This window comes from Actinoallomurus sp. NBC_01490, from assembly GCF_036227085.1.
In the GTDB taxonomy this organism is placed as follows: domain Bacteria; phylum Actinomycetota; class Actinomycetes; order Streptosporangiales; family Streptosporangiaceae; genus Actinoallomurus; species Actinoallomurus oryzae.
Window position 1 is genome coordinate 8,642,979 of the sequence record NZ_CP109433.1, and the last position, 55,594, is coordinate 8,698,572.

Genomic DNA, 55,594 nt, shown 5'->3' on the forward strand with positions numbered 1-55,594 from the left:
GCGCTGGGCTGGCGGCGGTGAGTGTCTCGAGTTGCTGTCGCTCATCGGGTTGGAGATTGTCCGGGTGGCGCAGGATCCAGCCGGTGACCTGCCGGACGGTCGGTGGTGTCGGTGGCGGCTCGAGAGGGACGGCGGTGCTGCGCCAGGGCCGGACATATCGGCGGACGGTGGTGCGGCCCAGTCCGAGTTCCCGGGCGATCTGCCTGATCTGGCGCCCCTGGGCGAGCAGGTCGTGGATGGCGGTGTGCCGTTGCCGGGTGCGCTCGGCCAGGCGTCCTTCTCGCGGCTTCGGATCGCTGTCAGGCTGTGGATCGCGGGGCGGGGCGGGGTCGATCTGCGTCGTCGTCTGAGGAAGTTCGCGCAGGTGGTGGCGGTGTTTGGTCACGGTTCGTTCGACGGCTTCACCGAGGTTTCGCCACATATGCCAGCGGTCGGCGACTTGGATGGCATCTGGTGCCCCGCGCGTGGTGCCTTCGGCGTAGCGGCCGGCCCGGTCCCGGCAGACGACTTCGATGCCCGGGTGGCCCTGCAGCCAGGCGGCCAGGGACTCGGCAGACCGTTCGGCCAGCACGTCGATCGGCCGGCTGGTGGCCATGTCGATCAAGACGGTTCCGTATCGGTGGCCGCGGCGAAGCGCGAAGTCATCCACGCCCAGGACCTGCGGCCTGGAATCAGCGGCGGCGTCGGGCAGTGACGGGATCATCCTGATCAGCGTCATCCGGCTCACCGCTGCCGCCAGCCGGTGCGTCAGCCGGGCCCCGGCCCGTGCGCCCAGCGCCAGCGCGATCGCCCGCAGGCACTCGCCCAACCCGATGCTGCGCCGGCCATAACGGACGGTCAGGCCCGGCACCTGCTCGGCGAAGGTCTTCTTGGCGCACACCTCGTTGCGGCAGAGGAACCGCAGAACCTGCAGGTGAATCACCGTCTCCTGACCAGCGATCGCCTGGTCCGACAACCGGCGCTCGTACCGGCTATGAACCCGCCCCGACAAGACCCCACACGACGGACACACCGCCTGCGACGTGCGCGTCCTCGCCTGGATCCGCACCGACCTGCCCGCACGGAACACCCGATCGATACACAAGCACGCCAGGTGCGGGAACAAGACCGCCAGCAACTCCGAGATCGCCACCGACCATGATCACCAAGCCCGACGGAGCCACCGGGCCAAGATCACGGAATCCGTGCCAGAGCCCGAATTCTGACCCCTCGGCGACGCCTGAAAGGTGACCCCCTGGTCGTGTTGTTGGCGGTGGGTTGTTACTGATGGTCGTTGCTGGTCTGGGCTGCGGAGACGCGGCCCAGGTCGCGGTTTTTGAGGCGGTAGCTGTCTCCTTTCAGGCTGATGACCTCGGCGTGGTGGACGAGGCGGTCGATCATGGCGGCGGCCACGACCTCGTCGACGGCCTGGCGACCTGGCCGGCCGTCAGCGCAACCGGGCCGCGAGCCCGTCGAGGACGATGCCGAGCTGCCGTTCGAACCGTGGGTCGCCGTCGTCGCGGAGGTGCCCGGCGGCCTTGACCAGATCGGCACCTTCACCCAGCCACTCATCGCGCTCGGCGAGCGAGTACCGGGCCGGGTCGGCGTCGGCCGGCTGGCCGCGCTCCTGCTCCTCGATGACGAAGCCGACGACGAACGCGGTGACCAGGTCCAGGGTGTCGTCCGCATCCGCCAGTGAGAACCCGGCCGCGGTCAAGCGCGCGAGCCAGGATTCCTTCGCCTTCACCACGTCCGGGTCGGAGAAGCGCGTGCCGCTGAAGATGCGCGCGCCGTCCCGGTGGCGCAGATACTCCGCACGCAGGACGCGGGCGTAGGCGGCGACGTCGTCACGCCATTCGGCGCCGGGAGCGATCGCCGAGAGGGCGTCGGTGACGCGGCGCATGACGAACGTGCTCATCTCGTCGAGCAGTTCCTGCTTGTTGCGGACGTGCCAGTACAGCGCGGGGGCCCCCACGTCGAGCCGGGAAGCGAGCGCACGGACGGTGAGAGCGTCCATGCCCTTCTCGTTGAGCAGCTCGAGTGCCGTCGCCACGATTCGCTCCCGCGTGATGCCCTTCGCCACGCTTGACACCTTAACAAAGTTCAGGCACGGTAGGTAACACCAAAATCGAACTTTGTTCAGGGGCTTGTCGGAGCGCCGTTTCATCACCAGGAGTTCTTCGATGCCGTTCAAAGAATCAGCCGTCGCCTGGCGGCCCGCGCTGCTCGCCCGCTTCTTCCAGGCGGCCTTCCCGGTCCTGAGCCGGCTCCTGCTCGAATCGCCGAAGCTGCAATTCGCCACGAAACCCGTTGCCGTACCGGCACGGATCACGATCCCGACCCGGCACGGCGACATCCCCGCCCTGCTGTATTCGCCGGTTCCCGCGGACATCGAGGCGGAGCGGTCCGTAGGGCGACGTCCTCCGGTTCACCTGCTCCTCCACGGCGGGGCGTTCGCGGTGCGCCGTCCGGAGCAGGAGGACAACGTCGCCAGGTACCTGGCCAGTGAAGTGGGCTGCTACGTCGTCCTTCCCGATTACGACGTGAGCCCACAGGTCCGGTTTCCCGTCGCCGAACAGGAGTGTTACGACACCTATTTGTGGATCCTCGAACAGGCCGGAACGTGGGGCTGGGACGAGAACCGGGTATCGGCCGGCGGGGCCAGTGCGGGCGCGAAGCTCGCGTTGAGCGTGATCGTCCAGGCGCTGCAGAACGGAAGGCCCACGCCGGTGGCGACCAGCCTGGAGTACGGGGCGTCGGACCTCTCCCTGCCCGACGAGAGCCGCACTTCCCCGCGGAAGATTCCGGTCATCGGCCCCTGGATGCTGCGAATGATCCGCGAAACCTACCTCGTCGGCGCCGACCTGACCGATCCGGTCGTGTCACCAGCCATGTACCCGAACCCGGGAGACTTTCCGCCGTTGCTCATCCTCACCGGCGGCCTCGACACCCTCCGCCACGACATGCGCGCGTTCGCCGAGAAAGCGCGCGCGAACGGCGCCGAGGTCACCTACCACGAGTTCGCCGGCTCCGACCACGGTTTCACCCACTTCAAGCCTGTGGAGACGGCCCGGACGGCCATCACGATGGTCGGCGACCACCTCCGCGCCGCCTACGACGCACCCGATCGATAGAGTCGGCACCCTGTACACGAACAGCGGACACTACATCTACGTCGACCAGCCCGACCTCGCCGTCAAAACCATCCAGCGCGTCACCTCCGAAGCCGCCCGCCGAGTCTGAGTGATCACGACGCCCATACCGAGAAACGACGACAACGGCGGCGTGGGCATCAGGCTTCCACCCCGACCCCATGACCACCTCAACCGATGCGCGCTGGCCCCCTCAATAATCCCCGAGCCTGAGAGCCTGTTGACAAAGGTTGAGGTTTTCCTGAGGCGTGAACAGCGCCTGGAATATTGAACGCCAGGTGCAGGCGAACCGGACAAAGGCCCCGGAGCCAGCGCCCCACCTGGTCCGCAGGGTGTTGATTATCACGGTTATCGCCGTGGTCGACCAGGCATGTGACTTCGCTGATTAACGTGGCCGGGGTGCCCGTAATTAAATAAAAAGACTAGATCACCGGGTGCCTTCGGCATCCTCGACGCCCTAGGGAGCGGCAGTGAACAAGAACATTGAACAGTCCGAGGGTCTTGAGCGGCTACAGGCTGCGTTGGCGGCACGATCTGTGATGAGGAGCTGGGCCGAGGGCGCGGAACTCATCGAGCTCGTCCAAGCGGCCTACCACGCGGGCTGGCTCGACCAACTGCGAGGCGACACGACCGCCGAGGAACTGGCTACCCTTAACGGTGTCTCGGTTGAGCAGGTCTCGAACGTGTTGACGGTACTCACTTCGGCCGGCGTGGTGCAGGCCAAGGCAGCCTCGTTTTGTCTGAGCACGACATTCGACGCCCTCGTTTCCGGTGTTTCCGGCTTCGACATGACCGTACCGCTCGACGCTGTGAATCTGGCGCGCGGCCAGGCCGGGCAGGCAGTCCAGCCGACTGATCGCCGACGTGGTCTCGATGGCGAGCAGGCGCTGGTGCTCGCTCGCGACTGGGGAGTGCGGCCCACCATCGGGGCGCAGCAGTTGTACGGGCTGATCTACCAGGCGCTACCGGAATACCGGGACCGGCTCGAACAGGGCGGTCCCCTACTCGACGTCGGCAGTGGAGTCGGAGGTGCTCTGCTCACGACGCTGACCTTGTTCGACAAACTTCACGCTGTCGGAGTCGAGATCGTTCCCGAGATCGCCGCCGAGACCCGCCGCCGCGCGCAGGACGCCGGCGTCGCCGACCGCCTCGAGGTCCGCGCCATTGATGCGCGTGCCCTGGACGAGGAGTCAGCCTTCACCGTTTCCTACTGGGCCCAACCCTTCTTCTCCACCAGCGCTCGCGCAGCCACCATCGCTACGATCTTCCGTGCCCTGCAACCCGGCGGCCTGCTTTTGATGCAGGAGCTTTTCCCGCCGCTGGCCACACAGGACGAGCCCTCCATCCGTGCCCAGCTCGATCAGCTCTTCTACCGACAGCAGAACGCCTCCTACGGACTCTCCGCCGAAACCCTCGCCACTGAAACGGGTGAGGCTGGGTTCCAGGACACCCAGATCGTCACCAGCCCGCTGGGACGGCTCGTCCTCGCACGCAAACCCGGCCACTGACCCGAGCGCCTGTACTGGCCGCCCCCTCTGTGTCAGGTGAAGTGGGACACAAGGGGATGAAGTTCCCTAACTGACATGAGCAGGGCGAGAACGAATACCGAGCAGAGTGACGATGACCAGCCAGGACCTCCCTTCCGGCGCCGGGCCGCGGGCCGATCGGCCCAAGCGGCGGACGTTCACCGGCGCCTACAAGCTGCGGATGGTCGAGGAGTACGACGCGGCCGAGCATGGTGAGAAAGGTGCGTTGCTGCGCCGTGAAGGGCTTTATGAATCCAGCATCCAACTGTGGCGCCGGCAGCGAGACGCCGCCCGGCCGCCGAGAAGGAGAAAACGCCGGAGCAGGCCGAGCTGGAGCAGTTGCGCGAGGAAAAGGCGCGGCTGGAGCGGCAGAACGCCGCGATGAGCAAGAAGCTGGCCCAGACCGAGGCCGCGCTGGACATCATGGGAAAAGGTATCGCGCTCTTGGAGATGATGTCCGAGGGCGCGGACACCGAGAACTCGTGACCCGCTGCCGGGATGAAACCCTTTCCCTGCTGGTCGAGCATCTACCGATTCGCACCTCCTGCGTATTGTCGGGTGTGCCGCGCGGCAGTTTCTACCGACGGCGGAAGGTAGTGCCTGAAAGAAGCGAGCCGGCGGTGCGGCCGGCGCCTCCGAACGCGCTGAGCGAGACCGAACGGAGGGAATGCCTCCGCCCTCACCGATCAAGTGGTGTTCGGAGTCCGACCGTGCACGGCCTACCGGGCTCGGACCGGTTTTTGGGCCGCCCTTCATCGCCCGCACATGCGAGCTGTCGATCACCGCCTTGGACCAATCCAGTCCCGTCGGGCCGACGGGACGGAAACACGTTTGCGCAGGTCAACGATGTTCTCGGATCCTTGATCGCACTGGTCTTACAAACCAGGAGTCGCTGGTTCCGAATCCAGCTGTGCCCGCCCCTTGATCGGCATGCGAAACGGCGCCTGAACTGCGGATACGCGGTCAGGCGCCGTTGGTGTGAGGTCCGGCCGTCTCCGGCTGTGACCGGCTCTCGGCGGCCATCTGTGCCGAATACGTGCTGAAGTTTCAGGCCGGCGCTTCGACGATCCGTCGCTTGGCGATCTCGTCCTGGCCGTCGAGACACGAGGCGTAGATCCCCTACAGCACGTCCACCGTGCGCCTCGCCCACTTGGCCACCTGGGTCGGCGACACCGCCAGCAACTCCGCCACATGCGGGCTAGTAAGTGAGTAGTACACGGTAGAGCCCTCCTTGCGAGAGACCACCAGATTCGCCCGGCGCAACACCGCCAGCTGCTGCGACAGGTGCGCCGGCTCAATACCGATCAATACCGACCTCCGGCAGCATCTCTGAGACCGCATGCTCGCGTTCGCTCAGCAGCTCTAGCACACGGATGCGAGCGGGATGCCCCAGCGTCTTGAACTGTCAGCGGCTTGCGCAACGCCGGAGTCCTCCAGAAAGCAGCGCTCAGAACCGCCCGGGCACCACTCGCACGCCGGCCGAAGACGCCTCATGGTCTCCGCGTCTTCACCCCGATCACCCATCGACAGCAGCCGCAGCGCCGCGAACGCTGCGGGTGCCGGCGCTCGTCGACGATGGCTCCGCCCACCCTGTATCAGTTTGTCGACATGACGTTGGTATCTTGTCGACATGATGTCGATAAAGCATCCCGGGGGGCGCTGATGTTCCTGGCATTGCGCGAACTGCGCTTCGCCTGGGTCCGTTTCGGGCTGATGGGGACCGTCGTCGCCCTGGTCTCGGTCCTCATGGTCATGCTGTCCGGGCTATCGGAGGGGCTGGTCAAGGACGGCGTGTCCGGCTTGCAGAACCTTCCCGTGACCTCGTTCGCGTTCGAACGGGGTGTCCAGCACGATTCGGCCTTCTCTCGGAGCATCGTGGACATGTCGGCGGTGGAGAAGTGGCGGAGCCGTCCGGGCGTTGCGGACGCTGCCCCCTACGGCAACCTGCTCGTCAATACCAAGAGCCAGAGGGGCGCCGAGATCGACCTCGCACTGTTCGGGGTACGGCCCGACTCGTTCCTCTCGCCCAAGGTGGGGGAGGGAGACCGGCTGGGCGAGCCCGACGGCGTCGTCGTGAGCGCGACCGCGCTGGACGCCGGGCTGCGCGTGGGCGACACGATCACCGTCGACCGGCTCGGGACGCGGCTGCGGGTGGTCGGCGCCACCGGGCGGCAGGACACCTTCGGGCACGTCGATGTCGGCTACGTGCCGCTCGCGATCTGGCAGCGTCTCAAGGCCGGGGTGGGCCCGGACGGGTCGATGCCCGAGCACGCCACCCGTGAGATCACCGCGGTGGCGGTACGCGCGCGGCCCGGTGCGAGGGTCGACCTCGCCGCCGGGGACATCGCCGCGGGTACGGAGAGCCTCACGATCGACCAGTCCTTCGGAGCGTCCCCCGGCTACACGGCCGAGACGACCACCCTCGAGCTCATCCAGGGCTTCCTTTATGCGATCTCGGCGCTGGTCGCGGGCGCCTTCTTCGCCGTCTGGGCGGTCCAGCGCAGGCACGAGGTCGCCGTGCTACGTGCCATGGGCGCGTCCGGACGATGGGTGCTGCGGGACGCGTTGACGCAGGCGTTCATTCTCCTCCTCGCGGCCGTCGCGGTCGGCGCGGCGGTCGGCGTCGCGCTGGGCGCGCTCATGATCGGCGGCGGCGTCCCGTTCGCACTCAGCGCGCCGAACGTGACGGCGGCCGCCGTTGGGCTCATCGTCCTCGGCCTGACCGGGGCCGGCGTGGCCGTCGCCCGGATCGCATCCACCGACCCCGCCACCGCACTCGGAGGAAACCGGTGATCGACAGGAGCATGTCAGCCGACGAGACACCCGCCCGCGTGGACGCGCCCGAGAACGCGGGACTCGTCCTGGACGGCGTCCACCTGCGGCACGGTGACGGCGGCGAGACCGTGCAGGCCCTCGACGACGTCTCCCTCACGGTGCCGCCCGGCCGGCTGGTCGCGATCGTCGGCCCGTCCGGCGCGGGCAAGTCGAGTCTGCTCGCGGTCGCGGGCGGGCTGACCCGTCCGGACCGTGGCACCGTCACGGTGGCCGGGTACGACATGACGGCGGCGGGCCGGCGGAGACGGGCGGCGCTGCGCCGCGAGCACATCGGGTTCGTGTTCCAGTCCGGCAACCTGATTCCGGCGCTGACGGCCGCGGACCAACTCCGGCTTCCGCTTTACTTCCGGCCGCGGCGCGCGCGAACGGGCCGGGACCCGCTCGAACTCCTCGCCGACGTGGGCATGGCGGACAAGAGAGACCGGTACCCGCACCAGCTGTCGGGCGGGGAGCGGCAGCGGGTCGGCATCGCGCGGGCCCTCGCGACCGCCCCGAGCGTCCTGCTGGTCGACGAACCCACGGCGGCCCTCGACCGGGCGCGTAGCCACGACATCGTCCGGCTGCTCGCGGCCGAGACGCGGCGGCGGTCCGTGGCGACCGTCATGGTCACCCACGACCATGAAGTCCTGGAACACTGTGACACGGTGTACGAAATGGTCGACGGCCGCCTCACCCGGGCCATCTAGCGCGGTCGCCTGCCCGCGTGCGCGGGGGGACCGGCCGCCGAGACCGACGAAAGGGGGCGCGTGCCGAAGATCCGGGCGGCGACCGTCGCCGAGCACCGGGCTGCCCAGCGGGCCGCACTGCTGTCCGCGGCCCGCGATCTGCTCGCCGAGGGCGCGGAGGACACCGAGCGTGCGCCGAACCTGGCGGACGTCGCGCGCCGGGCCGGGCTCGCGCGTTCCAGCGTGTACTCGTACTTCAAGTCACGGGACGACCTGCTCGACGCCCTGATCGTCGACACGTTTCCCCGGTGGGCGGCGTACGTGCAGGGGCGGATGGCGGAGGCGGGCACCCCCGGTGATCGGGTGCTCGCCTACATCGACGCGAACCTTCACCTCGTGGCCCGCGGCGATCATGCGCTGGCCCGAGCCCTGGCCGCGACCAGCCGCACCGACACGTTGGCGGAGTCGAGCCGGCTGCTCCACGAGGACCTGGCGGCCCCGCTCCGCACGGCGCTGATCGAGCACGGTGCGTCCGATCCGGCGCGGACGGGTGAGCTCGTCCAGTCGATCGTCTACACGCTGAGCCGGATGATCGAGGACGGTCTGGCCGAGGACGCGGCGCGGCGGATCGCTCACGAGCTACTCACCCCGTACCTGCGCCGCGCGACCTGACGAGCGGCCAGGGTCACGTACGGCGAAGTGGCGTGCGCGTGATCCAGTTCTCGCAGGTCAAGCCATGCTTTCGTGCGGGCTCTGCACAACCTCGCCTTTTCCTCGTACCGGGTGACAGCCGCCTAACGCGCGGATGGAAAGACGCCCGCCCGGCCGAGGAGCGCCGGGACCGGGCGGTCGAGGCGTTCGCCCAGCCAGTCCGCCGTCCCGATCAGTGGGTCGATGCGCACTCCCGTGGTGACGCGCATCCGGTCGAGTGCGTACAGCAGGTCCTCGGTCGCGATGTTCCCGGTCGCGGCCGGGGCGAACGGGCAGCCGCCGAACCCGCCGACGCTGGCGTCGAGCGCCGCCACCCCGCTGTCGAGCGCGGCCACCGCGTTCGCGTAGCCGGTGTTCCGGGTGTTGTGGAAATGGCAGCGCAGCGGCGTGCCGGCCGGAAGTATCGCGGCCGCCCCGGTCAGCAGGCCGCGTACCTGGTCGGGGGTGCCGACCCCGATCGTGTCGGCCAGCGCCACCTCGTCGGGCTCGGCCTCGGCCACCCTGCGTACGAGGTCGAGAACCCGATCCGATGCCACCTCGCCCTCGAAGGGACAGCCGAACGCGGCGGCGATGGTGACCGTACGCCGTAGCCCGGCGGCGCGTGCCCGCGCGGCGATCTTCGACCAGAGGGCCACGCCCTCCATCGTGGTGTGGCCTTGGTTGCGGCGGCTGAACTCGTCGGTGGCCACGACGACCACGTTGATCTCGTCCACACCCGCGGTCAGCGCCCGGTCGAGCCCGCGTTCGTTGAGGACCAGCCCGGCGTAGGAGACACCGGCCACCCGGGGCAGCGCGGCCATCACCGCCTCGGCGTCGGCCATCTGAGGTACCCGCTGGGGATGGACGAAGCTGACCGCCTCGATCCGCCGCAACCCGGCATCGATACAGCGTCGTACGAGCTCCACCTTGTCCGCGGTGCCCAGCACCACCGGCTCGTTCTGCAGGCCGTCCCGCGGCGCCACCTCGACCAGCTCCACTCGAGCCATACAGCCTCCCAAGTATGCAATCTCGCACTGAGCCGCAGATTGCTCCAGCGAAAACCTTGTGTCAAGCAATGTAGCGTCACTAGGTTGCATGCAACACGAGGGAGGTTGTCCGTGGTTCGTGCAGTCGACCGCGTCTACGAACGGCTCCGCTCCGCCATCCTCGCGGGCGAGTACCGACCCGCCGAGAGGCTGGGCGAGGCGGAGCTGGCGGGGCTCACCGGTTCGAGCCGTACACCGGTACGCGAGGCGCTACGTCGGCTCGAGGTCGAAGGCCTCGTCGAGGTGCTCCCCCACCGCGGCGCGCGGGTGTCGGAGTGGTCGCGGGAGGACCTGGAGGAGATCTACGACCTGCGCTTGCTGCTGGAGGGCTTCGCCGCCATGCGCGCCGCCGAACGCATCAAGGCGGAGGGCGTCGACCGCATGGAGGAGCTCTGCGGCCTGATCGAGCGGGTCGCCGCGCCCGGCCCCGCCCAGGACCTCGACCAGGTCACCGAGCTCAACGCCGAGTTCCACGACATCGTCCGGGACGCGGCGGCCAACGCCCGCCTGATGACCCTGCTCAACGCGGTGGTCCAGGTCCCCCTCGTGGTCCGGACCTTCCACCGCTACGAGGCGGCCGACCTGGCGCGAAGCTGCGCGCACCATCGGGAATTGGTGGCCGCTTTTCGTGCCGGCGACGGGCTCTGGGCGCAGTCGGTGATGCGCTCCCACGTCCTGGCCGCCAAGACCGTGCTGCTCCGCGCATCCGACGACCAACCGACGACCGAGGAGCGCTAGTGGCGACGAATCCGGACGGCCCGCTCGGTGACCTGCGAGTCGTGGAGATGGGCCAGTTGCTGGCCGGTCCGTTCTGCGGACAGCTCCTCGGCGACTTCGGCGCCGAGGTGATCAAGCTGGAGTCCCCCGGACGGGGCGACCCGATGCGCCAGTGGGGCCGGGAGAAGCCGCACGGCCGGTCGCTCTGGTGGCCGGTGGTGGCGCGCAACAAAAAGTCGGTGACCTGCGACCTGCGGACCCCCGAGGGCCAGGAGCTGGCCCGGCGGATCATCGGCCAGGCCGACATCGTGGTGGAGAACTTCCGGCCGGGCACGCTGGAACGCTGGGGGCTCGGGTACGACCGGCTCCGCGAGACCAACCCGGGCCTGATCCTGGTCCGCGTCACCGGGTTCGGGCAGACCGGCCCGTACGCTCCCCGGGCCGGGTACGGCTCGATCGGCGAGGCCATGGGCGGCATCCGGTACGTGACCGGCGATCCCAGCAGGCCGCCGTCGCGTGCCGGGATCTCCCTGGGCGATTCGCTGGCCGCCGTCTTCGCCACGATCGGCACGCTCGTGGCCGTCCACAACCGCCATAACACCGGGCGTGGCCAGGTCGTGGACGCCGCGATCTACGAGGCCGTGCTCGCGATGATGGAGTCGCTGCTGCCCGAGTGGGCTATCGCCGGTTACCAGCGGGAGCGCACCGGTCCGGTGCTGCCCAACGTCTCGCCGAGCAACGTCTACCCGACGGCCGACGGCGAGATGATCCTGATCGCCGCCAACCAGGACACGGTGTTCTCCCGGCTGGCCGCCACCATGGGCCGGCCCGAACTCGCCGAGGACCCCGCGTACGCCACGCATGCCTCGCGCGGCGCCAACATGACGGCGCTGGACGACCTGATCAGCGGCTGGACGGGCACGCTCGGCACCGACGAGCTGCTGGAGACGCTGCACGACGGCGGGGTACCGGCCGGCCGGATCTATACGGCGCGCGACATGTTCGACGACCCACACTTCGCCGCCCGGGAGGCGATCGTCCGCCTGGTCCATCCGGAGTTCGGCGAGCTGCCGATGCACAACGCCTTTCCCCGGCTCAGCGAGACCCCGGGCGCGGTCCGGCACGCCGGACCCGCCCTGGGCGAGCACAACAAGGAGATCTATGGCGGTCTCCTGAAGATCACCGACGACCAGATGGCGGCGCTGGCCGCACACGGCACCATCTAGCCGCGGCGACTCGGCCGACGGCAGGGAGCACAGGAGATGCCATGGGATTCCGCCTAGGGGTCGACGTAGGAGGCACGTTCACCGACGTACTCCTCGTGGACGAGGAAACGGGTACCAGCTACCGGACGAAGACCGCATCCACTCCACAGGACCAGTCGGTCGGGGTGCTCGGGGGCATCCGCAAGGTGTGCCGGGACGCCGGGGTGGAGATGTCCGCGATCGACCAGGTACTCCACGGCACCACGGTCGCCACCAACGCGATCCTGGAGGGACGCGGCGCACGCGTCGGCCTGGTGACCACCGAGGGCTTCCGGCAGGTCCTGCAGATCGCCCGGTCGTACGTGCCGGGCGGGCTGGCCGGCTGGATCATCTGGCCGAAGCCCGAGCCGCTCGCCCGGCTGGAGCACACCGTCGAGGTCAGGGAGCGGATCGCCGCCGACGGCACGATCGTGTCCGATCTGGATGAGGAACGCGCCCGCGAGAGCCTGCGCCTGCTGGCAGGGGCGGGCATCGAGGCGCTGACGATCTCGCTGATCAACTCGTACGCCAACGGCGACCACGAGAAGCGCATGGCCTCGCTCGCGGCCGAGGAGCTTCCGGGTGTGCCGATCTCGCTGTCCAGCCGGGTGCTCCCGGAGATGCGAGAGTACGAGCGGACCGTCACGACGGTGGCCAACGGATACGTCCAGCCGGAGGTCGCCCGCTACGTCCGCAGCCTCGACGGCGCCCTGACCGCCGGCGGCGTCACGGCCCCGCTGTCGATCCTGCGCAGCGACGGCGGACTGACCCGCGCGGAGAAGGCCGCCGCGAACCCCGTCTCCCTCCTGCTCTCCGGGCCGGCGGGCGGAGTGACAGGCGCGGCCTGGTTCGCCGAGCAGGTCGGCGTACGCGACTTTCTCACCTTCGACATGGGCGGCACCTCCACCGACGTCGCGCTCGTACTCGACGGCCGGCCCCGGGTCGGCCGGGAGACGACCGTCGGCGACCTGACGGTCCGGGCCACCAGCGTCGACGTGCGTACGGTCGGCGCGGGAGGAGGATCGATCGCGCACGTGCCCGAGCTGACCAAGGCGTTGCGGGTCGGCCCGCGATCGGCGGGCGCCGTACCCGGCCCCGCCGCGTACGACCAGGGCGGCGTCGAGCCGACCGTGACCGATGCCAACGTCGTGCTCGGCTACCTGCCCGAAGAACTGGCCGGCGGCGAGATAGCGCTCAACGTCGAGAGCGCCCGGAAGGCGGTACGCACGATCGCCGACGCGATAGGACTGCCCGGCGTGGAGGCCGCGGCGGCCGGGATCATCGACATCGTCAACGAGAACATGTTCGGCGCGCTCCGCCTCGTGAGCACGCAGCAGGGGTTCGATCCCCGCGACTTCGCGCTGGTGGCGTTCGGCGGCGCCGGGCCGCTGCACGCCAACGCGCTCGGCCGGCTCACCGGATCGTGGCCGGTGATCGTGCCGCCCTCGCCCGGGGTGCTCTGCGCGTACGGTGACGCCACGACCTGTGTCCGGGACGAGAGCGCCCGCACGATGGTCCGCCGGTTCTCCACCCTCGACGACGGCGAGTTGCGGGAGGCATTGGCCGAGCTGGCCGACACGGCCGCCGAGCGGCTCGTGACCGAAGGCGTCCCGCGCGACGAGCACACCGTGACGTACATGGTCGACGTCCGCTACCACGGCCAGGGCTTCGAGATCCCGATCACGCTCGCCCCGGAGTCGGTGACCGGCGGAGATCTGCTCGCCGACCTGGGCGCGGCCTTCGACGCCGAGCACAAACGGCTCTTCTCGTTCCTGCTCGGCAACGAACGCGAGGTGATCAACCTGCGCGTGACGGTGAGCGGGCCGCGTCCCGACGTGGCCCGGGAAAACCTGCCGGCGGGCACCGGCGACCCGAGCGGGGCGCTGATCCGGGAGACCGAGATCTGGGTCTCCGGCGCACCCTCCACGGCCCGTGTCTACGACCGTGCCCGGCTCCTCGCGGGCGACGTCGTGCCCGGCCCGGCCATCGTGATCGAGATGGACTCGACCACGCTCATCTTGCCCGACCACGCCGCGACCGTGCACGACAGCGGCAGTCTTCTGATCCGCCCCGTGGAAGACCGTTAGGGGACGCTCATGGCCGAGATCCTGCAGACCAACACCGAACCGGTGGCCCGGGTGGACGTCGATCCGGTCACCCTCGACATCGTGGAGAACGCCCTGCGCAACGCACGGTACGAGATGGACGAGGTGCTGTTCCGCACCGCGCTGTCGCCGGGCATCCGCGAGCAGCACGACGAGTTCCCCCTCATCGCGGACCCGTCCGGGAAGATGGTCGTCGGGCAGTTCGGGCTGTCGGTGCCCGACTTCCTCGACAACTTCTCCGGCACGGTCGGCGAAGGCGACATCCTGTTGACCTCCGACCCGTACGCCTGCGGCGCGGCGATCAGCCACGCGAACGACTGGCTGCTGGTGGTGCCGATCTACCACGACGGCCGCCTGGTGGGCTGGGCCTCGATGTTCGGGCACATGTCCGACGTGGGAGGCAAGACGCCCTGCTCGATGCCCGCCGACGCCCGCACGATCTACGAAGAGGGCGTCGTCATCCCGCCGATCAAGCTGTACGAGGCCGGCGAGCTGAACGAGGCGGCCCTCGACATCATCCTCAACCAGGTACGCATGCCCGACTGGAACCGCGCCGACCTCAACGGGCTGGTCGCGGCCTGCTCCACGGCGGCCCGCCGGGTACGCGAGTTGTGCGACCGCTTCGGCGTGGAGACCTACCTGTCCACGCTGGACGCCCTGCTCGACCGCAACTACCAGGCCATGAAGGTCCTGCTCGCGACCCTGTTCGAGGATGGCGAGACGCTGGAGTTCGGCGACTACATCTGCGACGACGGATGCGGCTACGGGCCGTACGAGCTGCGCGTCTCGCTGACCAGGCGCGGGGAGAAGATCCACCTCGACTTCAGCCAGGCGGCCCCGCAGGCCGTCGGGCCGGTCAACTACTTCATCAACGAAAACCTCGTCCGGATGTTCTTCGGCATCTACGTCATCACGGTGGCCGACCCGCAGATCCTGTGGAACGACGGCTTCTATCCGCTGATCGACGTGACGATCCCAGAGAACTCCTTCTGGAAGCCCCGGTATCCCGCGGCCCTCAACGCCCGCAACCATGGGATCGGGCGGGTCTTCGACCTGTTCGGCGGGCTGCTCGGGCAGACCAACCCGGAAATCCTCAACGCGGCCGGCTTCTCCTCCTCCCCGCACTTCATGTACTCCGGGCATTACGAGTCCGGGCCGCGAGAAGGCGAGTGGTTCCAGCTCTACTCGATCGGCTTCGGCGGCGTGCCGGGCCGCCCGGTCGGCGACGGCCCGGACGGCCACTCGCTCTGGCCGTCGTTCGTCAACATCCCCTGTGAGTACCTGGAGTCGTACTATCCGCTCCGCATCGACCGCTGGGAGACCGTCGCCGACTCCGGCGGCGCCGGCCTGCACCGCGGCGGCAACGGCGTCGACGTGGCGTACCGGTTCGAGCAGCCGGGCACCATCGCGATCCACGACGACCGCTGGCTGACCTACCCCTGGGGCGTGAACGGCGGCCGTCCCGGCGCCCGCGGCCGCAAGTGGATCCAACGCGCGTCCGGCTCGGTCGAGGTGCTGCCGAGCAAGATCCACGACGTGCCGGTCTTCCCCGGGGACGTTCTGCACTTCGTCACCTGGGGCGGTGGCGGCTGGGGCGACCCGCTGAAACGCGACCCGGCGCTGGTCGGCCTCGAGGTCCTTCGCGGCCTGGTCACCCCCGATGGCGCGCGGGACGGCTACGGCGTCGTCTGCTCATCGCGCGGCGAGGTCGACGAGGCCGGTACGGCGTCGCTGCGCGCGCGTCTCGCCGCCTCCCGCGCGCAGATTCCGGTCTTCGACATGGGGCCTCCGATGGAGCAGATCCTGGCCCGGTGTGAGGAGGAGACCGGTTTGCCCGCCCCACAACCTCCCGTTCACGTGCGATGAGCGACGTGGATCTCGCCGCGGACTACCGCGGCTCCGGCTTCGCCGGGCGGCTCGGCTGCGGCCGCCGCCCGGCGGTGCTGGCCGTCGACATCGTCCAGGCCTACCTCACCGACGGCTCTCCCCTGCGCGCCCCGGTCGAGCCGGCCGTACGGGCCGCCGCCACGCTCTTGGACGCCGCCCGCGCCGCCGGACCGCCCGTGCTCCATACTCGGGTGGGCTACCAGCAGGGCGGCGCCGACGGCGGGCTGTTCCGCCTCAAGATCCCCGCGCTCCGTGTCTTCGACGAGGGCGGCCCGCTGGGCGCGTTCTGTGAAGAGACCGCACCGCGGCCGGGCGAGGTCGTGGTCACAAAGCAGTACGCCAGCGCCTTCCACGGCACGTCCCTGGCCGCCACCCTGACCAGCGCAGGCATCGACACGCTCCTCATCTGCGGCCTGACCACCAGCGGCTGCGTCCGCGCCACCGCCACGGACGCGTTGCAACACGGCTTCCGCCCGCTGGTGGTCGCCGACGCGTGTGGTGACCGGGACCCGCGGCTACAGGAGGCCAACCTGCTGGACCTGGACGCCAAGTACGCCGACGTGATCGACCTGTCCTCGGCCCTCTCTCTTTTGAGCCGGCTCCACGGCTCAAAAGTGCGCTGCCCACCCAGCGATCCATGATCGCGTTCGTCGTGGAGCCTGCGGCGCGGTAAGCATGACCCGGATCCCTTCGGCGGGCTCACCGTCGGCCAGTTCACCGATCTGCTCGGCGGTGGGTGATCGCTCACCGCGCGAGCGTGCTCGGCACCATGACGCGGCGCCCGGAGCTCGCGGCCTCGGCGACGGCCGCGATCAGGCGGGCGTTGTGCGCGGCATGGGCGAAGCCGGGAGCGGACCGCGATCCGGTACGGAGGTCGCCGGCCAGCCTCGCGTAGAGCTCGCCGACGTTGATCGCCGGTCCGACGGCGCCGGACGCGGCCGGCTCATCCGGCGCCTCGAACGCCGCGCTTGAGCTCAGCATCAGGTCGCCACCCTGCACGCCGAAGAGGGTGCCGCCGGTGAGCGATAGCCATCCGTCGGTGCCGCGTAGGTCGAGCCGGAACGTCGCGTCGTCGGGCGCGACCCCGCCGACGACGTCCGCGGTGACCACCGCCCCCGATGTCGTCCGCGCCAGCACGTCGACGTGGTCGGGCACCTCGCGGCTGGTCCGTTCGCCGGTGTCGGCGAGCAGCGGGTGGGGCCAGAGCGTGTCGGCGCGCGCGTCGACCTCGGTCATGTCGCCCAGCAGCGCCTCGACGATGTCGAGTGTGTGGCCGGCGGTGATGGTCAGCAGGTTGGCTCCGGCCTCCGCCTTTTCGAAGTACTCGTAGGGCGAGGCGGTGACCGGCCCGAAGGCCGACGAGGTGGAGACGACCCGTGCGTTGAGCGGCCGGCCGATCGCGCCTTCGGCGATCAGCTGCGCCGCGCGCCGCACCGTGGGGTTGAGGCGGCCCTGCAGCCCGACAGCACAGGGCCGGGAGGTGGCGACGGACGCCAGTTCCAGCGTCTCCGAGAGCGAGGCCCCCAGCGGCGCTTCGCAGTAGACGGCCTTGCCGGCGTCGAGGGCGGCGCGGACGAGATCGCGGTGGGCCGGGACCCGGACGGCGATCGTGACGACGTCGACCGTGTCGCTGCGGATCAACGCGAACGGATCGACGAACCACTGCTCGGCGCCGAAGGCCGCGGCGGCCTCGCGGGCGCTTTCCTCGCGACGGGTGGCGACCGCGGACAGCGTCAGCATGTCGAGGCCCCGGATCGCCGGGATGTGCGATACCCCGGCCCAGCTCGCCTTGGTGTCCGCCCCGATGACCCCTACCCGGAGTCGGTTGCTCGGCATAGTCAGTCCTACTTTCTTGATCGTGGGTCGGGCCGGCCATTCGTAAGATCGGTGGGCCCGGGGGCTGTGGGTGTGGCCGGCATGGTCGAGCCGCTGGGATGGCTGAAGGAACATGGCCACCCAGAGCCCCGCGACGACTCGACCGCTGATCGAGAGATGCGCCGTGATCGCTGTGGAGGACTGCGTCGGCGAGGTCGTCTGCGGGATCGGTTTGTGGAGCGAGCTGACGCAGGTGGCCTGTGTCCCATTTCTGGGCCGGGATGGACATCGGCAAGGGACACCATCACTGTGTGGTGATCGGCCCCGACGGCAGCAAGCTGCTGTCGCGCCGGGTCCTCAACGATGAGGCGGTCCTGCCGGAACTGATCAGCGACGTCCTGGCCCTGGCGGAGGATGTGCTGTGGGCGGTCGGCATCAACAGAGGTGGCGCCGCCTTGCTGATCGGGTTGCTGCTCGCGCACGGCCCGGGCCGGCACACTGCAGGAGGTCGCCGCGGCCGTCGCCTGGATAAGCCGTACTCGCCTTGTACCGCCGTAGGGGCAACGTGCTGTGGGCCATGCTCCGCGACGGTGAGTGCTACCACGACTCACCACCGGTCACCCCGGCTGGGGTGCCGCCGGTGAGCCCCGGCCACCGCCGGGTCGGACTGCCCGGCCGCGCGGGTCACGCCCGGGGATACCGTGTTGACCCGGACGCCGGACCCGCCGAACTCGGCCGCCCAGCTGCGGGCCGGCTGGATCTGCGCCGCCTTGGTGGCCGAGTAGAGGCCGACGATCGGGCTCCCGACGCTCGCCGTCCACGAGCCGATGACGACGATCGTGCCGCCGCCTCGCTGGGCCATCGCTGGTGCGAGCGCGGCGGTCAGCACGTGGCACGCCCGTTGACCGCGGGTGTGGCCTCGAGATCGTCGTCGCTGAGCGCTGGCGTGCCGACCGGCGGGCACAACGCCGCGCTGTGCACGAGGATGTCGACTCGGCCGCCGAACGCCTCGGCCGCCGCCCCGGCGAACTCGCGCAGCTCTCCCGGCGGCTGGTCGAGCTCGGAGGCGAGGAACGACGCCTGGTCGCCGCCGCGCTCGATGCCGGCCGCCACGGCGGCACCGCGCTGATCGTTGCGGTCGGTGACCAGGACGCGGACGCCGTCGGCGGCTAGGGCGGAGGCGACCGCGGCGCCGATGCCGTTGGTGGATCCGGTGACCAGTGCGGTTCGTGGAGGGCTCATGACCACGATCAAAGGCGGCCACCGGCGCGCTGGCCAGGGCGACTTCTGCCTGGTCACGCCATGACCAGGTAGGAACCGAGCCGCTTTCCTATGATGGGCGGCGTGTCCCTCCCACCGCCGACCGGTCGGCGCAGCCCGCCGAACGCCGCTCTCGGCTCCTTCCTGCGCTCCCGCCGCGACCGGCTGACCCCGGCGCAGGCGGGCATCGACCCGTTCCCCGGTCCGCGCCGCGTGCCGGGCCTGCGCAAGGACGAGTTGGCCGTGCTGGCCGGCATCAGCCCCGACCACTACAGCCGCCTCGAGCAGGGACGCCAGACCACGCTGAGCGACGAGATGTGCGAGGCGCTCGCCAGGGCCCTGCGCCTCGACGACATCGAGCGTCAGCACCTGCGGGCGCTCGCGCAGCCCTCCTCGCGCCGCCGCGGAGACTGGGAGCTCCCACAACGGCCCGAGCCGGGGCTCCTGCGGATGATGGCCGCGCTCGACCATCTGCCGACGCTGCTGCTGGGCCGCCGCAGCGAGGTGCTGGCGCGCAACGCGTTGCTCGACGCCGTGCTCGGTGTCGAGCTTGAGACCGGCACCCCCTTCGCCCGGTGGCTGCTGCTCGGGTCGGCCGCGCGCGACCGCATCGTCAACTGGGAGGACTTCGCCGGGGCGACCGTCGGCGGACTCCGCTACGAGAGGGGCCAGCACCCGGACGACCGGCACCTCGCCGCGCTGGTCGAGCACCTGCGGGCGCGCTCGGCGGACGTCACCCGGTGGTGGGACGACCAGAACGTCACCGACCGTACGTCGGTCGCGAAGGTTCTCGCGCACCCGTCGGCGGGCCGGCTCGAGTTCCACATCGAGGCGATCACCATCCCGCACCGCCTCGACCAGCGGCTGGTGGTCTACACCGTCGAGCCCGGCTCGCGCACCGCGCAGGTGCTTCCGTTGCTGGGCAGCTGGGGCCTGGACCGCGAGGGCCGCAGCACCTAGTTTTTACAACGGTGGTGCGAGACGTCCGGCTTGCTGTCTTCGGTAGTGACATCGGTGGGCTTGGGCCTGTCGTCGCCGCCGATAATGTGACCAAGCGAGCCGGAATGCTTGTGGGACGCCGGAATGCTTGTGGGACGCCGGAATGCTTGTGGGACGCCGGAATGCTTGTGGGACAAGGCGTCCTCGCGTAGGGATAGGAGACCGGGGCCATCACCGAGCGCCTGCGCCACCCGGTGCCGGACGCCGTGCTGTCCGTGACCGCGACCTGGACCACCCGTGCGCCGTTGTGCTGCATGTGAACTCCGGCGGCAACGCCCTCGCCTGCAAGAGCGCCCTAACCGTACCCGGGTCGGCTACCGGTGTGAGGACATCCCGTCCAAGCCCGACCAATACGGGCCCGCCTGCGCATCCTGCCCACCGCCCCGACCGGGGAGAGCACTACCGCATGACGCACGATGACTATGTCGATGAGTGATTGACAGCGAGTAGTTACTCGCCAGGACGAACACCGAGGCGTTCTCAGGAGAGCGGCCAGTTGCGTAGGGCGGCGTCGGCCATCCCCTGGAGTTCATCGCGGCCGACACCGCTCGCGGCTTGCACGGCGATGCCGAATGCCAAGGTGGTGACGTAGCGGGCCAGGAGCTTCGGATCGGCCTCCGGAGGCAGGTCGCCGTCGTCGACGGCTCGCTGGAACCGTTCTCGGACGCAGGAGCAGCCGTTGTTGCGCCAGGCGGCGAGAAGGTCACGGACTCCGTGCCCGGAGTCGCTGGCGGCCAGGGCGCCCTGGACACCCAGGCACCCGTGGGGATGAGCCGGGCGGGTGGTGGTTCGAATGGTGCCGGCCAGGATCGCGGTGGCGACGCCGAGGGCGGTCGGCTCCTCCATGGCCCGGGTCAGGTATGCGCCCGGGCCTTCGGTGTAGCGCTCCAAAGCCTTGCGGAACAACTCCTCCTTGTTGCCGAAGGCCGTGTACATGCTGGTGGTGGAGATCCCCATCGCGTCCGTCAGGTTGGCCAGGCTGGCCCCCTCGTAGCCGTGCTCCCAGAAGACCAGCATGGCGCGTTCGAGAGCTTCGTCGGCGTCGAGCCCTCGCGGTCGGCCGATGGGGCCGCTCTGTTTCGTCTCCACCCCCGGCAGCCTGCTCCTTCCGCATCGATCGATGCGGAAACCGAAGGAGGTCATTCGCGTGGGGCTACTTGAGGGGAAGACCGCTCTCGTCACCGGGGGCGGCTCCGGAATCGGCCTGGCCAGTGCCGTACGGCTGGCGGCCGAGGGCGCGCACGTGTTCATCACCGGCCGGCGCAAGACCGAACTCGACGCGGCCGTCGAGATGATCGGTTCAGCGGCTACCGCGGTGATCGGCGACATCTCGAACCTGGCCGATCTGGACCGGCTCTACGAGACGATCCGCGGCCGGGGACGGGGCCTGGACGTACTGTTCGCGAATGCCTCCGTCGCCGCGTTCGTGTCGCTTGAGCAGGTCACCGAGGAGCACTTCGACACTCTCTTCGGTATCAACGTCCGGGGCATGCTGTTCACCGTTCAGAAGGCGCTGCCACTGCTCAACACGGCGCCTCGGTGATCTTGAACGGCTCTACCAACGTGGACGTCGGCGATGAGGCGTTCGGCGTGTACGCGGCGACCAAGGCCGCCACCCGATCGTTCTCCCGGACCTGGGCCAACGAGCTCAAGGGACGCGGCATCCGGGTCAACACCATCACGCCCGGCCCGACCGACACCCCTGGTCTGTCGGGGCTCGCTCCCGACCCGGAGCAGTTCAAGCAGCAACTGGCCACGCATGTGCCGCTGGGCCGGCTCGGGCGCCCGGAGGAGATCGCCGCCGCCGTCGCCTTCCTCGCCTCTGGGCAGAGCAGCTTCATCACCGGTTCCAGCCTGTACGTCGACGGCGGCCTGAACCAGATCTGAGTTCCATGGCCGCGCATCCACCGCGAAGGTGGTTCAGACGGCCATTCACTCTGAGGTGTGGTCGGCAGGTTCGCAGTCCGGCGTGCGCGGCCCGGAGGAGTGGCGGCGCTGGTCAGGTGTGCCAGGAGACGGCGGATCTCGGCTGGGGTGAGGGGGACCAGGCCGCGGCTGCTTTTGGGGCGTGGGCGGCGGTGACGGCGAGGTAGGCGTGCGCGAGCATGGCCAAGGTGATGTGGCGGTGCCAGGCGTCGTAGCGTCTGGCCTGGTATTGGTCCAGGCCTACTTCGTTCTTGGCGGCTTGGAAGCATTCCTCGATCGCCCAGCGGGCGCCGGTGACACGGACCAGTTCGGCCATGGTGGTGCCCGCAGGACCGAAGCACAGGTAGAACGCCGGCTCCGGCTCGCCCTGGTCGCATGGGACCAGGCTGCGGCGGACCAGCAGCCACCGCTGGAAGCCGCCGGGACCGCCGAGGTCGTCGCCGGGGTGCGGTTCCAGACTCGCCATGGCCCAGTCGTACAGGCGCGGGCCCGTGGCTCCGTCACCGGCTGAGAGCTTCTTCCATGCCTCGGCCGGTGCGCCAGCGGTCACCGCGTCAGCGCGTGATCCGCCGTTGCCATAGCCGATGCCAGGCCCCAGCGACTGGCTCTTTAGCCCACTCACGTGGCCGGCCCAGCGCCGGCTGGCACACGCACGCCTCCTACCGGAGTCCACCGACCTCGCCATCGCACGCGTTGCCACCGCCTGCGGCTTCGGCGACCCGGTCGCACTGCGCAAACAGTTCCACACCCACGTGGGCCTGTCTCCGGTGGCCTACCGCCGGACCCACAACCCACCAGAGCCGACGACAGCACAGTGACCGCCGAAAAAGTCGACGACCGGAACCCGCCGGCCGGCTTGCGCCCGACGACCTCCACCGGACCGAACGCCACCCTCGCATGAGCTCTGTCCTGCACCCGGGACCGTGTGAGCGACGGCCGAGTCGTCATCTCGGGCATCGCGACCACGGCGGCGGTAGTAGCAGCGCCCTACTCCGAGTCCACGACCGCCGCACTCGGCTCCGGGCCATACCCCTCTCCCCTGCCCCGTTCGTGTCGATGGGTGTGGCTCTTGTGCGGTGACCTTCTGAGCGGGCTGTGGTCGCGCGTCCTCGCTGGTCAGCCGCGTGGAGTAACACGAGGCACGCGGATGACGGAGAGCGCAGGTCGAGGCGACTTGTACGTAGGGGACGTCCGCGCGACAGGCATCAGCTCCCTTGGTGGCGGCGGGACTCAGTCGTTGGTGGACGCCTCTGGTCCAGTCGCGGCGTACCGGGCGGCGATGGTGCGGACGGCCTCGTCGACTACCTGAGCGACGCGTTCGGCGCTCACCTCCCAGCCCGGCACTAGGAGTGTCGGCCAGAAGACGTAGTTGGAGATCATGCCCAGGAACTGGGTGGCTGCGAGGTCCACGTCCTCGACCCGCACCGTTCCCGCCTCGTGCTCAGCCAGGAGGTAGCTGCGTACGGACTCGAAGTAGGGCATCTTCCCGTGCGAGAACTGCGCTCGGGCCAGCTCAGGGAACCGCGGCAGCTCGGCGATGACGATCCTGAACAGGTCGGTCATCTGGGCGCGGCCTAGCAGCTCGGCGTAACGGCGACCGATGATGCTGAGCCCGTCAACGACGTTGCCTGCGGGCGGAGGATCCTCCTCGTCAGCGGTCGACCAGGACTCGGTCACGATGGCGTCGAACAGGGCGGCTTTGGTCGGAAATTGCTTGAACAAGGTGGCCCGCGAAACGCCCGAGCACTCTGCGATCCGCGCCAGCGACGTCCGGTCGTAGCCCAACTCGAGAAACAGTGCGGTCGCGGCCGTCACGATCAGCGCGCGCTTCTCCTGGGCGACGCGCTGGTGATACGTCGTCACGACCCTGCTCATGGGCCGAGCATACGAGGTGAGTGGCTTGACTCGCCACTGCCGCCGACCTAGTGTCGAGGGAATGGTGAGTCGTTCGGCTCACCACTGGCCGCCGTTCATCACTGGTGATCCCGGTCATTCACCCCACGTACCGAAGGAACATTTGATGCCCCGCTTCGACAACCAGACCGTGCTCGTGACCGGTGGGACCGGCGGCCAGGGCTCGAGCCACGTGCGCGCCTTTCACGCGGAGGGAGCGAACGTGGTGATCGGCGACATCGACGCGGAACGCGGCGCCGCTCTCGCCGACGAGCTCGGGACCCGCGCTCGCTTCGCCCGCCTTGACGTTACCGACGAGAGCTCGTGGGCCGCCGCTGTGCTAGCCGCCGAGAGCGCCTTCGGCGCCCTGAATGTGCTCGTCAACAACGCGGGCGTGCAGAATCCGCCTGCAACGATCGAGAACACGGAGCAGGCCACGTGGTCGCGCATCCTCGACATCAACCTCACAGGGACCTTCCTCGGCATCAAGGTCGCAGCCCCCGCTCTGCGCCGCGCAGCAGGGGGAGCCATCGTCAACGTCGCCTCGACCATGGGCCTGGGCGGCACGGCGCACTACGCGCCGTACGTCGCCAGCAAGTGGGCTGTGCGAGGCCTCACCCGAACGGCAGCGCTCGAGCTCGGCCGCGATCACATTCGGGTGAACACCATCCACCCCGGCGTGATCGCGACCTCCTTCATCCACGAACCAGCAGCCGGCGCCACCGCGGCAATCGCCGACTTCTACTCACCCGAGCCGTTCGCCATCCCCCGGCTCGGGGAGCCGACCGACGTCACCCGGCTTCTCCTGTTCCTCACGTCATCGGACGCCTCGTTCATCACGGGGTCGGAGTACGTCATCGACGGTGGACTCCTCCTCGGCCCCGCCCTTCAGGCCGAGGCCGCATGAGCACTCCAGACACGACCGGGTCGAACGACTCCGCACGGGACGCGTCTCTATCAGACCTGCCTGATCACATCCGACGAGCCATCGAGATCACCCCCGCCGCGGGCACCAGCGAACGGATCATCGACATCACGACGCTGGGGCGCCGCACCGGCCGAGCACGCCGCATCGAGATCTTCTTCTACCGAGCTGCGGGCACCACCTACCTGTGTAGCGGCGCCGGCGGTGCCGCGACCGACTGGCATGCGAACCTTCTCGCCAATCCCAACTTCACCTTCCACCTCAAGAACGGGATCCGCGCAGATCTGCCTGCACGGGCCACGCCTGTCACCGACCCAGCTGAACGTCAGGCCGTGCTGGCCGAGATCGTGGCGGATCTCAATCAGCCCCACGACCCCGGCACCATCCGGCCGACTCGGCTCGAAGACTGGACTGACAGTCGGCTGATGCGCATCAGCTTCCGCCATCGGCCGTGATCGCGGATCCCTCGACAGATGACTTACTCCCAGGGACTGGGGTGTAGTCGCGGCTAGAGCGGCTCTTCGCCAGATGAGGGTGTAGCCGGCGCGGCGGCCCCAGATGGATGTCGAGGTTTCCAGAGGGAAAGGCTCCTACACGCTCATCCTGAAAGAACCGCCACGTGCCCGACGCCACCGTCGGTGAGCGCATAGATGCGTTCGCCCACCCCGATCTGACAACCTTCTGCCGCCTCGACGAGCTTGGGCTCGTCGTCACCGGCTAGCGCCTCGAGCCCGAGCGCGCAGCCCTCGCGTACCGGGTCGTCGAACCCGACCGCTGGTGTCACCGCTGCGGCTGTGAAGGGACCCCGCGGGACACCGTGACCCGGCGCCTGGCCCACGAGCCGCTCGGCTGGCGGCCCACGACGCTGCTGGTCACGATCCGCCGGTACCGATGCGGTGGCCGCGGCCAGGTGTGGCGCCAGGACACCTCACTGGCGGCCGAGCCGCGGGCCAGGTTGTCGCGCTGCGGGCTGCGGTGGGCGCTAGAAGGGATCGTGGTCGGACACCTCACCGTCGCCCGGGTCGCCGAAGGGCTCGGGGTCGCGTGGAACACCGCCAACGACGCCGTCCTCGCCGAGGGCAAGCGGGTCCTGATCGACGACCCGGCAAGCAGGTGTTCAAGACCTGGCTCGCCGCCCGCACAGACGCCTGGCGCGACGGCGTGGAGGTCGTCGCGATGGACGGGTTCAGCGGCTTCAAGACCGCCACCACCGAGGAGCTCCCCGACGCGGTCGCGGTCATGGATCCCTTCCACGCGGTCCGGCTGGCCGGCGACGCGCTCGATCGGTGCCGGCGCCGGGTCCAGCAGGCCATCCACGAACACCGCGGCCACAAGGGCGACCCGCTCCACTCCGCGCGCCGGACGCTGCATACCGGGGCCGGGCTGCTCACCGACAAGGAGATCCACCGGCTGCGGGCGCTGTTCGCCGTCGAGGAGCATATCGAGGTCGGCCCACCGCTGACCGTTGTCGACCTCTACGACACCCCGGGCCAGCCCGCCGTCCTTCCCTGCCGAATGGTCGGCACGATGGCGGCCAACCTGGAGATCGACAACATGGACTTCCACGAGTTCGTCGCCGTCGAGGGCACGGAGCCGTGGTGGGAGGTCTCCTGAAAAGCCATGCGACCCGCTGCCATGAGCCTTCGGAACGAGCTCCGCACCCGGGAAAGTATGTAGGCATGCTACGTAGATAGGCTTATCAGGTAAGCTACCTACTTATGTCGGCCTGGCAGCCGTGAAAGCTGAGAAAAGGTGTCGTGATGACGGGTGTATCGACGGGGCGGGCGTCGGACGCCGCGCAGGCGGCGGCCGAGGATCTGGCCACGATGGTCCGCCGCCTGATCCGCCGGTTGAGTGTCGCGCCGACCGGGGGCCTGACCCCGTCGCAGCGGTCGGTGCTGCTGCGACTGGAGAAGGACGGCGCGTCGTCCACGACCTTTCTGGCCATCGCCGAAGGCGTGCGGTCGCAGTCGATGACGGCGACACTCAAGTCGCTGGACGAGGCCGGGCTGATCGAGCGCCGGCCCGATCCCGACGACGGCCGCCGGCGGATCATCACCTTGAGTGCCGAGGGTCGGAACCGGATCGCGCGTGATCGCCGGGAACGACGCTCGTGGCTCGCCGAGGAGATGGACCGACGGTTCAGCCCCGAGCAGCTGGCGACCATCAACGAGGCGTTGTCGCTGCTCGGTGAGCTGGCGGAACAGTGACCCGGGCCAGGCCCAAGCGACCACCACCGACGCCTGGGTCCGAACCCTCTGACCCTCGTTCACGGCAGGGCTGTCACCGCTCCTTCGAGGATCGGCGACCGCTCGCCGGCCGCCCACGAAAGGCTCTCACCATGACGACAGCGCCGACCACCACGCTCAATCCCGGAAGCGACCTGTCCCAGGTCCTCGAACTCGCGCAGCAGCTGCGCGTGGACTCGGTACGCGCCAGCACCGCGGCCGGCTCCGGGCACCCGACCTCCAGCCTGTCCGCGGCCGATCTCATGGCGGTCCTGATGACCCGCCACCTGCGCTACGACTGGGAGGCGCCGGGCAACCCTGAGGGCGACCACCTCATCTTCTCCAAGGGGCATGCCTCTCCTCTTCTGTACGCGATGTTCAAAGCGGCCGGCGTCGTCAGCGACGACGAGTTGATGACGACCTACCGTCGCTTCGGCCACCGCCTGCAGGGGCACCCCACCCCCGTGCTGCCCTGGGTGGACGTGGCCACCGGTTCCCTGGGCCAGGGCATCGCCTACGGCGTCGGCATCGCGCTGGCCGGCCGGGATCTGGAAAGGCGGCCCTACCGGGTGTGGGTGCTGTGCGGAGACAGCGAGATGGCCGAAGGATCCGTATGGGAGGCCCTCGACAAGGCCGGCCACCACCGGCTGGCCAACTTCACCGCTCTCATCGACGTCAACCGCCTCGGGCAAAGGGGCCCCACCGAGCTGGAGTGGGACACCGGCGCCTACGCCCGCCGCGTCGAGGCGTTCGGCTGCCGCGCGATCGTGATCGACGGGCACGACCTGCAAGCGATCGACCAGGCCCTGGCCACCGCCGCCGACGGGCAGGCCCCGACCGTCATCGTCGCCAAGACCGTCAAGGGCCGCGGTGTGGCCGAGGTCGCCGACAAGGAGGGCTGGCACGGCAAGTCCCTGCCCGAGGACATGGCCGACCGCGCCGTCGCCGCACTGGGCGGCCTCCGTCACCTGCGCGTACGTGGTCTCCAGCCGCCCGCGCCTGCGCCCACCCCCGCCCCGGACGTCCGCCCCGTCGAGCTGCCTCGCTTCGACATCGGCGACAAGGTCGCCACCCGCACCGCCTTCGGTGCGGCGTTGGCCGCCCTCGGTGCCCGCCCGGATGTCGTCGCCCTGGACGCCGAGGTCGGCAACTCCACCTATGCCGAGAATTTCGCCAAGGCGCACCCCGAGCGGTACTTCCAGACCTACATCGCCGAACAGCAGATGATCGCCGAAGCCGTCGGCATGGCCGTCCGCGGCTACCGCCCCTACGCCACGACCTTCGCCGCCTTCCTCACCCGCGCCCACGACTTCATCCGCATGGCGGCCGTCTCCCAGATCACCATGGCGTTGTGCGGCACCCACAGCGGCGTCGAGATCGGCGCCGACGGCCCCTCCCAGATGGGCGTCGAAGACCTCGCCATGATGCGCGCCATCCGCGGCTCCACCGTCCTCTACCCGAGCGACGCCACCTCCGCGGCCGCCCTGACCGCCACCATGGCCGACCTCGACGGCATCTCCTACCTGCGCACCACCCGCGGCGCCTATCCCGTGCTCTACCGCAGCGACGAGACCTTCCCCGTAGGCGGCTCCAAGACCCTCCGCCACAGCGAACACGACCAGGTCACCCTCATCGGCGCCGGCGTCACCCTCCACGAGTGCCTCGCCGCCGCCGAACACCTCGCCGCCGACGGCATCCAGGCCCGCGTCGTCGACCTGTACTCCATCAAGCCGATCGACACCACCACCCTCGCCCGCGCCGCTCGGGAAACCGGCGCTCTCGTCGTCGTCGAGGATCACCACCCCGAAGGCGGTATCGGAGAGGCCGTCCTGTCGGCACTCAGCGCCACCGGCGCTCAGCCCGCCTTCGCCCACCTCGCGGTCACCGACCTGCCAGGCTCCGGCACCACGAGCGAACTCATCGACGCCGCCGGCATCTCCCACGCCCACATCGCCCAGGCGGCCCGCGCCCTGCTCAGGCATTAGAGGTCCGTGCGCCAAGCCGCGCGAGCGACTCGCAGAGGCTCGTGCGACGGCTGGACGAATCGAAACGCCGGCGTCGGGCTTCAGCTGGGTCGGGTGGTCAGCAGAACGCTGTCTTCCCATAGCTGATCCGCGCGTGCGACGTCGTAGGAGTCGTCCGACGAACGGATGGCCTGACGCTGGTGGAAGTACGCGCCGGTGGTGTCGGCCAGCCCCGGGGCCGTCGCCAGCCAGGCCAGCACGGCTCCGGACTCCTCGGCCGTATAGAGCTTGTCCGTCACGAACCGGCGCACGAGGGGCTTGGCGTGCGGCAGGACGTGCTTGGCGACGAATCGGAGCGGGGCGGGAGCCGATCGTTGCAACCCTGTGCCCAGGATCATGCCCGGGTCGTACGCGTTGGCGGTGACGCCGGGGGGCAGGCGGCGCGCCAGGGCGTAGGTGAAGTAGATGTTGGCCAGCTTGGAGGTGCTGTAGCGGCGCTGACCGGCGACGAACGCGTTGTCGGACGCGGCGTCGGGCCCGAGCTCGCCGCGGGCCAGAGCGGGCGCGGTGTTCCACGAGGGAACGGGCACGCCGGCCTTCTGCGCGGGGTCATGGACGCCGCTCGCCACCACGACCACCCGTGCAGGTGCCCGCAGAACCGGGAGCAACTCGTTGACGAGCAGGAAGTGGCCGAGATGGTTGACCCCGAACGTGGATTCGAAGCCGTCGGCGGTCCGGGTCTGTTCGGTCCCGGCCTGAACTCCCGCGTTGCAGACCAGCGCCTGCAGCGGGGGAATCGTGCCCGAGGCCACCCGGCCGGCCAGCTCGGCGGCGAACGCTCGGACCGAGGCCAGAGACGCGAGGTCGAGCGACATCGCCTCGGCTGTGTGCTCTGGGCGGATGGCACCGGCCAGCTTGTCTACGGCCTCGCGCGTACGGTCGGCGTTCCGGCTCGCCACGACGACGTGCCACGGTCCATCGGTCGAACTCACGAGTGCGGCGGCGCATCCATAACCCAGGCCCGCGTTCCCGCCCGTGATGACGATCGTGCGGGCGTTATCCGCAGGTCGCGTTGACATTCGTGACTCCTTCTCCCGCCGTCGCCGGACGGCGGAACACCTCGACGGGACAGGGTCATGCCTTGATCAGTTGCTCGCTCAGCTCCCACAGGCGCCCCGCGGACCGCGGGTCGATGGAATGCGGTACGACGTTCTGCGAGCGGATCAGGTCGGCGCCCTGCGCGCCCGGGTCGTGGGCGTCGTCCAGCGGCGAGATGTCGTTGTCCTTCAGGTAGACGCCGCCGATGTCGGCGAGCAGGGGGCTGGTGGCCCCGAAGACGATGGTGGCGGCTCCCTGTTGCGGCGTCTTCTTTCCGCTCTCGGGGTCGATGATCGGCCGGCCCGACTCGTCGACCAGGCCTGTGGCCCGTTGCATGGCCTGCATCTGGTCGGCGGGCATCGAGCCGCCCAGGTTCGTACCGACGATGATGCCCGGGTGCGCGGCGTAGCCGTGGATCCCGTCCTCGGCCCACCGGCGGTCCAGCTCGACGGCGAACAGGACGTTCGCGGTCTTGGACTGGCCGTAGGCGAGGTGGCCGTCATATCCGGAGGTGAAGTGCGGGTCGTCCCAGCGGATGTCGCAGATGCGCGTGGCGCCGGAGGTCGTGTTGACCACGCGGGCGCCGTGAGCCGCGCGCAGTGCGGGCAGCAGGCCCAGGGTCAACTGGAAGTGCCCGAGGTGGTTGGTCGCGAACTGCGCCTCATAGCCGCGCGCGTCCAGAGTCCGCTCGGCGGGAGCCATGATCCCGGCGTTGTTGAGCAGGATGTGGAGGGGACGGCCGGAGTCCAGGTAGCGGGTGGCGAAGGCGTCGATCGAGGCCGGGTCCAACAGGTCGAGCCGGTCGATGTCGACGCGCTCGATGCCGGCGAGCGCCGGTGCCGCGCGATCGGGGTGGCGCGAGCCGACGGTGACCGAGGCGCCCGCCTTGGTCAGCGCACGGGTGGCCTCCAGTCCGAGCCCGACGTGGCCGCCGGTGACGATGACGTTCTTGCCGGACAGGTCGATACCCGCGAGGACTTCATCAGCGGTCGAGGCGGCGGTGAAGCCGGATCCGATGGGGTGCTGCCTGTGTGTCATGCCCCTAAGCCTGCGCCGAGGAGTTCATACTCTGAATAATTGACAATGCGTATTTCTTTCGTGAAAGTACGGGCATGGTCGGTGACCAACTATCCGAGGTCTTCGACCTCGTCGAGATCCGCGGTCTGGTGTCGGGCGGGTTCGCGGCACGGGACCCGTGAATTGCTCGCGCCCCCATCGAAGACCCGCTGAAGTTCATCGCGATGGTGTACGGCCGGGCCCGGCTGACCACCGACGGCATCGACGGGCCGATCGAGCTTGAGCCGGGCGACGTCGCCATCCTGAACAACCGATCCTGGCTCGAGCAGGAGGGCGGCAGCGGCGACGGACCGCGCCGACAGATCGTGCCCGAGGAGAACTTCACGCGGCTCGCCGGCGCCGACCGCGGCACCGACGACGTCGTCATCGGCATCGCCGTCGATCTCAACCCGGCGGGCCGGGCACTGCTGCTACAGGCGCTCCCGCCGGTGGGACACGTCCGCGCATCCGCCACCACCGCGACCAACCTGCGCGACAGCCTCGACCGGCTGTTCGATGAGGTCACCGCAGACCGGATCGGCGCGAAATTCGCGATCCGGCAGTACGGCCAGCTCCTGCTGCTCGAAGTCCTGCGCGCCTACATCGACCATGCCGAACTCCCCCCGGGATGGCTACGGCTGCTGACCGACGAACGGTTGCGCCCGGCACTCGACCTGATGCACGCCGCACCCGAAAAGCCCTGGAGCCTACCCGAGCTGGCACGCGCCGCGGCGATGTCACGAACGTCCTTCGCCAAACGCTTCCGAACCGTGTCGGGCCAACCACCACTGACCTACCTCAACCGCTGGCGGATGCTCCTGGCACAACGCGCCCTCCGCGACCAGGACGTCCGCATCGCGTCGCTGGCCTCCGACCTGGGCTACGCCTCCGAAAGCGCCTTCAGCACCGCGTTCAAACGAGAGGTGGGAGACTCACCACTGCGCTACCGGCGCCGGATACGCGATGAACCAACGGCCCGAACCAAGCCGGTACAGATCTGACCTGGAATGCCGGCACATGGTCGCCGAGCGCGAGTAGGTGAGGCATCCGGAGACCTATCGCCGTCGGTCGGCTTGGGCCAAGGCGGCTCCTGCGCGGGGTTCGGCGACCATCCCGCCGCACCGGAGCAGTTGGCGGGCGGGTAATCCACGCCGCCTGCCAGGGGCAGCTTCATTCACCCCGCAGCGCGCCTACGGCACCGCCAAGCCGGCCAACATCCTCTTCACCCGGGAACCGCACCGCCGCCACCACGGCCAAGGCATCTCCGCGGCGGCCCTCCACCCCGGCACCGTCGCCTCCAACTTCGCCTCCGGCTCCGGAAACTTCGTGCATCGCATGTACGGCAACCGCATCGCCCGGCTGCTGATGACGACACCGCAGAAGGCCGCCGGGCAACTGAGCCGGCTCGCCGAGGGCCGCCCCGGCACGGACTGGCTCTCCGGCACCGACCACGAGAAGCGCAAGCCCGCCAGGCGCCTCCATCCCCAGGCCCGCGCCGAGAACCTCTGCCGGCAGCTGTGGGACAGGAGCGAGCACCTGCTGTCCCTCACCCAGGAAAAGGAGCGGTACCGCGAGAGCACGGCATCTGCGACGGCCACGAAGTGGCGCCGTGTGCTAGCTCTGTGATCCGCGACGATACCCGGACGGTATCGGCACCACCGAGCCGGTCTTGGACGGCCCCGGTGCACGGCCGGTGGAATCGGAGCATGACTGACGAATCAATGATCGACGAACCGAGGATCGACCCCGCCGTGCAGGTCGCCGGCGCCGAGGAGATCGCTCCCGACCTCCTGGTGATCCCGAACCACCGGGTCGAACTGGTGCCCAACATCGGCATCATCGGCGGTACGCGGGCCGTACTGGTGGTCGACACCGGCATGGGCGTCGCCAACGCCGAGCAGGTCCTGGCCTTCGCGTCCGAGGTGGCGAAGGGCCGTCAGTTGTACCTGACCACGACGCATTTCCACCCCGAGCACGCCTTCGGCGCGCAGGTGTTCGCGGGCCAGGCCACCTATCTGGTCAACCGCGCCCAGGCCGACGACCTGAAGACGAAGGGGACGGGCTACCTGGAGATATTCCGGGGCCTCGGCGGCCCGATCGTCCGCCGCCTCGACGGCGTTCAGGTGCCCACCCCTGATGAGGTCTACGACGACGGGTACGACCTGGACCTCGGCGGCCGTACCGTACGGCTCCGACCCACCGGCCGGGGCCACACGAAGGGCGACCAGGTGATCGAGGTGCCGGACGACGGCGTGCTGTTCACCGGGGATCTGGCCGAGACCGGGCAGTTCGCCATCTTCCCGTGGCTTCCGCCGCACGACACGGACGTCTCCGGCGTGGGCTGGCTGGCGGTGATGGACCGGCTGGCCGTCTCCGGGCCGCGGGTGGTGGTTCCCGGTCACGGTGACATCGGCGGCCCGCAGGTGCTCGACGACGTCCGCGACTACCTGCGCGAGCTGCGCGACGAGACCTGGCGGCGGCGTGACTCCGCGATGGGCGAGGACGAGATCGTCGCCGAGGTCCGGGCGTTGCTGATCGAGCGGCATCCCGAGTGGGTCGGCCAGGAGTGGATCGAGCCGGGCGTCGGGTGCCTGTGCGCCGAGCACGCCGCATGACCCCGCGTCCTGCCACGCCTGAATGATGGCCTCCTCGGATCGAAACTCTTCGTTGGAACGTGACGATGTTCATCATTCGGAGAAAGTTCGGAGACCTCCAGAAATGATTACGGCGCAAGGACTCACGAAGCGATACGGAGGAAAGACGGCAGTGCACGATCTGTCGTTCATCGTCCACTCGGGAATGGTGACGGGATTCCTCGGCCCGAACGGTGCGGGAAAGTCGACCACCATGCGGATGATCACGGGGCTGGACAAGCCCGACAGCGGTTCCGTGACGGTGAACGGAAAGAATCATCGGAGCCTTACCGCGCCTATGTGCGAGGTCGGAGGGCTCCTGGATGCTCGTGCGACACAAAATGGTGAAGGACGGGCCGACGGCGTTATCCTTCCGGTTTCTCCGCGAGGTCGGTCGCGGGCTCGGTGGCGTAACGCCTCATCCTTTTGATGCTCGCCTGTGGGGACAACGCCTGGCCGCTGGCGATCATGTCCTGCAGGTCCCGGAAGTACTGCACATACAGGTCTGGCGTGAAAGTGCTGAGCATGACGGCCGGCTGGTCGGTCACGTTGGCAAAGGTATGCGGGGCTCCGGGCGGGACCATCACAAGCGTGCCCGCGGTCGCGTCGTAGTCCTTGTCTCCGACGGTGAACCGCACCGCGCCGGAGATGATGTAGAAACCTTCATCGTGCTGGGCATGGCGGTGCTGCGGCGGTCCAGGGGTATGCGGCGCGAGGACGGACTCGGCGAGCCCGAGGCGGTGCCCGGTGTTGCTGCCGTCTTCGAGGACGCGCAGTCTCGTGGTGCCCAGAACGATCGTCTCACCGTCGCCCGGACCGACCACTGATACGGCGGGGTCGGCAATCGGCTCAGTGCTTTTCGGTTCGTCAGTCATGCTTCGATTCCACTGCCAGGGCACTACCACTGTCCAAGACACATTCTGAGATCTCGATACCGTACGGGTATCGTTGCGCCATGGAGCTGCGCACACTCCGCTATTTCGTAGCGGTCGCCGATGAACTCCACTTCGGCCGGGCCGCCGCCCGGCTGCACATGAGTCAGCCGCCCCTGAGTCGTGCGATCAAGCAGCTGGAGACCGAGGTCGGCGCCGCGCTGTTCAACCGATCGTCCGCCGGTGTCACGCTTACTCCGGTGGGGGCGGTGCTGCTCGAGGAGGCGCGCGCCCTACTCGAGCAGTCCGACCGGGTACGCGCACGCGTGGCCGCAGCGGCCGGCACCGCAACCATCACCGTCGGCATCCTGGGTGACAGCACCGACCCGAACGCAACCCGGCTAGCCGTCGCCTACCACCAGCGGCACCCGCACGTCGAGGTTCGCATCCGCCAGACCGACCTGACCGATCCCACCTGCGGGCTGCACGCCGGACTGGTCGACGTCGCCCTGACCTGCAGGCCGTTCGACGAGACCGGCCTGACCGTGCACGAGTTGCGCGCAGACCCGGTGGGCGCGCTGCTGCGCGCCGACGATCCGCTCGCCCGGAGCGACAGCCTGAAGCTGGCAGACCTGGCCGACCGCCGCTGGTTCCGGTTCCCCGACGGCACCGACCCCATCTGGCAGTCGTACTGGAACGGCGGGGAACTTCGCGAAGGTCCGGTGGTGCGCACCGTTCAGGAATGCCAGCAAGCCGTTCTCTGGAACGGCACGGTCGGCATGACTCTCCTGGGCCACAAGCCGGCAGAGGGGCTCACGGTGGTGCCACTGATCGACATGCCGCCGATCCGCACGGCGGCGGCATGGAACCAGGACGACGCCAATCCACTGATCCGATCGTTCGTCCAGATCGCGGCCGCCGCCTACCACAACTGAACGACTCACCAGCGGCACCAAGTATGACCGGGACGACACGTGCGGACCTCCACGCCCCGATCCTCCCGGAGCACCCGAACTACATCGCAGCCGCCACCGCCGAACGCAACCGTCACACCTGAGCCTTGAATGATCCACTGGAGGGAGCTGGGGCGGAACAAGCTCTAGGTGGCGGGATCACTGGTGGGCCGTCAGGTCCAATCGGCCGGTTGTTCCGGCCTGCTTGACGAGGCGGCGCCGGCGTTCCCGGCGACCGAAGCGTTCCGCGGTCGATTTACCGGAGGGGAGATTCCCGGCCAAGCCGCGGTGGGCTATAGCCCACTGCCATGCAGCGTGCTGCAGCTCCGATGCCGGCCGTCGCCTTGGTCGAGCTCGGTGTCGTGATCGGCATAGGTGGTGCGATCTCCGAAAGCACACCGTGCGGCAACGCGACTGGGCCAGCCGACACGAGACGATTGAGCTGCAATCGGTCCGCCACAACTCGCCCCCCGCCGGCCTTGCCGAGGGCTTGTGCGATGTGGGCATCGTGCGACAAGCGCTCGATGACCGGCGCTTCGAGGCGGTCGTCCGCCCTTTCCTGACTACCGTGCCGAATACGTGCCCTCCTCGGGCCGACTGGATCGGCATGTGTTTGCGCAGGTCACCAGGGCTCTTAGATCCTTGATCGCACTGGTCTTACAAACCAGGAGTCGCTGGTTCGAATCCAGCTGTGCCCACCGCTTGATCAACATGCGAAACGGCGCCTGACCTGCGACTTCGAGGTCAGGCGCCGTTGGTGCGAGGTCCGGCCGTCTCCGGCTGTGACCGGCTCTCGGCGGCCATCTGTGCCGAATACGTGCTGAAGTTTCAGGCCAGCGCTTCGACGATCCGTCGCTTGGCGATCTCGTCCTGGCCTTCGAGACACGAGGCGTAGATCCGCAACAGCACGTCCACGGTGTGCCCCGCCCACTTGGCCACCTGGGTCGGCGGCACTCCCCCACTGAGCCACGTAGACACGCAGGCGTGACGCAGGTCGTACGGTCGCCTCGCCAGCGGCGACTCGTACTGCTGATCCGTGAACACCTTCCGGCGTGCCTGCCTCCAGGCGCGCCGATAGGTGATCGACGGCAGGTCTCCGCCCCGAACTCCGGTGAACAGGCGCGCGCCTGGATCGTCGGCGACATGGTCTCGCAGGTGTGCCCGCAGGATGACGGTCAGCTCCGGAGGACCGGGGACGCGGCGTTCGTGCCCCTCGGCCCGGTGCTTGAGCTGCTTGCGTGCCTCGCGATGGCTGCCGTCGTCGGTCCACTCGCAGCCGGCGTCGGGCGTGGGTTCGCGGAAATGCAACTCACACCACTCGTCTGGCTCCTGCCACTCCTGGCTGTCCTCATCCCAGACCAGGTCCGGCAACGTGACGTCGTCGCGGGTCAGGCTGATCGCCTCTTCGGGTCGCAGGGCGGAGTAGTACTTCACCGCGAAGAACGCCACGAGCCGCGGACCGCTGGGCTGTTGCGCCCCGACGGCGCTCAGCAGGGCGCGCGCTTGGCGTGGGTTGATGACGCTCCGCCGATCGACCTCGGTGGAGGTCTTGGGGACGCTCCACTTCAGATCGCGAATCGGGTTGGTCTCCAATAGCTTCCGCTCGCTGACGGCATAGTCCATGGCGTTGGCGAGGATCATCCGGTTCCGCCGGGCGACGTTGGCCGCGGAACGCTTCCCGTCCAACCGGGTCGTCGCGGCGTCCAGAACGCGGCGGGGCAAGCGCCGGATCCGACAGTTCCGAGACGGGCGCGGTGTTGTCGGCCACCCAGCGCAGAACCCGCGCGACATCATCGGGCGGGGAACCGCGCTGCTTGGTGTTGAACGCCCACCGGAACAACGCCCTACGGAGAGCGGCGGCCTCGGGTTTGCCCTTGTCGCTCGTGTACATCGCCGGTGTGGCCTGCGTCAGCGCGTACGCGATGTCATGCCGGTACTTCGCCGACGCGGTCTTCCACTTCATGTCCACGTACGCACACGCGAAGGCGTACCAGGTCATGTCGTTCTCCACCCGCTGCCAGGAGACCGGCCGGCCGGTTAGGAGGTTGAACGCCTCGCCCTTCTTCGCCGCCGGTCGAAGCTCGGCAAGGAAGCTGTCCGCCTGCGCTCGGAGACGGAAGGACTTCCTCCACCACTTAGGCCCGACCTTCCAGCGGACTGTGTAGGTCGTCGCGTTCTTGCCCTTGTAGATCTCAGTCTTGTAGATGCGGACGTCGTAGGTGATGTCGCGCATCAGGCGGAGTCCTCTCGTGCCTCGAGCCAGCGGTCGAGTTCGGTGCGGCGAACGCGGAGGCTGCCGTTTGGCAGGGTGATGCAACGTGGGGCCTTCTGCTTGGCGCGCCAGTCGTAGAAGGTCGAGCGGGAGATTCCAAGTTCGGCGCAGACCTCGGCGAGAGTGAGCTTGTCGCGAGTGCGTTCGGCGGTCTTCACGGAGTGGCGTCCTCCAGCGTCGTGATCAGTTGGGATCGCGTGGCCGACGGTGTACTTGGTAGCTGTTCGCCGGTCACGGTCGGTGTCTCGTCGAAGGACTCGGTGGCGGCCGCGCGGGGGTGAAGCGGGCAAGCGGAAATCAGCAGAATGATTTGTGCTGCTTTTCGCTGACGTGCCCTCCTCTCCGGCGGAACGGGCGCGGGCCCTGAGGAGGACCCGCAAGAACACCCGGGCTGCTCCGGGGGTGAGCAAGGGGCGCCGCTTCCGGCAGGGCAACGGGTATACCGCGTGTCTCCGCGCCCGTTCCGCACCCGCGACCGTACGGAGCTAAATCCGGCTTGGGAGCCCCTGAGCAGCCCTTTTGTAACCTCGCGGTCATGCGGCAGTTTCAATGCCGCATGCGGCAACCACAGCCGTTCGCGCGGCCGCCGACCGCCGACCGCCGAGCACTGTTGCCGCCCGGCGCTTGAGAGCTCGGTTCCGAACTCGTCCGTCATGGGTTTCCGGAGCTGATCGCCGTCTTGGCTTGCCGCTCGTAGAGGGCTTCCGCAGCAGCGGTGACTCGTTCCGGAATGATCTTCGCTGGACTGGCGCGCGATCATCGTGCGGCTGCCGTGCAGGACTCGTTTCGGAGTCGCGTGATCATGATGGCGCGACCCAAGGGCCTGGCGTGTCGCCGTACAGCTGGGCGTCGAGTTTCCGGAAGGCGGCAATGGCCTGCTGCGGGACGACACCGTTGCCGAGCAGGCGCATCTGGGCGGTGCGGGTGAGGGGCAGGTCAGTGACCCAGCCGGCGGGCAGGCCCATCATCCACTCGACGAAGCGGGCGCTCAGGCGGGGCTGTCCCCTGGTTCCGCGTTCGGTGGGTTGGGGTGCCGTTCGTCCGAGGATCGTTTCCCACTCGCGGATGGCGGGTTCGTAGGTTCCCCAGTCGACTTCGGCGGCCGGTTCGGGAATCGGAGTGCCGCGGAGGGCAGGGCAGACCACAGCGACTGGACGTGCTTCATCGATGGGCTGTCCAGATCCGGTGTGGTCAGCAACGTCTTGCCGAAGAAGTCCATGACCGGCGGAATCGCCGACGTAGTCAGGCCGGTGAACCAAGAGTCGATCGCCCTGCCGACCTCGCAGCTCACCTCCCACGGCGGGCAACCCGCCGGAGGCGGTGATGGGGTGACGACGGGCGTGGGGAGCACGCTGCGCCCCACACAGTGCGGTACCGGCTCGCCCGGGAAGATCTGCACGCTGGGGCAGGGACGCGGATTCGGTGACCCCCGGACGGCGACACGGACGGGCGCAAGGACATCACCGATCCCGCCGACGCCATTCCCGCCGCAGCGCGCTACCTCAGAGCCAACGGCGCGCCCGTACGTCTACGTGGGGCGATCTTCGCCTACAACCACTCCTGGTCGTACGTGAACGACGTCATCGCCCAGGCACGTGCGTACGCCGCAGGCAAGCCCGCCGAGGACGGCTGTGACTCGGCTGGCCCGGTGTACGCCCCGACGGCGATCGCAGCCCGAGTCATCGCCTACGCCAGGGCACAGCTCGGCAAGCCGTACATCTACGGCGGCACCGGCCCCACCGGTTATGACTGCTCGGGCCTGACGATGATGGCGTACCGATCCGCCGGCATCACGATCCCCCGCCTGTCGGACGCCCAGTACTGGTTCGGTCCCCGCGTGCCAGCCGGCCAGGAAGCACCGGGGGATCTCGTGTTCTTCGACTACCGCCCCGGTCACTCCGGGCCGGGACACGTCGGCATCGTTTACGACGTTCCGCGCGGCCTCATGCTCGTGGCTCCCCACACCGGGGCGAACGTACGCGTGCAGTCCTACCGCGACTACCCCGGCGGAGTCGTGGGCTTCACCCGCCCCTATGCCCGCCATCGCTGACCTCGCCAGGCCGCTGTTCCGGCTTGGCGACGGGCTCGCCGTACGGGGCGAGCCCACCGCCACCGAAGAGAAAGAGGTGTGCAACGCATGACAGGACAGGGAGTCAGCTGGATTCGTCGCGTCACCACCGCGACCGCGGCTAGCGCTGCCGCGGTTCCCACCATCCCGGCCACCACCGAGCGCACGCCCGCACCTGCCGCGCACGCAGTGGCCGTCTCGACGGCGTGGCACAGGCTCACGGGCCGTCCCACGCCGATGTGGTGGACGGGCTGCTGATCCGCTCATGACCGTGGGCCGGACGGTCGCCCGTCCGGCCCATGTGGGGATGAGACGGCTGTGTCAGCGTTCGTGGCGTGCCCGCACCGCCTCAGCGACATCCGCGAGCATCTCGAGGGCGCAGCAGGTCATGGCGTTGCACGGCACACCGGGCTCAGCGCCGCACTCGCCGCAGCTCATATGTGTCTTAGCGGGCCGATAGACCCACAGGAGAGTGTCGGAGCCGTACTCGTGGGGCCCGGTCGTGGTCTTGACTTCGACGGTCTTGGGACCTGTCTTCAGCGGGTCGCCAACGACCTGGCGGGCCGGGTCGAACAGGACGTCCGACGGGCGAAGCTCGTCGGCACGCATGTACCCGAAGATGCCGTCAAGGTGATCACCGAAGCACATGGCGCCCCTCCTCAGTAGTTCGTCCAGACCACGTGCACGCCGCAGGGAGTGCCGACGGTGGAGAAGCCGCCTTTGGCTTCGGCGTCCTGCGCGTAGCGTTCGAGGTCGAGGTAGCCGTAGAGCTCTTCGCCGAGTGCTTGCTTCACGTCGTCGGAGACGAGAACCTCGGCGGCGAAGTCCTCGACGCTGGTCCAGCACCCGCCGTGAGCGTTCTTGAACGCCGAGATCAGCTCATCGGCGCCACGGTCTCCCCACCCGTCGAGAAAGGCCGCTACGACGGCCCCCGGGCAGTCGAGGAGGAGCTGCGCGATCGCGGCGACTCGCTCCAGGGACTCGTGTTCGCCGATTGACACGCCGTCGAAGCCGCTGGTGTCGTGGATCGCCCATTCCTCGGCGTCCGGCTCCGGTGATCTCGCGAGCATCTTTGCGATCTCCGCGCGGATCTCGTCGGCGTCCTGGTCTGCGTCGATCCATTCGCCGTGTGGACGTCCGGCGACGTAAGCGGACAGGCAGGCGACGTAGATCTGCGGTGTCGCGCGTCGTTGTGACGCAGTGCATGCCATGGCTCTTCTCCTTCCGGCGGGTGCGTCTAGCAGTGGAGACGGGTCGGCGAATCGTGGTCGGCTCCGCAGTAGCCGCAGCAGCGGTCTTGGGCGTAGATCGACAGCTCCTCGGCGAAGGCATCACGCCACGAGAGTTGTTGTGGCGTGTATTCGGCGAAGTAGTCTTCTTCGACGTCTCCGGGCCGCAGGGTGAGGAATCCGAGAAGGCACCTTGCCGCATGGGCGAGCGCTTCTACAGTGGGCGTCGCGTTGCCGCCCGAGCAGAAGTCACGGCCTTCGAAGATCGCACATCCCTTGCGGGAAAGTTGATATGCGTAGCGGATGCGGCCATCGTTTGTATGGCTGTCGCTTCCGATACTTAGAACGTGGTCGGCGTCTATGCGCCACAGCAGGGTGAGGCGCGCCGGAGTATCAGCGGACAGGTCGAGCAATTGTGTCGGTGACATTTGGTCTCTACCCCCAAGAGATGACGTCTAGGCTTCCTGATCGCTTTTGGTGGATCGCGAATCCGCTTCGCGCTCCACCAAAAGCGATCAGAAGACAGGGCGAGCCTTACGGCTCTGCCAGTCCTGCTCCGCCCAGCGAATGGCCTTGACGGCGCGTTCGGCGCGTTCAGCGAAGATCGAAGGCCGCGCTTCCTCATCCCTGATCGCGTCGAACGACAGACGCGACCCCACGCGACCGTCGATCGTGAAGACGTAGATCTCGGACTCCCACTGGTAGTACACATCTACAGATTCGCCAGCGCTCCGCACCGTCTGGATATGTTCCATACCGTCCGTGAAGCTTCCAATCTTCTCAATGGCGTGGGCGACGCCATGGGACAGAGCATCGTCCATGCATTCGCACCATGCGGCAGAAGGGAAGCGCTCACGAACCTCGTCGAGATCGGAGACCAGTCCGGAGCATTGGGCACCCCGCTTGGTGGATACGGACGGCACGAACTCAGCCATCCGCTCACAGCATTGGACGTGCACCTCTGGCAACAGATCAGGCACGTCGACAATAACGAGAAGTTCCCCAAGAGCGTGACTCGACATTTTCTTCTCCCCCGGTCGATCGCTTCCCTTTCGCTACTTCTATTCGACCACACTCTTTCGCGCTTGGGAGCCCCCCAGGCGGCAAATTTTCTAGCGTTTTCCCAGGTCAGAGCCACTCTCCTGCATGCAGAGCAGGTCGGGCTTCAGCGGTAGAAAGGAACACAAACAGCAGTCGGCAGACATGCGAAATAGGATTGCGGAAAAGTAAGTTGATTGATTAATGCGACCTCGACAAACGGCAGATGTTAAAGGCCACGGCCGGAACATCTGGCAGAGGTGCTACACCACATGCATGTCGGGCCCCTCATTCGAGAGATGGAGACCGCGCATGACCAGGGTCGATGCGCGGTCTGCCATCACCGCTTCTAGACAGGGGATCGACTCGGTGGGCCGTCCGGTAAGGCCACCGATGACACCCCGAGAATTCGCGCCCGTCAGTTCATCGAGTTACCGGCCGCCGCCATCGTGCGCAGGAGCTCCCGGGTCTCAGCACTTGGCTTCTCGCCGAAACGAGCAAGCCGCTCGGTGAGTGCCTCGTAGGCGACCCTAACGTCATTCATACGGTTAAGTCGCTGGTAGATCCGCATGATGCGGCGGTCGGCCTCTTCGCTCCATGGCATCATCTCGCGAGCGCCTTCCAGCATCGTGATCGCCATCGCCGGATTCTGCTGCTCCAGCAACGAGGCGGCTCCTTCGAACGCGGCAAGGGCCTTACGGCGGACGTCATGCCGGAACGTCTCCGCCCATAGACCGTCACCGACATGGACGAACTCACCGCGGTAGAGATCGACCGCTCGCCGATAGTGAGATAAACGTTCAACGTTATCCGAGGCGGACCGGCCAGCGATTACAGCAGCGTTGAAGTCCCACAGATCGACGTCCAACACGTTCTCGTCGAATCTGTAGCGGTTCATGCGGAGAACCACGAACTTCTCCTGAGGCTTACCACTCGCGGTTCTGAGAGCGCGTCGTAGATGATAGACAGCATCAGTGAACCGCTTACGGGCGCTCATCAGGGACTCACTCGGCCATAGATCCTCAATGATGGCGTCTGCTGTGGCGCCGTCCGGATGGCAGGCGAGGTACGTTGCAACTTCCCACGAAAACCGGCGCTCCAAGAGGCCTGCCAATTCGTCGCCACGGACCTGGATCGCTTCCGGGCCGAGGATCAGCAGACGCAACCCCGTCGTCGCCTCCACCGCAGGCCCTGCACCGATGGGCGGCGTATCAGTACTCGCCCCGGCCGTCTCAGGAAGCGCGCGGGGGGATGACACCTCGGCCGCTTCCGGTGGGATCGTGGCAAGGTATGAGTCGGTCAGCTCTTGAGCATTCGGCGGAGCGGACAGAATCCTTCCGTCGTCGCCGACGGTGAGCGACAAACCGTAGGGCCAATGTCCGAGCAACACGGCGTGGACTCCGTATCGGCCAGCGCTTTGGAACAGGGAGCGAAGCCGGGCCTGCTGGGCGTCGGCTTTCGCGCATAGCCAGATTTGCCGCCCGTCGTTCTCCCAGCCGCCGTCCTCTTCGGTTCTGATCCGTTCCACCGACGCGGCGTGCACGAGGCCGATCGCCTCGTCGAGCGTGGCTGCCACGGTCGCATGCTCCGTGGGGACGTCCTCTCCGTACAGCTCTCTTGCACAGTCCGCAGTGATGATGACGGTGTGACGGGTCGAGGCCGTCAGGGCCCTCAGCACTGCGCGTACGCCGTCGGCGCCGCACACCCCGATCACGCCTCCAGCAGACGCCACGTCCACAGCGATCGGCCCCGCACATGACCAGCCCTGGGTGGGGTCGCCAGGGTCCGGTCGCACCTTAGGGCGTCGGTCCACCTCATCTGAGGCGACGACCTCGTACGCAGCCGGCGCATGACGGGTGGGCCTCAGCCGCGAAAGTCGGCTCACGTGCCGCGCGAGAGCCGGGAAGCGACCGGCGCTGAGCACGAGCATCGAGATCGCGAGCATCAACAGAACCGTGAGTGTCAGCGGAAGCCGCAGCGGCTTCTCCGTACGGCGCCTCAGGGAGAACGACGACGCCACGACCGCGGGCCGGGAAGCATCGGGCCGCGGCGGCGATACCGGCCTCGCGATACGAGGGTCCGGTGACGGCTCGGGGCGAGAACTGTGAGAAGGCCGCGAACCCATGCTCCTAGATGTACTTGGCCGGGGGATTGGTGACACGCCGGGGCTGGTGGTTGATCAAGAAGAAGACCTCCGAGTGCGGTGGAGATAGCCGTCTTCACCCATCACGGAGGTCTTCATGGCCCACGCTAATGCACGGTTGACGTTCCATGGCCGCAGGCTGCTGGTCGAGCGGGTCCGCTTCGATAGCCGCCCGGTGGCGCATGTGGCGCGTGAACTCGGCGTCTCACGGCAGTGCGCGCACCGGTGGGTGGCACGGTTCGACGCTGAGGGCTGGGCCGGGCTGGCTGACCGGTCCTGCCGCCCGCACCAGGTCGCCAACCGCACCCCTGCCCGTCTGGAGGACCAGGTGGTGGCATGCCGTGCTGAGCTGCGACGCGGACCGGCCCACATCGCCGCGGCCACCGGGGTGCCCGAGCGGACCGTGACGCGCATCCTGCGCCGCCGCCACCAGCCGCGCCTGTCCGAATGCGACCCGCTGACCGGCCAGCAGATCCGGGCGAGCCGGCACACCACCACTCGCTATGAACACGACCGCCCCGGCGCGCTGGTGCACCTGGACGTCAAAAAGATCGGCCGTATCCCTGACGGCGGCGGCTGGCGTGCGCACGGCCGGGCCGCCACCGCCGGCCAGCGGCACAAGAAGACACCCCTGGGCTATGACTACGTCCACGCCGCCGTCGATGACCACTCTCGGCTCGCCTACGCCGAGACCCTCCCCGACGAAAAAGGGACCACCCGCGCCGGTTTCCCGCAGCGCGCGGCCGGCTTCTTCCGCTCCCACGGCATACCCGGGATCGAACGAGTGATCACCGACAACGCCTTCGCCTACCGAAACAGCACCGACTTCGCCGCCGCAGTGAACGCACTCGGTGCCCGCCACAAACTCATCCGCCCGCACTGCCCCTGGCAAAACGGCAAGGTCGAACGGTTCAACCGCACCCTGACCACCGAATGGGCCTACCGGCAGGTCTTCACCACCAACACCGACCGCGCCAACGCCCTGGCACCCTGGCTGGAGTACTACAACACCCACCGCCCCCACACCGCCCTCGGCGGACAGCCACCCATCAGCCGAGTGTCACCAAACTGACGGCCGAGTACACCTAGACGGGGAGACCGGGGCGTGGGTCGAGACGTGCCGCGGAGGCTGCGGCCTCATACGAGGCGTGCGCACTTCCGACGCGCTGGGATGCCCCTTGCCGACCGTCGCCTCTCGATGTGCTCTGAAAGTGGATCCTCGGGCATGTCGTACACGCTGGCGCAACGTCGCGTGTGGACCGGCCGACCGTACGATGTGCGCTTCATTTGATCCGCTGTTGCGGGGAAGCCAAGGCCTGATCTCCCGACAGACCATCTGCGCGTACGCCTGGCCCTCAGGAGGGAACCCGTCAGGCACGCAGCCGTGGCCGGACGGCCGACCAACTGACGTCGCGTGGGCGATCTCTCCTACATGGTGCTGCGGCTGTGGCGCCCCCGCCAACAACGCCGAGCAGACGACGACGGCCAAGGACGGAAGCCGCCTCGCGGCCTTCACCTCACGATCTCTGGTGACCATGTGCCTTACCCCCCGATATACGCGGCCATGTGCCGGGCTTTCGCCAGTCAAGGCAACTGGGTGTCTGACCTGCAGAGAAGAGGGAGCACTCCACAGTGATGGGTTCTCATCACCGTCGCCGGCCAGAGCCACCTTCGGTTGCGTCCACGGATGTGGTGTACGGGTTTCCGCTGGTAGAAGGCGTGGCGTCGTGAACTGAGACGGCCATCGCGTGATCCTTCGAGATGGATGATCAACGAAGGAGACCAACGCGATGGCCGTCAGTGACAGTGTGGACCCTGCAAGCTGGTTCGCCGAGCAGATCGGGGCGTGTGAGCCGGATCTGCTCAGGAGGATGGTCAAGACGATGGCCGAGGCGCTCATGAGCGCCGAAGCCGACGCGATCTGTGGGGCCGGCTATGGCGAACGTAGCGAGGGCCGCACGAACCGGCGGAACGGGTATCGGGAACGGGACTGGGACACTCGCGCCGGCACGGTGGAGCTGGCGATTCCGAAGCTGCGGTCCGGATCGTATTTCCCCGAGTGGTTGCTGGAACGCCGCCGCCGTGCCGAACAGGCCCTGATCTCGGTGGTGGCCACCTCCTACCTGCTGGGCGTGTCCACGCGGCGGGTGGACAAGCTGGTCGGGCAGCTGGGGATCAAGGGCATCTCCAAGAGCCAAGTGAGCCAGATGAGCAAGGTCCTGGACGCCCAGGTCACCGCGTTCCGCAACCGCGAGCTGGACGCCGGCCCGTACGCGTTCGTGTGGATGGACGCCCTCACGCAGAAGGTCCGTGAAGGCGGGCGCACGGTCAACGTCCACGTCCTGGTGGCGACCGGGGTGAACGCGGATGGGCACCGGGAGATCCTCGGGATCGAGGTCACCTCATCTGAAGACGGCGCCGGCTGGCTGGCGTTCTTGCGGGGTCTGGTCGCCCGGGGCCTGTCCGGGGTCCAGCTCGTCATCTCCGATGCCCACCGCGGTCTGGTCGAGGCGATCGGATCGACTCTGCCCGGTGCGGCCTGGCAGCGGTGCCGCACGCACTACTTGCGGAATTTGCTGACCAAGGTGCCCAAGTCCGCCCAGCCGTGGGTCGCGACCCTGGTGCGGACCATCTTCGACCAGCCCGCCGCCGAGGAAGTCCACGCCCAGCACGCCCGGGTGGTCGACAGTTTGGAGGCCAAGCACCCGGATGCGGCGGCGCATCTGGATGAGACCCGGGGAAATCTGCTGGCCTTCACCGGCTTCCCGCGCGAGATCTGGCGGCAGATCTGGTCCAACAACCCCCAAGAACGGCTGAACAAAGAGATCCGCCGACGCACCGATGTGGTCGGGATCTTCCCCGACCGGGCAGCCATCATCCGCCTGGTCGGCGCGGTGCTGATGGAACAAACCGACGAATGGACCGAAACCCGCCGCTACATGGGCTTGGTTCGGATCGAGCGACCGAGGCGTCCGGCGGACAGGGCGCGGTCGCGCCGCTGGTGGGGCCCGCATGGGCGACCTTGAAAGTCCGGACATGCTCCGTTGCAGTCAACGTCTGTAACGTAATGCGCCTCGCTCCGCCGCGACCAGGCGTGATGTCGCAAGATTCGGCCATCCGATCGCACCTGAGATCAACACGTGCAGAACTTCACCGACGGCACTGGTGAGGACCGGCGCTTCGTGCCCGACTCCCGATCGAGAGTGCTGCCGACGCCCCGCTCGGCGCCGTCGCGGCATGGATCCCGGCGGGTCGCGTGGCCGCCGCGCCCCACTCTTGATGTACGCGCTCGCGCGCCCTACGCCGGACGCGGGCACAGAAGGTCTTCGACCGGCTCACCGCCGTGGGTGTCGACCTCGCCGACGTGTTCCGCGTACTGGAGGACGAGGGCGTGGACAAGTTCACCAAGTCCTGGCTGGAACTGCTCAGCACCGTCGAGGGCCGACTCGGTACGGCGAAGAGCTGGCACTGGAGAGATCGATGAACATGAGAAAGAACGAGGAGCGGCCGGAGGCAGTGGATCCGCGCACGGTCCTGCACTGGTTCGATCTTCTCTGCCCGTTCTGCTACGCCGGGCAGCAGAGAAACCAGATCCTGAACGGCACGGACTCCGTGTTGTTCATCTGCCGTTCCAGATACACCCTGAGATTCCACCTGGGGGAATCGAAGCAGGGCCACGTCAAGGCCCGATGTACGCGGCGCTCGAGCGGGAGGCCGCCCAGGCAGGCCTGCCGCTGAACTGGCCGGCACGGCTCCCCGACACCCGTGCGGCCCTGGCCGCGTCCGCGTGGGTGCGTCAGCATCGGCCCGACGTTTCCGATGAGTTCAACAGACGCCTCTTCGCCGCGCATTTCGCACTCGGTGAGGACCTCGGCGACACCGCGGTGATCGACCGGAAGGCGAAAGAGCTGGACATCGATCTCGACGCTCTCCGCGCCGCGCTGGCGGACGGCAGCGCGCTGGCGTCCCTCACCGAGGCCGAAGCGCTCGGCGCCCGATTCGGCGTTCGGTCAACGCCGAGCTGGCTCATCTCGGGGAAGCTGGTTGCCGGGCTCCTGCCGCCGTCGGAGTTCGAGCGCCTCGCGGAGAGCGCGATGCGGCAGTCGCGCTGATGAAGTGCGCGAGCGTGTCGTGACCGGTGACGCGCTCGCGGACTTCAGTGCGTTGGCCGGGTCAAGCCGTAGCGGGCCACCACGTCGTCGAGCCAGTCGGGATCGTGGTAAGTCAAGCCATATTTTACGGCAAGTTGCATGAATTCCGGTGATTCGTGCAGATCAATGCCGGACCCCGGCTCCTGGGCGTGGGAGGTGAGCAGTTCTCCCAGCTCGCGGAAGTAGTGCTCGAAGCCTCCGGGTGTTATCACCTCGACGATCCGCCCGGGAACGGCACCGGCATTCCACATGGCATGGACTTGCCCACGCGGTTTGGTGATGTAGCCGCCGGGCCCGAGGACCACTTCGTCGGCGTCGGAGCGAAAGCCGATCTGGCCTTCGAGGACGAGCGAATGCTCGTCCTCCCGCGTGTGACGATGCGGTGCGGTGATCGCGCCTACGGCGAACGGATGCTCCACGATGGCCACCTCTCCACCGTTGTCGCGGCCGTAGAGCTTGAACACGGCGCCGAACCCTGGGATGGGGACGCTCTCTCCGCCTCCCGGAGGCACCACTTTGACGGCCGGCGCGCCTGTGACGTCCATCAGGTCTTCCCCCGCTGGCTGTATCTCGCCCGACCCATGGAGTCTCGGAGCATGCCGATGCTCGCGTGTCAGGTCAACAGATGACCGACGCATTGGCCGGCCGTTCATTTACAAGACCTCACTATAACGATCGGCATGCCGGCGTGGACGTCCGCGACCGGTCCGCAGCCGGTCGCGGGTCCGCCGCAGGGTCACACCAGTTGCGGCTGGAGCTTTCTCGCCGTCGCGAGGAGGATCGGCAGCACCCGTTCGAGCATCTCCTCCTGGGAGAGCCGCTCGATGTTCGCGCCGACGTTCAGCGCCGCGATCTGAGTGTCGTCCCATCGCCGGAGCGGAACCGCGACGGAATGGAAGCCCGCTTCCACCTCGTGGGCCACGTAGGCGTAGCCCTGCGTTCCGACGTCCGCGACAGCGGCCTCGATCTCCGCCAGCAGCGTCTCGTCGCTGGTCTCGATGTCGAGCAGGTATCGGCGGCGCTGCTCGGTGTCGAGACCGCTGATCAGCACCCTGCCCAGCGCCGACCGCACGGCCGGCACCTGGAAACCGATGCCCTGGCCGATCGCGAGGGACTGGCGCGGCAGCGCTCGCGCGATCATCACGGCCGCGGGGCCGTCGAGCACGGCGGCGGTGCAGGAGGCCTGAAAGTCCTCCGCGAGGACGTCGCAGACCGGTTGCAGCACCCGGCTCACAGGGTTGGTCGTGAGGTAGGCCGTGGCGAGAGTCAGCACCTTGGGCGCCAGCCGGTAGATCTTGTCCTCGGCGACCACGTAGCCCATGTGCGTCAAGGTCAGCAGTGCCCGGCGAACGGTCGCCCGTGGGAGGTCGAGCTTGCGCGCCAGTTGCGCCTGGGTCAGCCGCTCATCGCCCCGGTCGAAGGCGGTGAGCACGAGAAGGCCCCGTTCGAGTGCCTCGGAGTAGTCCGCCCGGCTGTTCGCGTCCGTCTCGCGGTTCTGGCGCCGCGACTCGTCGCGCGCGTTGAGCTTCGCCACGGCCACCCCCGTTCGATTACCGCACAACTGTTGCCGAATGTAGCAGAAATCCAGGCTTCGCCCCTTGCGGTGGGTCACTGCGCTGCCTACAGTGCCCACATATGAACCATGTGTTCGTTAATCGAACATAAGGGAGGCGCTGTCATGCGCGCTGAGGACAACCGGAAGATCACCGAGACGGGGCCGGGCACGCCCGGTGGGAACTGGATGCGTCTGTACTGGCAACCGGTGGCCCTGTCCGAGGAACTGGAGACCGAGCGGCCCGTCGTGCCGGTCCGGGTACTCGGAGAGGACCTGGTGCTCTTCCGCAACGACGCCGGGCACCTCGGCCTGATCGACCGGCGCTGCGCCCACCGTGGCGCCGACCTCTCGCTCGGCCGGCTCGAGGACGGCGGCCTGCGGTGCTACTTCCACGGCTGGCTGTTCGGCCCCGGCGGCTCGTGCCTGGACACCCCGGCAGAACCGGACGACAGCCCGCTACGGGCCAAGGTGAAGATCGGCTCGTACCCCGTGACGGAGCGCAACGGGATTGTGTGGGCCTACATGGGGAAGGGCACCCTACCCCGCCTGCCCGCGCTGGACTGCTTCGTCGCGCCGGAGGAGTACACGTTCGCGTTCAAGGGCTACCTCGACTGCAACTGGCTGCAGGCCCTCGAAGTCGGCATCGACCCGGCCCACGCGTCGTACCTGCACCGCTTCGAGGAGGACGAGGACCCCGGCGACGGCTACGGCAAACAGTTCCGGGGCGCCTCGCTCGGCACCGACCTGCCGATGACCAAGATCCTGCGCGAGTACGGCCGGCCGGAGATCCTCAACGCCCGCACCGAGTACGGCCAGCGCATCGTCGCGCTACGCAAGCTCGACCGCGACGGCCTCGACGGGTCCTCCACCCATGTGCGGATCACCCACCAGGTGTTCCCGCACGGGATCACCATCCCACTGAGCGCGACGATGACGATCACCCAGTGGCACGTGCCGATCGACGACGTCTCCTGCTACTGGTACGCAATGTTCACCAGCCTCGACGAGCCGGTCGACAAGGAGACCATGCGCGCCCAGCGGCTCGAGGGCATCACCCTCCCCGACTACAAGCCGCTGCGGAACCGGGCGAACAACTACCGGTTCGACTTCCAGGAACAGCGGACCCAGACCTACACCGGCCTGGGAAAGGACATCAACGTCCACGACCAGATGGCCGTCGAGGGACAGGGCTACATCTACGACCGCAGCCGCGAGCACCTCAGCCGCTCCGACCGTGCGATCGTCACGTACCGCCGGATGGCGCTCAAGGCCATCGACACTGTCGCGGACGGCGGCGACCCCGAGACCCTCCTCACGGACAGCGCCGACGTGGAGAGCCGCGGACCCATCCCGCTCGACGGCATCGGTCCCACCGGAGAGTGGGAGGCGTACTGGGCGCGGTCGATCGCCGAGCTACGCAAGGCCAGCCCTTGGGCCTCCGAACTGCACGCCGCGCTCGCCACCGGCCCCGCGGGGGTTCCCGGTTCGGCCGTCGAGCCCGACCGCTCGCAACTGCCCGACGCGTACGACCGGACCTGAGGCGGGGACCGTGGGATTCATCGACGAGTTCGGCCTGTGGACCGAAGAGCAGCGGGACGCGGGCCGTGCCGTCCTGGAACGCGTCCGTGAGGAGGGCCTGCGGTCACTACGACTCTCGTTCGTCGACCAGCACGGCCTGCTGCGGGGAAAGACGATCCCGGGCGACGGTCTGCCGGCGGCGTTCCGGAGCGGGATCAGGTGCGTGTCGACGCTTCTGTCGAAGGACACCTCGGGGGCGACCGTGTTCGCGGCGTTCAACGCCGACGGCGGGCTCGGCGTGGCCGAGATGGCCGGCGCGGCCGACGTCGTCATGGTCCCGGACCCGACGACATTCCACCTGATCCCGTGGGCCGACGGGACCGCCCGGATCCTCTGCGACCTGCGTTTCCAGAACGGCGAGCAGGTGCCGTTCTGCAGCCGGAGCGTGTTCCGGAACGCGCTCGACCGGGCCGGCGCCGGCGGGTTCGGCTACCTGACCGGCCTGGAGATCGAATTCCACCTTTACCGCCGGGCGGAGCACTTTCCCAACTCCGACGGCATCGGCCGGTGTACCTACCCGACACCGGTCGAACCGATCAACCACGGCAACCAGTTGCTCGCCGAGGATCGCGCCGACGAAATCGAGCCGGCCACGCGGCGCATCCGCGAGGTGCTGGACCGGATGGGCGTCGAGCTGCGCAGTGTCGAGGTCGAGTACGGCGCCAACCAACTCGAGGTGACGCTCGACCCGGCCGTCGGGCTCGGCTCGGCCGACGCCATGGTCCTGCTGCGCAGCACGATCAAACAGGTCGCCCGCCGCAGCGGATACCACGCCACCTTCATGTGCCGGCCGCAGATCCCGGACAGCAAGTCGAGCGGGTGGCACCTGCACCAGAGCCTCCTGGACCGCGAAACCGGCCGCAACGTGTTCGCCGCGGCCGACGGCGAGGGCATGATCTCGCCACTGGGCCGCCAGTTCATCGCCGGCCAACTCGCCCACGCGAGCGCAGCGTGCGTGTTCGCCAACCCGACCATCAACGGCTACAAGCGGTTCCAGCCGTACTCGATGGCCCCCGACCGGATCGCCTGGGCCCGCGACAACCGCGGCGCCATGATCCGCCTCGTCGGATCCGCCGAGGACGGGAGCACCCACCTGGAGAACCGGGTCGGCGAGTCCGCGGCCAACCCGTATCTGTACATGGCCTCCCAGCTCCACTCCGGGCTGGAAGGCATCGATGCCGAGCTGCCCCTCGACCCGTCGGCCGACGACCCGTACACCACGGATGCGGGACACCTTCCCACGAACCTCGGCGAGGCCGTGCGCGCGCTCGAGGCCGACGCCGAGCTGACACGAGCGTTGGGCCCTCGCTTCGTCACCTACTACGCGGCGATCAAGCGGGCGGAGATCGCCCGTTTCGAGCGGACGGTCACCGACTGGGAACAGCGCGAGTACTTCGACCTCTTCTGAGAAACCACGATTGGGAGTCAGGGGTATGACGAGCGCACCCGAAAAACCGACCGTGCGCGTCACACGGGTGACTTGGGAGGCCGACGGAGTCGTCGGTCTGACCCTGTCGGCACCGCCCGGCACCGTGCTGCCCGTGTGGGAACCCGGTGCCCACATCGAGCTACGGCTGCCGTCGGGTCTGACCCGCCAGTACTCACTGTGCGGGGACCCGCGCGACCGCGACCGATACACGATCGCGGTCCGGCTTGAAGCGGAGAGCCGTGGCGGTTCTGCGGAAGTTCACGGCACGCCACTCATCGGCCGTGAGCTCACGGTGACCGCCGTCAAGAACCGTTTCCCCCTCGGTACGGCGGAGGAGTACCTGCTGATCGCGGGCGGCATCGGGATCACCCCACTGCTGCCGATGGCCGTGGCCCTGGCGGCGCGGAACGCCCGATGGTCGGCTCTGTATTGCGGACGCGGAGCGCAGACCATGGCATTCCGCGACGCCCTGGCGGCCGCGGGCGGCGACCGGGTGCGGTTCGTCGACACGGCGAACCAGCCCCGACCCGACGTCAAGGAGGCGATCCACCGGCTCGGTCCCGGCGGAGTCGTCTACTGCTGCGGCCCGAACAGCCTCCTCGACAGCGTCATCGAAGCCTGCGAAGCAGCCGGTATTCAGTGTGAAACCGAACATTTCGGCGCCGCGACTCCGCAGCCGGGCGAGGCCGAGAACGACGACGTCGTCGAGCTGGAGCTCCGCCGATCCGGTCTCAGCGTCGCGGTCGACGGCAAGACAACGCTCCTGCGGGCGATCCGAGACGCGGGTGTGGAGATCGACTCCGACTGTGAGGAAGGCTACTGCGGCACCTGCGAGACCGCGGTCCTCGACGGCGTGCCCGACCACCGCGACGTGGTGCTGTCGAAAACCGAGCGGGCCGCCGGCCGCACGATCATGCCCTGCGTCAGCCGCGCCTGCGGCAGAAGACTCGTACTCGACCTCTGAGGTGCGTACCCGAAAGGTAGGTGACATGGCGACCCGAGCGCTCGTGCTCGTCCATGATCCGGCCGAGAGCCGGCTCCACCGCATTCCCGGAGCGCTGATACCGGCGCTGGCCAGACGCGACATCGAACACGACGTGGCATCGTTCGTGGCCGGGCACGGGCCGGAGCCCGGCCTGGACGGCTACGACCTGCTCGTCGTGATGGGCGCGGGGAAGTCGGTGTACGACCAGAGCGTTCCGTGGATCGCCGACGAACTCGCCTTCGTCGGCTCGGCGGTGGAACGAGAGCTTCCGGTCCTGGGAATCTGCTTCGGCGGCCAACTGCTGGCCCAGTGCCTGAACGGGACGGTGACGCGGGCGGCACGCTCGGAGATCGGCTTCACGCTGGTCGATTCGGACGATCCCGACCTCATCCCCTGCGGGCCGTGGATGCAGTTCCACGCCGACTCCTTCACGCCTCCTCCCGCCGCCAGGGAGATCGCCCGTAACGCGGCCGGATCCCAGGCTTTCGTGGTCGGAAGGGCGCTCGGGGTCCAGTTCCATCCGGAGATCACGCTCGACAGCTTCAGCAGCTGGACCGAACGATGGACGGCCGACGGTGAGTCGCTCGGGAACCTGGACATCGACGCGCTGCGTCACGAGGTGGCGCACCACGAACGACGTAGTGTCAGCATCTGCGACCAGCTCGTCGGCGCCTTCTGCGCGCGGCACCTCGGACGCTGAGGTACCGCGGCCGGATCCGAACGGTCAGTGGCCGGTGGTCTCCCGCTCCGCGGGCACCGACTCGGCGGCCGTGTGCGTGCCGGAAATTCGGCCACCCTATGCGACCTGGGCGTATTCATGGATCAGCCCGCCGAGCCGATCTCTCCGGATGACCTTGACATCGGCGTCAACCGGGTCGGGTAACAGCCGCGGCGGGCTGGCCTGGTCTAAGGCGCGGTGGGGACGGCGAGCAGCGTTGGAGTGGTCTTCTACTCGGTGAGAACCTTGCGCAGATGCGCGGTGTTGACTATTAGCATCCGGTCCAGGATCTCGCGGCGTACGCTGCCGACCCAGCGTTCCATGATCGCGTTCATACGAGGTGCTTGAGCGGTTGTGCGCACGACCCGGATTCCTTCAGCGCGGAACACCTCATCAAACGGCGCGGTGAACTTGCTTTCCCGGTCACGAATCAAAAACTTGAACGAACCGCCCGCTCCCCCAGATCCAGCATCAAGTTCCTAGCCAGCTGGGCTACCCGGCCAGCCCTCGGATTAGCGGTGACGCCCAGGATATGCATCCGGCGGGTGGCGTGCTCAACGACCGCGAAACAGTACAGCCGGGCGAGCGTGATCGTCTCGGCATGAAAGAAATCACACGCGAGGATCCCTTCGGCCTGGGTTCGCAGGAACTCTCCCAGGCCGGCCCAGATGGTCGTAGCGCCACGAGCATCGATCCTGCTCGTCTCGAGCATCGCCAGCACGTAGTGAAAAAGGCTCACTGCCGAAGCGGCCAGATACGGCCGGTGGAGCCGGTAATACTTCCCCAGCACCGGCGCTGGGTTCAGCGGGCGCTTCTTGAGCACCGCCGGCTCAGGGACGTCGTAACCGTCGGCCGAGGAAGCGACGCGCCGTCAGGACCTGGGACGCGGTTCCGCGGACTCCTCCACGCTGGCCATCTCACCGCCATCGTCGCGATCGGCGCCGTGCTCTGAATCATCGG

At 68.3% G+C, this 55,594-nt stretch carries 58 protein-coding genes and 3 pseudogenes (1 of these 61 running past the window's edge); 35 read left to right on the forward strand and 26 right to left on the reverse strand.

Annotation, left to right across the window (positions count from 1 at the left end; genetic code table 11):
- From OG417_RS39785 to OG417_RS39795, 3 genes are all read right to left on the reverse strand, one after another.
- Positions 1-1,132 carry the 5' portion of an ISL3 family transposase gene (locus OG417_RS39785; protein ID WP_329240234.1) on the reverse strand. It extends 290 nt beyond the left edge of the window, so 1,132 of the gene's 1,422 nt are visible here — the first part of the coding sequence; the start codon lies at positions 1,130-1,132; the stop codon falls past the left edge of the window.
- A gap of 128 nt (positions 1,133-1,260) precedes the next feature.
- Positions 1,261-1,392, reverse strand: coding sequence for an ATP-binding protein (locus OG417_RS39790; protein ID WP_329240235.1), 132 nt, complete (start codon positions 1,390-1,392; stop codon positions 1,261-1,263).
- 34 nt (positions 1,393-1,426) lie between these two features.
- On the reverse strand, positions 1,427-2,062 hold the full coding sequence (locus tag OG417_RS39795) for a TetR/AcrR family transcriptional regulator C-terminal domain-containing protein (RefSeq protein ID WP_329240237.1): 636 nt from the start codon (positions 2,060-2,062) through the stop codon (positions 1,427-1,429).
- 100 nt (positions 2,063-2,162) lie between these two features.
- On the opposite strand from OG417_RS39795, the gene OG417_RS39800 reads away from it, so the two are divergent.
- The 3 genes from OG417_RS39800 (at position 2,163) to OG417_RS39810 (ending at position 5,143) form a co-directional block, all read left to right on the forward strand.
- Positions 2,163-3,113 (forward strand): alpha/beta hydrolase, encoded by a 951-nt coding sequence (locus OG417_RS39800; RefSeq protein WP_329240239.1) that lies wholly within the window; start codon positions 2,163-2,165, stop codon positions 3,111-3,113.
- Positions 3,114-3,601: 488 nt separating this feature from the next.
- Entirely contained in the window at positions 3,602-4,639 is a 1,038-nt protein-coding gene (locus tag OG417_RS39805; RefSeq protein ID WP_329240241.1) for an SAM-dependent methyltransferase, read from the forward strand.
- Positions 4,640-4,924: 285 nt separating this feature from the next.
- Positions 4,925-5,143: a hypothetical protein gene (locus OG417_RS39810; RefSeq protein ID WP_329240242.1), complete on the forward strand. Its 219-nt coding sequence runs from the start codon at positions 4,925-4,927 to the stop codon at positions 5,141-5,143.
- A 633-nt stretch (positions 5,144-5,776) separates the two neighbouring features.
- Here the strand turns inward: OG417_RS39810 and OG417_RS39815 are convergent.
- Positions 5,777-5,965 carry a hypothetical protein gene (locus OG417_RS39815; protein ID WP_329240244.1) on the reverse strand — a complete coding sequence of 63 codons (189 nt, stop codon included), beginning with the start codon at positions 5,963-5,965 and terminating at the stop codon, positions 5,777-5,779.
- A gap of 354 nt (positions 5,966-6,319) precedes the next feature.
- Here OG417_RS39815 and OG417_RS39820 point away from each other — a divergent pair, with 354 nt between their 5' ends.
- The 3 genes from OG417_RS39820 to OG417_RS39830 are packed head-to-tail and all read left to right on the forward strand — an operon-like array spanning position 6,320 to position 8,829.
- A complete protein-coding gene (locus OG417_RS39820) occupies positions 6,320-7,450 on the forward strand; it encodes an ABC transporter permease (protein WP_329240246.1) in 1,131 nt (376 codons plus the stop codon).
- An 11-nt stretch (positions 7,451-7,461) separates the two neighbouring features.
- Entirely contained in the window at positions 7,462-8,178 is a 717-nt protein-coding gene (locus OG417_RS39825; protein ID WP_329240248.1) for an ABC transporter ATP-binding protein, read from the forward strand.
- Positions 8,179-8,238: 60 nt separating this feature from the next.
- On the forward strand, positions 8,239-8,829 hold the full coding sequence (locus OG417_RS39830; protein WP_329240250.1) for a TetR/AcrR family transcriptional regulator: 591 nt from the start codon (positions 8,239-8,241) through the stop codon (positions 8,827-8,829).
- Positions 8,830-8,951: 122 nt separating this feature from the next.
- On the opposite strand, the gene OG417_RS39835 is transcribed toward OG417_RS39830, so the two are convergent.
- Positions 8,952-9,854: a hydroxymethylglutaryl-CoA lyase gene (locus OG417_RS39835; protein ID WP_329240252.1), complete on the reverse strand. Its 903-nt coding sequence runs from the start codon at positions 9,852-9,854 to the stop codon at positions 8,952-8,954.
- Between the two features lie 111 nt (positions 9,855-9,965).
- On the opposite strand from OG417_RS39835, the gene OG417_RS39840 reads away from it, so the two are divergent.
- The 5 genes from OG417_RS39840 to OG417_RS39860 are packed head-to-tail and all read left to right on the forward strand — an operon-like array spanning position 9,966 to position 16,487.
- Complete coding sequence (locus OG417_RS39840) at positions 9,966-10,631, forward strand: GntR family transcriptional regulator (protein WP_329240253.1); 666 nt, start codon at positions 9,966-9,968, stop codon at positions 10,629-10,631.
- A complete protein-coding gene (locus OG417_RS39845; protein WP_329240256.1) occupies positions 10,631-11,836 on the forward strand; it encodes a CaiB/BaiF CoA transferase family protein in 1,206 nt (401 codons plus the stop codon). Before OG417_RS39840 ends, OG417_RS39845 begins: the two co-directional genes overlap by 1 nt.
- Before the next feature lie 41 nt (positions 11,837-11,877).
- On the forward strand, positions 11,878-13,941 hold the full coding sequence (locus OG417_RS39850; RefSeq protein WP_329240257.1) for a hydantoinase/oxoprolinase family protein: 2,064 nt from the start codon (positions 11,878-11,880) through the stop codon (positions 13,939-13,941).
- Between the two features lie 9 nt (positions 13,942-13,950).
- Complete coding sequence (locus OG417_RS39855; RefSeq protein WP_329240258.1) at positions 13,951-15,825, forward strand: hydantoinase B/oxoprolinase family protein; 1,875 nt, start codon at positions 13,951-13,953, stop codon at positions 15,823-15,825.
- A complete protein-coding gene (locus OG417_RS39860) occupies positions 15,822-16,487 on the forward strand; it encodes an isochorismatase family protein (protein ID WP_329240260.1) in 666 nt (221 codons plus the stop codon). The genes OG417_RS39855 and OG417_RS39860 overlap by 4 nt, the downstream gene beginning before the upstream one ends.
- Before the next feature lie 103 nt (positions 16,488-16,590).
- On the opposite strand, the gene OG417_RS39865 is transcribed toward OG417_RS39860, so the two are convergent.
- Positions 16,591-17,682 (reverse strand): Gfo/Idh/MocA family protein, encoded by a 1,092-nt coding sequence (locus OG417_RS39865; RefSeq protein WP_329240262.1) that lies wholly within the window; start codon positions 17,680-17,682, stop codon positions 16,591-16,593.
- 260 nt (positions 17,683-17,942) lie between these two features.
- Between OG417_RS39865 and OG417_RS54620 the strand changes: the two genes are divergently transcribed.
- On the forward strand, positions 17,943-18,305 hold the full coding sequence (locus tag OG417_RS54620) for an IS110 family transposase (protein WP_442875783.1): 363 nt from the start codon (positions 17,943-17,945) through the stop codon (positions 18,303-18,305).
- On the opposite strand, the gene OG417_RS39870 is transcribed toward OG417_RS54620, so the two are convergent.
- Positions 18,269-18,550, reverse strand: coding sequence for an SDR family oxidoreductase (locus tag OG417_RS39870; RefSeq protein ID WP_329240264.1), 282 nt, complete (start codon positions 18,548-18,550; stop codon positions 18,269-18,271). The genes OG417_RS54620 and OG417_RS39870 overlap by 37 nt on opposite strands.
- Entirely contained in the window at positions 18,544-18,903 is a 360-nt protein-coding gene (locus OG417_RS39875; protein WP_329240266.1) for an SDR family NAD(P)-dependent oxidoreductase, read from the reverse strand. Before OG417_RS39875 ends, OG417_RS39870 begins: the two co-directional genes overlap by 7 nt.
- A gap of 102 nt (positions 18,904-19,005) precedes the next feature.
- Between OG417_RS39875 and OG417_RS39880 the strand changes: the two genes are divergently transcribed.
- Positions 19,006-19,881: a helix-turn-helix transcriptional regulator gene (locus OG417_RS39880; RefSeq protein ID WP_329240268.1), complete on the forward strand. Its 876-nt coding sequence runs from the start codon at positions 19,006-19,008 to the stop codon at positions 19,879-19,881.
- Between the two features lie 519 nt (positions 19,882-20,400).
- On the opposite strand, the gene OG417_RS39885 is transcribed toward OG417_RS39880, so the two are convergent.
- Complete coding sequence (locus tag OG417_RS39885; protein ID WP_329240270.1) at positions 20,401-21,009, reverse strand: TetR/AcrR family transcriptional regulator; 609 nt, start codon at positions 21,007-21,009, stop codon at positions 20,401-20,403.
- 58 nt (positions 21,010-21,067) lie between these two features.
- Here OG417_RS39885 and OG417_RS39890 point away from each other — a divergent pair.
- A pseudogene (locus OG417_RS39890) lies at positions 21,068-21,807 on the forward strand (SDR family NAD(P)-dependent oxidoreductase).
- Between the two features lie 112 nt (positions 21,808-21,919).
- Here OG417_RS39890 and OG417_RS39895 read toward each other — a convergent pair.
- Positions 21,920-22,456 (reverse strand): annotated as a pseudogene (locus OG417_RS39895) (IS701 family transposase); the annotation flags it as partial.
- Here OG417_RS39895 and OG417_RS54625 point away from each other — a divergent pair.
- Complete coding sequence (locus OG417_RS54625) at positions 22,431-22,664, forward strand: helix-turn-helix domain-containing protein (protein ID WP_442875606.1); 234 nt, start codon at positions 22,431-22,433, stop codon at positions 22,662-22,664. The pseudogene OG417_RS39895 and the gene OG417_RS54625 overlap by 26 nt on opposite strands.
- 412 nt (positions 22,665-23,076) lie before the next feature.
- On the opposite strand, the gene OG417_RS39900 is transcribed toward OG417_RS54625, so the two are convergent.
- A complete protein-coding gene (locus tag OG417_RS39900) occupies positions 23,077-23,721 on the reverse strand; it encodes a TetR/AcrR family transcriptional regulator (protein WP_329240272.1) in 645 nt (214 codons plus the stop codon).
- A 145-nt stretch (positions 23,722-23,866) separates the two neighbouring features.
- Between OG417_RS39900 and OG417_RS39905 the strand changes: the two genes are divergently transcribed.
- The 5 genes and pseudogenes from OG417_RS39905 (at position 23,867) to OG417_RS39925 (ending at position 28,877) form a co-directional block, all read left to right on the forward strand.
- Positions 23,867-24,646: a glucose 1-dehydrogenase gene (locus OG417_RS39905; RefSeq protein ID WP_329240274.1), complete on the forward strand. Its 780-nt coding sequence runs from the start codon at positions 23,867-23,869 to the stop codon at positions 24,644-24,646.
- Positions 24,643-25,119 carry a nitroreductase/quinone reductase family protein gene (locus tag OG417_RS39910; protein ID WP_329240276.1) on the forward strand — a complete coding sequence of 159 codons (477 nt, stop codon included), beginning with the start codon at positions 24,643-24,645 and terminating at the stop codon, positions 25,117-25,119. The genes OG417_RS39905 and OG417_RS39910 overlap by 4 nt, the downstream gene beginning before the upstream one ends.
- A 164-nt stretch (positions 25,120-25,283) precedes the next feature.
- A pseudogene (locus OG417_RS39915) lies at positions 25,284-26,113 on the forward strand (transposase); the annotation flags it as partial.
- A gap of 311 nt (positions 26,114-26,424) precedes the next feature.
- On the forward strand, positions 26,425-26,874 hold the full coding sequence (locus tag OG417_RS39920) for a MarR family winged helix-turn-helix transcriptional regulator (protein WP_329240278.1): 450 nt from the start codon (positions 26,425-26,427) through the stop codon (positions 26,872-26,874).
- Positions 26,875-27,005: 131 nt separating this feature from the next.
- Positions 27,006-28,877 carry a transketolase gene (locus OG417_RS39925; RefSeq protein WP_329240280.1) on the forward strand — a complete coding sequence of 624 codons (1,872 nt, stop codon included), beginning with the start codon at positions 27,006-27,008 and terminating at the stop codon, positions 28,875-28,877.
- 80 nt (positions 28,878-28,957) lie between these two features.
- Here the strand turns inward: OG417_RS39925 and OG417_RS39930 are convergent, their stop codons facing one another.
- Together OG417_RS39930 and OG417_RS39935 are read right to left on the reverse strand one after the other, a co-directional pair.
- On the reverse strand, positions 28,958-29,935 hold the full coding sequence (locus OG417_RS39930) for an SDR family NAD(P)-dependent oxidoreductase (protein ID WP_329240282.1): 978 nt from the start codon (positions 29,933-29,935) through the stop codon (positions 28,958-28,960).
- A gap of 55 nt (positions 29,936-29,990) precedes the next feature.
- Complete coding sequence (locus OG417_RS39935; RefSeq protein ID WP_329240284.1) at positions 29,991-30,992, reverse strand: SDR family NAD(P)-dependent oxidoreductase; 1,002 nt, start codon at positions 30,990-30,992, stop codon at positions 29,991-29,993.
- Between the two features lie 188 nt (positions 30,993-31,180).
- Here OG417_RS39935 and OG417_RS39940 point away from each other — a divergent pair, with 188 nt between their 5' ends.
- The 4 genes from OG417_RS39940 (at position 31,181) to OG417_RS39955 (ending at position 34,073) form a co-directional block, all read left to right on the forward strand.
- Positions 31,181-32,011, forward strand: coding sequence for a helix-turn-helix transcriptional regulator (locus tag OG417_RS39940; RefSeq protein ID WP_329262947.1), 831 nt, complete (start codon positions 31,181-31,183; stop codon positions 32,009-32,011).
- 37 nt (positions 32,012-32,048) lie between these two features.
- A complete protein-coding gene (locus OG417_RS39945) occupies positions 32,049-32,636 on the forward strand; it encodes a hypothetical protein (RefSeq protein WP_329240285.1) in 588 nt (195 codons plus the stop codon).
- Between the two features lie 80 nt (positions 32,637-32,716).
- Positions 32,717-33,625, forward strand: a complete 909-nt coding sequence (locus tag OG417_RS39950) for an MBL fold metallo-hydrolase (RefSeq protein ID WP_329240287.1) — start codon at positions 32,717-32,719, stop codon at positions 33,623-33,625.
- A 103-nt stretch (positions 33,626-33,728) separates the two neighbouring features.
- On the forward strand, positions 33,729-34,073 hold the full coding sequence (locus OG417_RS39955) for an ATP-binding cassette domain-containing protein (RefSeq protein ID WP_442875784.1): 345 nt from the start codon (positions 33,729-33,731) through the stop codon (positions 34,071-34,073).
- Here the strand turns inward: OG417_RS39955 and OG417_RS39960 are convergent.
- The gene (locus tag OG417_RS39960; RefSeq protein WP_329240289.1) at positions 34,009-34,518 is read right to left on the reverse strand and encodes a cupin domain-containing protein; all 510 of its coding nucleotides are present in this window, start codon (positions 34,516-34,518) and stop codon (positions 34,009-34,011) included. The two genes, OG417_RS39955 and OG417_RS39960, sit on opposite strands and share 65 nt — an antisense overlap.
- An 80-nt stretch (positions 34,519-34,598) precedes the next feature.
- On the opposite strand from OG417_RS39960, the gene OG417_RS39965 reads away from it, so the two are divergent.
- Positions 34,599-35,450, forward strand: coding sequence for a LysR family transcriptional regulator (locus OG417_RS39965; protein ID WP_329240291.1), 852 nt, complete (start codon positions 34,599-34,601; stop codon positions 35,448-35,450).
- Between the two features lie 846 nt (positions 35,451-36,296).
- On the opposite strand, the gene OG417_RS39970 is transcribed toward OG417_RS39965, so the two are convergent.
- Positions 36,297-37,109, reverse strand: a complete 813-nt coding sequence (locus OG417_RS39970) for a tyrosine-type recombinase/integrase (RefSeq protein ID WP_329240293.1) — start codon at positions 37,107-37,109, stop codon at positions 36,297-36,299.
- Between the two features lie 233 nt (positions 37,110-37,342).
- Here OG417_RS39970 and OG417_RS39975 point away from each other — a divergent pair, with 233 nt between their 5' ends.
- Complete coding sequence (locus OG417_RS39975; RefSeq protein WP_329240295.1) at positions 37,343-37,633, forward strand: hypothetical protein; 291 nt, start codon at positions 37,343-37,345, stop codon at positions 37,631-37,633.
- 67 nt (positions 37,634-37,700) lie between these two features.
- On the opposite strand, the gene OG417_RS39980 is transcribed toward OG417_RS39975, so the two are convergent.
- Together OG417_RS39980 and OG417_RS39985 are read right to left on the reverse strand one after the other, a co-directional pair.
- On the reverse strand, positions 37,701-37,898 hold the full coding sequence (locus OG417_RS39980) for a helix-turn-helix transcriptional regulator (protein WP_329240296.1): 198 nt from the start codon (positions 37,896-37,898) through the stop codon (positions 37,701-37,703).
- 642 nt (positions 37,899-38,540) lie between these two features.
- Positions 38,541-38,885 (reverse strand): hypothetical protein, encoded by a 345-nt coding sequence (locus tag OG417_RS39985; protein ID WP_329240298.1) that lies wholly within the window; start codon positions 38,883-38,885, stop codon positions 38,541-38,543.
- Between the two features lie 425 nt (positions 38,886-39,310).
- Here OG417_RS39985 and OG417_RS39990 point away from each other — a divergent pair, with 425 nt between their 5' ends.
- Positions 39,311-39,790, forward strand: coding sequence for a C40 family peptidase (locus OG417_RS39990; protein ID WP_329240300.1), 480 nt, complete (start codon positions 39,311-39,313; stop codon positions 39,788-39,790).
- Between the two features lie 339 nt (positions 39,791-40,129).
- On the opposite strand, the gene OG417_RS39995 is transcribed toward OG417_RS39990, so the two are convergent.
- From OG417_RS39995 to OG417_RS40015, 5 genes are all read right to left on the reverse strand, one after another.
- The gene (locus OG417_RS39995) at positions 40,130-40,456 is read right to left on the reverse strand and encodes a hypothetical protein (protein ID WP_329240303.1); all 327 of its coding nucleotides are present in this window, start codon (positions 40,454-40,456) and stop codon (positions 40,130-40,132) included.
- An 11-nt stretch (positions 40,457-40,467) separates the two neighbouring features.
- On the reverse strand, positions 40,468-41,019 hold the full coding sequence (locus OG417_RS40000; RefSeq protein ID WP_329240305.1) for an antirestriction protein ArdA: 552 nt from the start codon (positions 41,017-41,019) through the stop codon (positions 40,468-40,470).
- 26 nt (positions 41,020-41,045) lie between these two features.
- Positions 41,046-41,465: a hypothetical protein gene (locus tag OG417_RS40005; protein WP_329240307.1), complete on the reverse strand. Its 420-nt coding sequence runs from the start codon at positions 41,463-41,465 to the stop codon at positions 41,046-41,048.
- An 87-nt stretch (positions 41,466-41,552) separates the two neighbouring features.
- A complete protein-coding gene (locus OG417_RS40010) occupies positions 41,553-41,972 on the reverse strand; it encodes a hypothetical protein (protein ID WP_329240309.1) in 420 nt (139 codons plus the stop codon).
- Between the two features lie 521 nt (positions 41,973-42,493).
- The gene (locus tag OG417_RS40015; RefSeq protein ID WP_329240310.1) at positions 42,494-44,020 is read right to left on the reverse strand and encodes an AfsR/SARP family transcriptional regulator; all 1,527 of its coding nucleotides are present in this window, start codon (positions 44,018-44,020) and stop codon (positions 42,494-42,496) included.
- A gap of 295 nt (positions 44,021-44,315) precedes the next feature.
- Here OG417_RS40015 and OG417_RS40020 point away from each other — a divergent pair, with 295 nt between their 5' ends.
- The 4 genes from OG417_RS40020 (at position 44,316) to OG417_RS40035 (ending at position 48,330) form a co-directional block, all read left to right on the forward strand.
- The gene (locus OG417_RS40020) at positions 44,316-45,290 is read left to right on the forward strand and encodes an IS481 family transposase (RefSeq protein WP_329240312.1); all 975 of its coding nucleotides are present in this window, start codon (positions 44,316-44,318) and stop codon (positions 45,288-45,290) included.
- Between the two features lie 718 nt (positions 45,291-46,008).
- Positions 46,009-47,244: an IS256 family transposase gene (locus OG417_RS40025; protein ID WP_329240314.1), complete on the forward strand. Its 1,236-nt coding sequence runs from the start codon at positions 46,009-46,011 to the stop codon at positions 47,242-47,244.
- A gap of 317 nt (positions 47,245-47,561) precedes the next feature.
- Positions 47,562-47,702 carry a hypothetical protein gene (locus OG417_RS40030; protein WP_329263172.1) on the forward strand — a complete coding sequence of 47 codons (141 nt, stop codon included), beginning with the start codon at positions 47,562-47,564 and terminating at the stop codon, positions 47,700-47,702.
- Positions 47,703-47,781: 79 nt separating this feature from the next.
- A complete protein-coding gene (locus OG417_RS40035; RefSeq protein ID WP_329262950.1) occupies positions 47,782-48,330 on the forward strand; it encodes a DsbA family oxidoreductase in 549 nt (182 codons plus the stop codon).
- 44 nt (positions 48,331-48,374) lie between these two features.
- Here the strand turns inward: OG417_RS40035 and OG417_RS40040 are convergent, their stop codons facing one another.
- Both OG417_RS40040 and OG417_RS40045 read right to left on the reverse strand, forming a co-directional pair.
- Positions 48,375-48,914, reverse strand: a complete 540-nt coding sequence (locus OG417_RS40040) for a cupin domain-containing protein (protein WP_329240315.1) — start codon at positions 48,912-48,914, stop codon at positions 48,375-48,377.
- A gap of 191 nt (positions 48,915-49,105) precedes the next feature.
- Entirely contained in the window at positions 49,106-49,903 is a 798-nt protein-coding gene (locus OG417_RS40045) for an IclR family transcriptional regulator domain-containing protein (RefSeq protein ID WP_329240317.1), read from the reverse strand.
- A 144-nt stretch (positions 49,904-50,047) separates the two neighbouring features.
- On the opposite strand from OG417_RS40045, the gene OG417_RS40050 reads away from it, so the two are divergent.
- The 4 genes from OG417_RS40050 to OG417_RS40065 are packed head-to-tail and all read left to right on the forward strand — an operon-like array spanning position 50,048 to position 54,616.
- Positions 50,048-51,463, forward strand: a complete 1,416-nt coding sequence (locus tag OG417_RS40050) for an aromatic ring-hydroxylating dioxygenase subunit alpha (protein ID WP_329240319.1) — start codon at positions 50,048-50,050, stop codon at positions 51,461-51,463.
- A gap of 10 nt (positions 51,464-51,473) precedes the next feature.
- On the forward strand, positions 51,474-52,910 hold the full coding sequence (locus OG417_RS40055; RefSeq protein WP_329240321.1) for a glutamine synthetase family protein: 1,437 nt from the start codon (positions 51,474-51,476) through the stop codon (positions 52,908-52,910).
- Between the two features lie 25 nt (positions 52,911-52,935).
- Positions 52,936-53,895, forward strand: a complete 960-nt coding sequence (locus tag OG417_RS40060) for a PDR/VanB family oxidoreductase (RefSeq protein ID WP_329240322.1) — start codon at positions 52,936-52,938, stop codon at positions 53,893-53,895.
- 25 nt (positions 53,896-53,920) lie between these two features.
- Positions 53,921-54,616 carry a type 1 glutamine amidotransferase gene (locus OG417_RS40065; RefSeq protein WP_329240324.1) on the forward strand — a complete coding sequence of 232 codons (696 nt, stop codon included), beginning with the start codon at positions 53,921-53,923 and terminating at the stop codon, positions 54,614-54,616.
- A gap of 248 nt (positions 54,617-54,864) precedes the next feature.
- On the opposite strand, the gene OG417_RS40070 is transcribed toward OG417_RS40065, so the two are convergent.
- Complete coding sequence (locus OG417_RS40070; RefSeq protein WP_329240326.1) at positions 54,865-55,068, reverse strand: hypothetical protein; 204 nt, start codon at positions 55,066-55,068, stop codon at positions 54,865-54,867.
- Entirely contained in the window at positions 55,065-55,457 is a 393-nt protein-coding gene (locus OG417_RS40075; protein ID WP_329240327.1) for a hypothetical protein, read from the reverse strand. The genes OG417_RS40070 and OG417_RS40075 overlap by 4 nt, the downstream gene beginning before the upstream one ends.
- Positions 55,458-55,594: the final 137 nt, after the last annotated feature.

Bases quoted from the DNA above. Each gene is read 5' to 3' on its own strand.
- OG417_RS39800 (WP_329240239.1), top strand. From the start codon at position 2,163: ATGCCGTTCAAAGAATCAGCCGTCGCCTGGCGGCCCGCGCTGCTCGCC.
- OG417_RS39820 (WP_329240246.1), top strand. From the start codon at position 6,320: ATGTTCCTGGCATTGCGCGAACTGCGCTTCGCCTGGGTCCGTTTCGGG.
- OG417_RS39825 (WP_329240248.1), top strand. From the start codon at position 7,462: ATGTCAGCCGACGAGACACCCGCCCGCGTGGACGCGCCCGAGAACGCG.
- OG417_RS39835 (WP_329240252.1), bottom strand. From the start codon at position 9,854: ATGGCTCGAGTGGAGCTGGTCGAGGTGGCGCCGCGGGACGGCCTGCAG.
- OG417_RS39850 (WP_329240257.1), top strand. From the start codon at position 11,878: ATGGGATTCCGCCTAGGGGTCGACGTAGGAGGCACGTTCACCGACGTA.
- OG417_RS39855 (WP_329240258.1), top strand. From the start codon at position 13,951: ATGGCCGAGATCCTGCAGACCAACACCGAACCGGTGGCCCGGGTGGAC.
- OG417_RS39860 (WP_329240260.1), top strand. From the start codon at position 15,822: ATGAGCGACGTGGATCTCGCCGCGGACTACCGCGGCTCCGGCTTCGCC.
- OG417_RS39865 (WP_329240262.1), bottom strand. From the start codon at position 17,682: ATGCCGAGCAACCGACTCCGGGTAGGGGTCATCGGGGCGGACACCAAG.
- OG417_RS54620 (WP_442875783.1), top strand. From the start codon at position 17,943: ATGGACATCGGCAAGGGACACCATCACTGTGTGGTGATCGGCCCCGAC.
- OG417_RS39875 (WP_329240266.1), bottom strand. From the start codon at position 18,903: ATGAGCCCTCCACGAACCGCACTGGTCACCGGATCCACCAACGGCATC.
- OG417_RS54625 (WP_442875606.1), top strand. From the start codon at position 22,431: ATGCCAGGCCCCAGCGACTGGCTCTTTAGCCCACTCACGTGGCCGGCC.
- OG417_RS39900 (WP_329240272.1), bottom strand. From the start codon at position 23,721: ATGAGCAGGGTCGTGACGACGTATCACCAGCGCGTCGCCCAGGAGAAG.
- OG417_RS39905 (WP_329240274.1), top strand. From the start codon at position 23,867: ATGCCCCGCTTCGACAACCAGACCGTGCTCGTGACCGGTGGGACCGGC.
- OG417_RS39910 (WP_329240276.1), top strand. From the start codon at position 24,643: ATGAGCACTCCAGACACGACCGGGTCGAACGACTCCGCACGGGACGCG.
- OG417_RS39920 (WP_329240278.1), top strand. From the start codon at position 26,425: ATGACGGGTGTATCGACGGGGCGGGCGTCGGACGCCGCGCAGGCGGCG.
- OG417_RS39925 (WP_329240280.1), top strand. From the start codon at position 27,006: ATGACGACAGCGCCGACCACCACGCTCAATCCCGGAAGCGACCTGTCC.
- OG417_RS39930 (WP_329240282.1), bottom strand. From the start codon at position 29,935: ATGTCAACGCGACCTGCGGATAACGCCCGCACGATCGTCATCACGGGC.
- OG417_RS39935 (WP_329240284.1), bottom strand. From the start codon at position 30,992: ATGACACACAGGCAGCACCCCATCGGATCCGGCTTCACCGCCGCCTCG.
- OG417_RS39950 (WP_329240287.1), top strand. From the start codon at position 32,717: ATGACTGACGAATCAATGATCGACGAACCGAGGATCGACCCCGCCGTG.
- OG417_RS39955 (WP_442875784.1), top strand. From the start codon at position 33,729: ATGATTACGGCGCAAGGACTCACGAAGCGATACGGAGGAAAGACGGCA.
- OG417_RS39960 (WP_329240289.1), bottom strand. From the start codon at position 34,518: ATGACTGACGAACCGAAAAGCACTGAGCCGATTGCCGACCCCGCCGTA.
- OG417_RS39965 (WP_329240291.1), top strand. From the start codon at position 34,599: ATGGAGCTGCGCACACTCCGCTATTTCGTAGCGGTCGCCGATGAACTC.
- OG417_RS39970 (WP_329240293.1), bottom strand. From the start codon at position 37,109: ATGATCCTCGCCAACGCCATGGACTATGCCGTCAGCGAGCGGAAGCTA.
- OG417_RS39995 (WP_329240303.1), bottom strand. From the start codon at position 40,456: ATGTGCTTCGGTGATCACCTTGACGGCATCTTCGGGTACATGCGTGCC.
- OG417_RS40000 (WP_329240305.1), bottom strand. From the start codon at position 41,019: ATGGCATGCACTGCGTCACAACGACGCGCGACACCGCAGATCTACGTC.
- OG417_RS40005 (WP_329240307.1), bottom strand. From the start codon at position 41,465: ATGTCACCGACACAATTGCTCGACCTGTCCGCTGATACTCCGGCGCGC.
- OG417_RS40010 (WP_329240309.1), bottom strand. From the start codon at position 41,972: ATGGCTGAGTTCGTGCCGTCCGTATCCACCAAGCGGGGTGCCCAATGC.
- OG417_RS40015 (WP_329240310.1), bottom strand. From the start codon at position 44,020: ATGCTCGCGATCTCGATGCTCGTGCTCAGCGCCGGTCGCTTCCCGGCT.
- OG417_RS40020 (WP_329240312.1), top strand. From the start codon at position 44,316: ATGGCCCACGCTAATGCACGGTTGACGTTCCATGGCCGCAGGCTGCTG.
- OG417_RS40025 (WP_329240314.1), top strand. From the start codon at position 46,009: ATGGCCGTCAGTGACAGTGTGGACCCTGCAAGCTGGTTCGCCGAGCAG.
- OG417_RS40040 (WP_329240315.1), bottom strand. From the start codon at position 48,914: ATGGACGTCACAGGCGCGCCGGCCGTCAAAGTGGTGCCTCCGGGAGGC.
- OG417_RS40050 (WP_329240319.1), top strand. From the start codon at position 50,048: ATGCGCGCTGAGGACAACCGGAAGATCACCGAGACGGGGCCGGGCACG.
- OG417_RS40060 (WP_329240322.1), top strand. From the start codon at position 52,936: ATGACGAGCGCACCCGAAAAACCGACCGTGCGCGTCACACGGGTGACT.
- OG417_RS40065 (WP_329240324.1), top strand. From the start codon at position 53,921: ATGGCGACCCGAGCGCTCGTGCTCGTCCATGATCCGGCCGAGAGCCGG.